Annotated in this window: 39 protein-coding genes, 1 tRNA gene, 6 rRNA genes and 1 other RNA gene (1 of these 47 cut by a window edge); 34 read left to right on the top strand and 13 right to left on the bottom strand. The window is 44.9% G+C overall.

Annotated features, from left to right (window positions below):
• Nucleotides 1-276: 276 nt before the first annotated feature.
• The 7 genes from SVI_RS19000 (at nt 277) to rrf (SVI_RS18965) (ending at nt 10,884) form a co-directional block, all read left to right on the top strand.
• Nucleotides 277-3,181 (top strand): 23S ribosomal RNA (locus SVI_RS19000).
• 158 nt (nt 3,182-3,339) lie between these two features.
• Nucleotides 3,340-3,455: ribosomal RNA gene (gene rrf / locus SVI_RS18995) — 5S ribosomal RNA — on the top strand.
• An 86-nt stretch (nt 3,456-3,541) separates the two neighbouring features.
• Nucleotides 3,542-3,617: transfer RNA gene (locus tag SVI_RS18990), tRNA-Thr, on the top strand.
• A 39-nt stretch (nt 3,618-3,656) separates the two neighbouring features.
• Nucleotides 3,657-3,772 (top strand): 5S ribosomal RNA (gene rrf / locus SVI_RS18985).
• A gap of 2,069 nt (nt 3,773-5,841) precedes the next feature.
• Nucleotides 5,842-7,386: ribosomal RNA gene (locus SVI_RS18975) — 16S ribosomal RNA — on the top strand.
• Nucleotides 7,387-7,705: 319 nt separating this feature from the next.
• Nucleotides 7,706-10,610: ribosomal RNA gene (locus tag SVI_RS18970) — 23S ribosomal RNA — on the top strand.
• Between the two features lie 158 nt (nt 10,611-10,768).
• Nucleotides 10,769-10,884, top strand: a 5S ribosomal RNA gene (rrf, locus tag SVI_RS18965).
• Together the 16S, 23S and 5S rRNA genes form the textbook arrangement of a ribosomal RNA operon.
• 741 nt (nt 10,885-11,625) lie before the next feature.
• On the opposite strand, the gene SVI_RS21635 is transcribed toward rrf (SVI_RS18965), so the two are convergent.
• Complete coding sequence (locus tag SVI_RS21635; RefSeq protein ID WP_157608734.1) at nt 11,626-11,778, bottom strand: hypothetical protein; 153 nt, start codon at nt 11,776-11,778, stop codon at nt 11,626-11,628.
• Between the two features lie 227 nt (nt 11,779-12,005).
• Here SVI_RS21635 and SVI_RS21630 point away from each other — a divergent pair, with 227 nt between their 5' ends.
• Nucleotides 12,006-12,218 carry a hypothetical protein gene (locus SVI_RS21630; RefSeq protein WP_157608733.1) on the top strand — a complete coding sequence of 71 codons (213 nt, stop codon included), beginning with the start codon at nt 12,006-12,008 and terminating at the stop codon, nt 12,216-12,218.
• 186 nt (nt 12,219-12,404) lie between these two features.
• The gene (locus SVI_RS18960) at nt 12,405-13,679 is read left to right on the top strand and encodes a CinA family nicotinamide mononucleotide deamidase-related protein (protein ID WP_013053284.1); all 1,275 of its coding nucleotides are present in this window, start codon (nt 12,405-12,407) and stop codon (nt 13,677-13,679) included.
• Nucleotides 13,680-13,758: 79 nt separating this feature from the next.
• On the opposite strand, the gene SVI_RS18955 is transcribed toward SVI_RS18960, so the two are convergent.
• From SVI_RS18955 to argE, 3 genes are all read right to left on the bottom strand, one after another.
• Nucleotides 13,759-14,301, bottom strand: coding sequence for a DUF1439 domain-containing protein (locus tag SVI_RS18955; protein ID WP_013053283.1), 543 nt, complete (start codon nt 14,299-14,301; stop codon nt 13,759-13,761).
• Nucleotides 14,301-16,934 (bottom strand): phosphoenolpyruvate carboxylase, encoded by a 2,634-nt coding sequence (gene ppc, locus SVI_RS18950; protein WP_013053282.1) that lies wholly within the window; start codon nt 16,932-16,934, stop codon nt 14,301-14,303. The genes SVI_RS18955 and ppc overlap by 1 nt, the downstream gene beginning before the upstream one ends.
• Before the next feature lie 157 nt (nt 16,935-17,091).
• Nucleotides 17,092-18,243 carry an acetylornithine deacetylase gene (gene argE / locus SVI_RS18945; RefSeq protein WP_013053281.1) on the bottom strand — a complete coding sequence of 384 codons (1,152 nt, stop codon included), beginning with the start codon at nt 18,241-18,243 and terminating at the stop codon, nt 17,092-17,094.
• A 265-nt stretch (nt 18,244-18,508) separates the two neighbouring features.
• On the opposite strand from argE, the gene argC reads away from it, so the two are divergent.
• The 5 genes from argC to argH all read left to right on the top strand — a co-directional run bounded on the left by argC (nt 18,509) and on the right by argH (nt 24,047).
• A complete protein-coding gene (gene argC / locus SVI_RS18940) occupies nt 18,509-19,489 on the top strand; it encodes an N-acetyl-gamma-glutamyl-phosphate reductase (RefSeq protein WP_013053280.1) in 981 nt (326 codons plus the stop codon).
• Between the two features lie 22 nt (nt 19,490-19,511).
• The gene (gene argB / locus SVI_RS18935; RefSeq protein ID WP_013053279.1) at nt 19,512-20,297 is read left to right on the top strand and encodes an acetylglutamate kinase; all 786 of its coding nucleotides are present in this window, start codon (nt 19,512-19,514) and stop codon (nt 20,295-20,297) included.
• Between the two features lie 102 nt (nt 20,298-20,399).
• A complete protein-coding gene (locus SVI_RS18930; RefSeq protein WP_013053278.1) occupies nt 20,400-21,308 on the top strand; it encodes an ornithine carbamoyltransferase in 909 nt (302 codons plus the stop codon).
• Between the two features lie 80 nt (nt 21,309-21,388).
• The gene (locus SVI_RS18925) at nt 21,389-22,612 is read left to right on the top strand and encodes an argininosuccinate synthase (RefSeq protein ID WP_041420106.1); all 1,224 of its coding nucleotides are present in this window, start codon (nt 21,389-21,391) and stop codon (nt 22,610-22,612) included.
• Nucleotides 22,613-22,682: 70 nt separating this feature from the next.
• Nucleotides 22,683-24,047 carry an argininosuccinate lyase gene (gene argH, locus SVI_RS18920; RefSeq protein WP_013053276.1) on the top strand — a complete coding sequence of 455 codons (1,365 nt, stop codon included), beginning with the start codon at nt 22,683-22,685 and terminating at the stop codon, nt 24,045-24,047.
• A gap of 157 nt (nt 24,048-24,204) precedes the next feature.
• On the opposite strand, the gene SVI_RS18915 is transcribed toward argH, so the two are convergent.
• Entirely contained in the window at nt 24,205-26,742 is a 2,538-nt protein-coding gene (locus SVI_RS18915; protein WP_041420105.1) for a penicillin-binding protein 1A, read from the bottom strand.
• A gap of 186 nt (nt 26,743-26,928) precedes the next feature.
• Here SVI_RS18915 and SVI_RS18910 point away from each other — a divergent pair, with 186 nt between their 5' ends.
• The 9 genes from SVI_RS18910 to SVI_RS18870 all read left to right on the top strand — a co-directional run bounded on the left by SVI_RS18910 (nt 26,929) and on the right by SVI_RS18870 (nt 35,940).
• The gene (locus SVI_RS18910; RefSeq protein WP_013053274.1) at nt 26,929-28,008 is read left to right on the top strand and encodes a pilus assembly protein PilM; all 1,080 of its coding nucleotides are present in this window, start codon (nt 26,929-26,931) and stop codon (nt 28,006-28,008) included.
• Nucleotides 27,996-28,571 (top strand): PilN domain-containing protein, encoded by a 576-nt coding sequence (locus tag SVI_RS18905; RefSeq protein ID WP_013053273.1) that lies wholly within the window; start codon nt 27,996-27,998, stop codon nt 28,569-28,571. Before SVI_RS18910 ends, SVI_RS18905 begins: the two co-directional genes overlap by 13 nt.
• Nucleotides 28,568-29,185, top strand: a complete 618-nt coding sequence (locus SVI_RS18900; protein WP_013053272.1) for a type IV pilus inner membrane component PilO — start codon at nt 28,568-28,570, stop codon at nt 29,183-29,185. Before SVI_RS18905 ends, SVI_RS18900 begins: the two co-directional genes overlap by 4 nt.
• On the top strand, nt 29,186-29,704 hold the full coding sequence (locus tag SVI_RS18895) for a pilus assembly protein PilP (protein ID WP_013053271.1): 519 nt from the start codon (nt 29,186-29,188) through the stop codon (nt 29,702-29,704). It abuts the gene before it with no gap.
• A gap of 21 nt (nt 29,705-29,725) precedes the next feature.
• A complete protein-coding gene (locus tag SVI_RS18890; protein WP_041420104.1) occupies nt 29,726-31,771 on the top strand; it encodes a type IV pilus secretin PilQ in 2,046 nt (681 codons plus the stop codon).
• Between the two features lie 217 nt (nt 31,772-31,988).
• Nucleotides 31,989-32,504 (top strand): shikimate kinase AroK, encoded by a 516-nt coding sequence (gene aroK / locus SVI_RS18885; protein ID WP_013053269.1) that lies wholly within the window; start codon nt 31,989-31,991, stop codon nt 32,502-32,504.
• A 9-nt stretch (nt 32,505-32,513) separates the two neighbouring features.
• Nucleotides 32,514-33,590 (top strand): 3-dehydroquinate synthase, encoded by a 1,077-nt coding sequence (gene aroB / locus SVI_RS18880; protein WP_013053268.1) that lies wholly within the window; start codon nt 32,514-32,516, stop codon nt 33,588-33,590.
• 15 nt (nt 33,591-33,605) lie between these two features.
• Nucleotides 33,606-35,051 (top strand): AAA family ATPase, encoded by a 1,446-nt coding sequence (locus tag SVI_RS18875; RefSeq protein ID WP_013053267.1) that lies wholly within the window; start codon nt 33,606-33,608, stop codon nt 35,049-35,051.
• Between the two features lie 49 nt (nt 35,052-35,100).
• The gene (locus SVI_RS18870) at nt 35,101-35,940 is read left to right on the top strand and encodes a Dam family site-specific DNA-(adenine-N6)-methyltransferase (protein WP_013053266.1); all 840 of its coding nucleotides are present in this window, start codon (nt 35,101-35,103) and stop codon (nt 35,938-35,940) included.
• 50 nt (nt 35,941-35,990) lie between these two features.
• Here SVI_RS18870 and SVI_RS18865 read toward each other — a convergent pair whose 3' ends face one another.
• On the bottom strand, nt 35,991-36,176 hold the full coding sequence (locus SVI_RS18865; RefSeq protein ID WP_041420103.1) for a DUF2970 domain-containing protein: 186 nt from the start codon (nt 36,174-36,176) through the stop codon (nt 35,991-35,993).
• Between the two features lie 11 nt (nt 36,177-36,187).
• Nucleotides 36,188-36,544: a hypothetical protein gene (locus tag SVI_RS18860; protein WP_041420102.1), complete on the bottom strand. Its 357-nt coding sequence runs from the start codon at nt 36,542-36,544 to the stop codon at nt 36,188-36,190.
• Nucleotides 36,545-36,749: 205 nt separating this feature from the next.
• On the opposite strand from SVI_RS18860, the gene rpe reads away from it, so the two are divergent.
• Genes rpe through trpS form a run of 3 tightly spaced genes read left to right on the top strand, consistent with a single transcriptional unit; the run spans nt 36,750 to nt 39,139 of the window.
• The gene (gene rpe, locus SVI_RS18855; RefSeq protein WP_013053263.1) at nt 36,750-37,424 is read left to right on the top strand and encodes a ribulose-phosphate 3-epimerase; all 675 of its coding nucleotides are present in this window, start codon (nt 36,750-36,752) and stop codon (nt 37,422-37,424) included.
• A gap of 3 nt (nt 37,425-37,427) precedes the next feature.
• Nucleotides 37,428-38,135 (top strand): phosphoglycolate phosphatase, encoded by a 708-nt coding sequence (locus tag SVI_RS18850; RefSeq protein ID WP_013053262.1) that lies wholly within the window; start codon nt 37,428-37,430, stop codon nt 38,133-38,135.
• Nucleotides 38,132-39,139 (top strand): tryptophan--tRNA ligase, encoded by a 1,008-nt coding sequence (gene trpS, locus SVI_RS18845; protein ID WP_013053261.1) that lies wholly within the window; start codon nt 38,132-38,134, stop codon nt 39,137-39,139. Before SVI_RS18850 ends, trpS begins: the two co-directional genes overlap by 4 nt.
• A gap of 184 nt (nt 39,140-39,323) precedes the next feature.
• Here trpS and SVI_RS18840 read toward each other — a convergent pair whose 3' ends face one another.
• Both SVI_RS18840 and SVI_RS18835 read right to left on the bottom strand, forming a co-directional pair.
• Complete coding sequence (locus SVI_RS18840; protein WP_013053260.1) at nt 39,324-40,085, bottom strand: substrate-binding periplasmic protein; 762 nt, start codon at nt 40,083-40,085, stop codon at nt 39,324-39,326.
• Between the two features lie 471 nt (nt 40,086-40,556).
• Nucleotides 40,557-41,438 carry a LysR substrate-binding domain-containing protein gene (locus SVI_RS18835; protein WP_013053257.1) on the bottom strand — a complete coding sequence of 294 codons (882 nt, stop codon included), beginning with the start codon at nt 41,436-41,438 and terminating at the stop codon, nt 40,557-40,559.
• 126 nt (nt 41,439-41,564) lie between these two features.
• Here SVI_RS18835 and SVI_RS18830 point away from each other — a divergent pair, with 126 nt between their 5' ends.
• Nucleotides 41,565-42,485, top strand: a complete 921-nt coding sequence (locus tag SVI_RS18830; protein ID WP_013053256.1) for a DMT family transporter — start codon at nt 41,565-41,567, stop codon at nt 42,483-42,485.
• A 296-nt stretch (nt 42,486-42,781) separates the two neighbouring features.
• Here SVI_RS18830 and SVI_RS18825 read toward each other — a convergent pair whose 3' ends face one another.
• From SVI_RS18825 to SVI_RS18810, 4 genes are all read right to left on the bottom strand, one after another.
• Nucleotides 42,782-43,351, bottom strand: coding sequence for a BON domain-containing protein (locus SVI_RS18825; RefSeq protein ID WP_013053255.1), 570 nt, complete (start codon nt 43,349-43,351; stop codon nt 42,782-42,784).
• A 30-nt stretch (nt 43,352-43,381) separates the two neighbouring features.
• A complete protein-coding gene (locus SVI_RS18820) occupies nt 43,382-43,972 on the bottom strand; it encodes a phosphoheptose isomerase (RefSeq protein ID WP_013053254.1) in 591 nt (196 codons plus the stop codon).
• 80 nt (nt 43,973-44,052) lie between these two features.
• Nucleotides 44,053-44,403 (bottom strand): YraN family protein, encoded by a 351-nt coding sequence (locus SVI_RS18815; protein ID WP_013053253.1) that lies wholly within the window; start codon nt 44,401-44,403, stop codon nt 44,053-44,055.
• An 11-nt stretch (nt 44,404-44,414) separates the two neighbouring features.
• Nucleotides 44,415-46,283, bottom strand: coding sequence for a penicillin-binding protein activator (locus tag SVI_RS18810; RefSeq protein WP_013053252.1), 1,869 nt, complete (start codon nt 46,281-46,283; stop codon nt 44,415-44,417).
• An 87-nt stretch (nt 46,284-46,370) separates the two neighbouring features.
• Between SVI_RS18810 and rsmI the strand changes: the two genes are divergently transcribed.
• The 7 genes from rsmI to SVI_RS20830 all read left to right on the top strand — a co-directional run.
• Nucleotides 46,371-47,216 (top strand): 16S rRNA (cytidine(1402)-2'-O)-methyltransferase, encoded by an 846-nt coding sequence (rsmI, locus tag SVI_RS18805; protein WP_013053251.1) that lies wholly within the window; start codon nt 46,371-46,373, stop codon nt 47,214-47,216.
• Nucleotides 47,217-47,449: 233 nt separating this feature from the next.
• Nucleotides 47,450-47,809, top strand: an RNA gene (gene rnpB / locus SVI_RS20860) — RNase P RNA component class A.
• A gap of 871 nt (nt 47,810-48,680) precedes the next feature.
• Nucleotides 48,681-49,814: a sterol desaturase family protein gene (locus SVI_RS20835; protein ID WP_013053250.1), complete on the top strand. Its 1,134-nt coding sequence runs from the start codon at nt 48,681-48,683 to the stop codon at nt 49,812-49,814.
• The gene (locus SVI_RS18795; protein ID WP_013053249.1) at nt 49,807-52,158 is read left to right on the top strand and encodes an efflux RND transporter permease subunit; all 2,352 of its coding nucleotides are present in this window, start codon (nt 49,807-49,809) and stop codon (nt 52,156-52,158) included. Before SVI_RS20835 ends, SVI_RS18795 begins: the two co-directional genes overlap by 8 nt.
• Nucleotides 52,158-53,003 (top strand): outer membrane lipoprotein-sorting protein, encoded by an 846-nt coding sequence (locus tag SVI_RS18790; protein ID WP_157608732.1) that lies wholly within the window; start codon nt 52,158-52,160, stop codon nt 53,001-53,003. The genes SVI_RS18795 and SVI_RS18790 overlap by 1 nt, the downstream gene beginning before the upstream one ends.
• Before the next feature lie 66 nt (nt 53,004-53,069).
• Nucleotides 53,070-54,458 carry a DUF1302 family protein gene (locus SVI_RS18785; RefSeq protein ID WP_041420101.1) on the top strand — a complete coding sequence of 463 codons (1,389 nt, stop codon included), beginning with the start codon at nt 53,070-53,072 and terminating at the stop codon, nt 54,456-54,458.
• Between the two features lie 57 nt (nt 54,459-54,515).
• Nucleotides 54,516-57,671 carry the 5' portion of an amino acid adenylation domain-containing protein gene (locus SVI_RS20830; protein ID WP_013053246.1) on the top strand. It continues 2,694 nt past the right edge of the window, so only the first 3,156 of its 5,850 coding nucleotides appear in the window; its start codon is at nt 54,516-54,518; its stop codon lies off the right edge, out of view.

The raw sequence follows: 57,671 nt of genomic DNA, 5'->3' as shown, positions 1-57,671 counted from the left end.
CTTAAATCAAGTGCTGAAGCATAGCCCTTTAGTTAGGAAAGTGCTTCAAGAGTATTCTTTTGGCGAAAGTAAACACCATTAGTTGCGATACAACTGTCGTTGTTCGAAGAGGAATCTGAGAATGACAGCAAAGTTTAACGCGCAGTTAGTCATGTTAATGTCGAAGCCGTGATTTGAACGAGAAGGGCGTGTAGCTTGCTACATAACCAACGAGTAAGATTCACAATAAAGACAGTGACTTGAATAGCAAGCGAACTAGACCTATGTGGGTTGTATGGTTAAGTGACTAAGCGTATACGGTGGATGCCTTGGCAGTCAGAGGCGATGAAGGACGTAGTAACTTGCGAAAAGCGTTGGCGAGCTAGTAACAAGCATTTGAGCTAACGATATCCGAATGGGGAAACCCACTCACATAAGTGAGTATCACATACTGAATACATAGGTATGTGAGGCAAACCCGGGGAACTGAAACATCTAAGTACCCGGAGGAAAAGAAATCAACCGAGATTCCCCTAGTAGCGGCGAGCGAACGGGGATTAGCCCTTAAGTCTATGGGGTGTTAGTGGAATGAGTTGGAAAGCTCAGCGGCACAGGGTGATAGCCCCGTACATGAAAACTAACCATAGATGAAAACGAGTAGGACGGGACACGTGACATCTTGTCTGAACATGGGGGGACCATCCTCCAAGGCTAAATACTCCTGACTGACCGATAGTGAACCAGTACCGTGAGGGAAAGGCGAAAAGAACCCCTGTGAGGGGAGTGAAATAGAACCTGAAACCGTATACGTACAAGCAGTGGGAGCGGTTCTTGAGACCGTGACTGCGTACCTTTTGTATAATGGGTCAGCGACTTACATTTTGTAGCGAGGTTAAGCGAATAGCGGAGCCGTAGGGAAACCGAGTGTTAACTGCGCGTTTAGTTGCAAGGTGTAGACCCGAAACCCGGTGATCTATCCATGGGCAGGTTGAAGGTTGAGTAACATCAACTGGAGGACCGAACCGACTTATGTTGAAAAATGAGCGGATGACTTGTGGATGGGGGTGAAAGGCCAATCAAACCGGGAGATATCTGGTTCTCCTCGAAAGCTATTTAGGTAGCGCCTCGAGCGAATACCATTGGGGGTAGAGCACTGTTAAGGCTAGGGGGTCATCCCGACTTACCAACCCTTTGCAAACTCCGAATACCAATGAGTACTACTCGGGAGACACACGGCGGGTGCTAACGTCCGTCGTGAAAAGGGAAACAACCCAGACCATCAGCTAAGGTCCCAAAGTTATTGCTAAGTGGGAAACGATGTGGGAAGGCTTAGACAGCTAGGAAGTTGGCTTAGAAGCAGCCATCTTTTAAAGAAAGCGTAATAGCTCACTAGTCGAGTCGGCCTGCGCGGAAGATTTAACGGGGCTAAGCAATACACCGAAGCTATGGGTTTGCTAGTTTACTAGCAAGCGGTAGAGGAGCGTTCTGTAAGCCGTTGAAGGGAAAGGGGTAACCCATCCTGGAGGTATCAGAAGTGCGAATGCTGACATGAGTAACGATAAAGGGAGTGAAAAACTCCCTCGCCGAAAGACCAAGGTTTCCTGTCCAATGTTAATCAGGGCAGGGTAAGTCGACCCCTAAGGTGAGGCCGAAAGGCGTAATCGATGGGAAACAGGTTAATATTCCTGTACTTCTGCTAACTGCGATGGAGAGACGGAGAAGGCTAGGCTAGCGCGGCGTTGGTTGTCCGCGTTTAAGGTTGTAGGTTGTATTCTTAGGCAAATCCGGGAATACGCATTAAATTGCAAGACTGAGGACTGATGACGAGTCACTAAGGTGATGAAGTAGTTGATGCCATGCTTCCAGGAAAATCTTCTAAGCTTCAGGTTAGTAGGAATCGTACCCCAAACCGACACAGGTGGTTGGGTAGAGAATACCAAGGCGCTTGAGAGAACTCGGCTGAAGGAACTAGGCAAAATGGTACCGTAACTTCGGGAGAAGGTACGCTCCCAGCGGTGATGAGACTTGCTCTCTAAGCTGCCGGGAGTCGCAGATACCAGGTGGCTGCAACTGTTTATCAAAAACACAGTACTGTGCAAACTCGCAAGAGGAAGTATACGGTATGACGCCTGCCCGGTGCCGGAAGGTTAATTGATTGGGTTATCTTCGGAGAAGCTCATGATCGAAGCCCCGGTAAACGGCGGCCGTAACTATAACGGTCCTAAGGTAGCGAAATTCCTTGTCGGGTAAGTTCCGACCTGCACGAATGGCGTAATGATGGCCACGCTGTCTCCAGCCGAGACTCAGTGAAGTTGAAATTGCGGTGAAGATGCCGTATACCCGCGGCTAGACGGAAAGACCCCGTGCACCTTTACTATAGCTTGGCACTGAACATTGAACCTACATGTGTAGGATAGGTGGGAGACTTTGAAGCAGAGACGCTAGTTTTTGTGGAGTCAACCTTGAAATACCACCCTTGTAGTTTTGATGTTCTAACTTAGGCCCCTGAATCGGGGTTGAGGACAGTGTCTGGTGGGTAGTTTGACTGGGGCGGTCTCCTCCCAAAGAGTAACGGAGGAGCACGAAGGTTGGCTAAGTACGGTCGGACATCGTACGGTTAGTGCAATGGCATAAGCCAGCTTAACTGCGAGACATACACGTCGAGCAGGTACGAAAGTAGGTCATAGTGATCCGGTGGTTCTGTATGGAAGGGCCATCGCTCAACGGATAAAAGGTACGCCGGGGATAACAGGCTGATACCGCCCAAGAGTTCATATCGACGGCGGTGTTTGGCACCTCGATGTCGGCTCATCACATCCTGGGGCTGAAGTCGGTCCCAAGGGTATGGCTGTTCGCCATTTAAAGTGGTACGCGAGCTGGGTTCAGAACGTCGTGAGACAGTTCGGTCCCTATCTGCCGTGGGCGTTGGATGATTGAAGGAAGCTGCTCCTAGTACGAGAGGACCGGAGTGGACGAACCGCTGGTGTTCGGGTTGTTATGCCAATAGCATTGCCCGGTAGCTACGTTCGGAATCGATAACCGCTGAAAGCATCTAAGCGGGAAGCGAGTCCTAAGATGAGTCATCCCTAGGAATTTAATTCCTCTAAAGAGCCGTTCGAGACTAGGACGTTGATAGGCAGGGTGTGTAAGCGTTGTGAGGCGTTGAGCTAACCTGTACTAATGACTCGTGAGGCTTAACCATACAACCCAGATGGGTTTGTAGCGTTAATGATGATTACTTTACAAGCACAAAAGAATACGAACTTGATTTAAGTCGAACCAATTATTACTTTTATTTAAAGCTATTTAGAATATTTTAAAAGATTCTGAATAGACAGCTTTTCAAATTTACCAAATTAGTCTGGAAACCATAGCATTGTGGCACCACCTGAACCCATCTCGAACTCAGAAGTGAAACGCAATCGCGCCGATGGTAGTGTGGGGTCTCCCCATGTGAGAGTAGGTCATTTCCAGGCGCCTAACATACTGTATAGTTTAGCTGTTAAGTTTACATTTTATGTATCACATAAGACTAAATTATCGAATAGAAGAATAAAATATTGCTGATATGGCTCAGTCGGTAGAGCGCATCCTTGGTAAGGATGAGGTCCCCAGTTCGATTCTGGGTATCAGCACCATTTTTACTGCACATTTTACCGTTTGTGCTAAAGAATTAGTCTGGAAACCATAGCATTGTGGCACCACCTGAACCCATCTCGAACTCAGAAGTGAAACGCAATCGCGCCGATGGTAGTGTGGGGTCTCCCCATGTGAGAGTAGGTCATTTCCAGGCGCCTAATTTCTCGTAAAGAGAGTCGATAAAGCCCGTTGCTAACGCAACGGGCTTTTTTCGTTTTTAGTCTGGAAAGGTGACCACTCGAACATGGGGAATATAAAGAGCCCGAACGAAGTGAGGTTCATTCCATGTGATAGGTAGATATTTGCTCCTGCAATCTCGACACTTCCCACGTCCCTGTGGGTCGTAGGGTGAAGTCCTTGCGCTTATTAAGCGTAGCTTGATGCTGGGTTGGTAGTAAAACGTTCCAGACATTTTCTACATTCCTCACATCCTTGTGAGTCAACGCGGAGGGCTTGCCCAAAGCTGGGCCATTGGAAGGCGCCTCCGCTTTTTGTTCTATAACAGGCGTACTCCTGATTTCACCGTAACTAAGCCACCTGAATAAGGTGGCTTTTTTGCGTCTGGGATTTAATAAAGTTTTGGCTGTTTAGCTCGAACTTATCAGTGCAGACATCAGGTGACTTATCCACTTACGTGCAATGTGACTTTGGTTTATAAAGAGTCGATGTCGGTCCCCCGTCGCTGAGCTTGGTCAGAAATTTCATCCATGCATTTCTGACATTCACCACATCCCTGTGGCTTGCTCCCCCGCTACAAACCTAGTTTCTCCGCGTTCAATTAGGGCTGAATACTGTGCATTTAAAGCGCCGTAATTTTCACCCCCATGTGAGAGTAGCTCATTCAGCCTGAAAACTGGGCCATTGGAAGGTGACTTCGCTGCAGGCGATAACACCAATACTACCGAGAACAATTGCCACCATGTAGCCTCCCTAGTTTTCGGCTGAAAATTATTCAAGTACATCTTTCCCTGTTCGACATTGTCTCTCGCTACAAAACTGCACATCAATTTGGTCTTCGGAAAGTATCATGACCTTTGGCTCTTTATTTTAAGCTGTGTCTTCAAAGCGCTGTAATACCTTCATATGTGCCTACTTCGTGGGTCCGAATGGACTATTTAGAGAGGCACCCTTAATTTAACCGTGAGAAGTCTCCGGGATAAGATGGTTAGGGTAAGTTCTTATCTTTAAGCACTAAGAGTTATGTCGCAAAGGATTTGTGCTTTATCGGTCAACTTATGTGTGAATAATAGCTGTAGGATCATCTTTCACTCATTCATTTGCTTGAATTAGTGAGTCCAAAAATCTGAGTCGATCACTATCTTATGCTGCCCAGAATATTCACTAGTTAGTATAGGTATAAGAATTAGAAATATGTCTAGGGTAGATGAGCAAAGATTCAGTGAATGACATATAAGATATCGGCTAAATCTGATTACTGTATTAGGTGAATAGGAAAAACATAATACTTCTTATGTAATTGCTCGTTCTAGCCAGCTACTGATAAGAACTACCTGGCTAGATAAATAAAAATAGCCGTATTGCAGTGAGCTTGATGGATTCTGTATCTATACTTGGTGACCGAGATTAGCTGTAAACCGCTATGGTTTAAGTGGTAATCAGCTATTTCGTGGGTAAGTTAGTGGATAACTGGTGGGTAGCTTGTGCTTAAATGACTGTTTTTAAAATATGTCAGCATTAGTCTAAATAGCCCTTGTGCTCACATCGAAATCCCCTATAATGCGCATCCACTGACACGGCAAACCAGTCTTCTTAAACGAAGCTGAAACCCAGTCAGGGCAATAAGTAAGCGGTTAAAATTAAATGTTTAAAAGCCCTTGACGCCAACCACGGAGCGTGTATAATACGCCTCCCTAGCCAAGACGAATAGCCTTGGTCAGTAAGTAAAAGCCTTCGACCTAGCGTCAACGGCGGTGCTACTTAGCACCACGTTCTTTAACAATACAAAACAAGAAATCTGTGTGGGCACTCACAGGTGTTGAGTTATTCGAAATTGCTTCACTCTTTCTAGTAAAGGATGAGCAATCAAAAATTTAACTCGATGAACCACTGAGTGACCATAGCAACTTTGGTTTCTACTTTCTTTCGAGAAAGTAAATTCAAAGAAGCAAAATATGTAAGCTTCATTGACCTTCGGGTTAGTGAAAAACAGTATAATTCATTGAGCCGATGTCATCTTCGAAAGAGGATGCATCAAAAGAACTTTAATTGAAGAGTTTGATCATGGCTCAGATTGAACGCTGGCGGCAGGCCTAACACATGCAAGTCGAGCGGAAACAGAAAGTAGCTTGCTACTTTGCTGTCGAGCGGCGGACGGGTGAGTAATGCCTAGGGAACTGCCCAGTCGAGGGGGATAACAGTTGGAAACGACTGCTAATACCGCATACGCCCTACGGGGGAAAGGAGGGGACCTTCGGGCCTTTCGCGATTGGATGTACCTAGGTGGGATTAGCTAGTTGGTAAGGTAATGGCTTACCAAGGCGACGATCCCTAGCTGGTCTGAGAGGATGATCAGCCACACTGGAACTGAGACACGGTCCAGACTCCTACGGGAGGCAGCAGTGGGGAATATTGCACAATGGGCGAAAGCCTGATGCAGCCATGCCGCGTGTGTGAAGAAGGCCTTCGGGTTGTAAAGCACTTTCAGCGAGGAGGAAAGGTAGGTAGTTAATAACTGCTTACTGTGACGTTACTCGCAGAAGAAGCACCGGCTAACTTCGTGCCAGCAGCCGCGGTAATACGAGGGGTGCAAGCGTTAATCGGAATTACTGGGCGTAAAGCGTACGCAGGCGGTTTGTTAAGCAAGATGTGAAAGCCCCGGGCTCAACCTGGGAATTGCATTTTGAACTGGCAAACTAGAGTCTTGTAGAGGGGGGTAGAATTTCAGGTGTAGCGGTGAAATGCGTAGAGATCTGAAGGAATACCGGTGGCGAAGGCGGCCCCCTGGACAAAGACTGACGCTCAGGTACGAAAGCGTGGGGAGCAAACAGGATTAGATACCCTGGTAGTCCACGCCGTAAACGATGTCTACTCGGAATTTGGTGTCTTGAACACTGGGTTCCCAAGCTAACGCATTAAGTAGACCGCCTGGGGAGTACGGCCGCAAGGTTAAAACTCAAATGAATTGACGGGGGCCCGCACAAGCGGTGGAGCATGTGGTTTAATTCGATGCAACGCGAAGAACCTTACCTACTCTTGACATCCATAGAACTCGCTAGAGATAGCTTGGTGCCTTCGGGAACTGTGAGACAGGTGCTGCATGGCTGTCGTCAGCTCGTGTTGTGAAATGTTGGGTTAAGTCCCGCAACGAGCGCAACCCTTATCCTTATTTGCCAGCACGTAATGGTGGGAACTTTAGGGAGACTGCCGGTGATAAACCGGAGGAAGGTGGGGACGACGTCAAGTCATCATGGCCCTTACGAGTAGGGCTACACACGTGCTACAATGGTCGGTACAGAGGGTCGCAACGCCGCGAGGTCAAGCTAATCCCACAAAGCCGGTCGTAGTCCGGATCGGAGTCTGCAACTCGACTCCGTGAAGTCGGAATCGCTAGTAATCGTGAATCAGAATGTCACGGTGAATACGTTCCCGGGCCTTGTACACACCGCCCGTCACACCATGGGAGTGGGCTGCACCAGAAGTAGATAGCTTAACCCTTCGGGGAGGGCGTTTACCACGGTGTGGTTCATGACTGGGGTGAAGTCGTAACAAGGTAGCCCTAGGGGAACCTGGGGCTGGATCACCTCCTTACCTATACGACTAACTCAATATTTGCTGAGTGTTCACACAGATAACTTGTTCTTGTTAGAGCGAGAAACGCACCTTTACGGTGTTGTTTGTTCTTTAAAAATTTGGAAAGCTGATAGTGTTAATGCGAAAGGGATAATGACTTACTTGTAAGTTGTTATTAATAGCATTAGCGCGAAAAATAAATAAATAATTGAGTTCTCAAACACTTAAATCAAGTGCCGAAGCATAGCAATATGCTTCAAGAGTATTCTTTTGGCGAAAGTAAACACCATTAGTTGCATTACTATTCATATTAGTTTCAAACTTATGTGGGTTGTATGGTTAAGTGACTAAGCGTATACGGTGGATGCCTTGGCAGTCAGAGGCGATGAAGGACGTAGTAACTTGCGAAAAGCGTTGGCGAGCTAGTAACAAGCATTTGAGCTAACGATATCCGAATGGGGAAACCCACTCACATAAGTGAGTATCACATACTGAATACATAGGTATGTGAGGCAAACCCGGGGAACTGAAACATCTAAGTACCCGGAGGAAAAGAAATCAACCGAGATTCCCCTAGTAGCGGCGAGCGAACGGGGATTAGCCCTTAAGTCTATAGGGTGTTAGTGGAATGAGTTGGAAAGCTCAGCGGCACAGGGTGATAGCCCCGTACATGAAAACTAACTATAGATGAAAACGAGTAGGACGGGACACGTGACATCTTGTCTGAACATGGGGGGACCATCCTCCAAGGCTAAATACTCCTGACTGACCGATAGTGAACCAGTACCGTGAGGGAAAGGCGAAAAGAACCCCTGTGAGGGGAGTGAAATAGAACCTGAAACCGTATACGTACAAGCAGTGGGAGCGGTTCTTGAGACCGTGACTGCGTACCTTTTGTATAATGGGTCAGCGACTTACATTTTGTAGCGAGGTTAAGCGAATAGCGGAGCCGTAGGGAAACCGAGTGTTAACTGCGCGTTTAGTTGCAAGGTGTAGACCCGAAACCCGGTGATCTATCCATGGGCAGGTTGAAGGTTGAGTAACATCAACTGGAGGACCGAACCGACTTATGTTGAAAAATGAGCGGATGACTTGTGGATGGGGGTGAAAGGCCAATCAAACCGGGAGATATCTGGTTCTCCTCGAAAGCTATTTAGGTAGCGCCTCGAGCGAATACCATTGGGGGTAGAGCACTGTTAAGGCTAGGGGGTCATCCCGACTTACCAACCCTTTGCAAACTCCGAATACCAATGAGTACTACTCGGGAGACACACGGCGGGTGCTAACGTCCGTCGTGAAAAGGGAAACAACCCAGACCATCAGCTAAGGTCCCAAAGTTATTGCTAAGTGGGAAACGATGTGGGAAGGCTTAGACAGCTAGGAAGTTGGCTTAGAAGCAGCCATCTTTTAAAGAAAGCGTAATAGCTCACTAGTCGAGTCGGCCTGCGCGGAAGATTTAACGGGGCTAAGCAATACACCGAAGCTATGGGTTTGCTAGTTTACTAGCAAGCGGTAGAGGAGCGTTCTGTAAGCCGTTGAAGGGAAAGGGGTAACCCATCCTGGAGGTATCAGAAGTGCGAATGCTGACATGAGTAACGATAAAGGGAGTGAAAAACTCCCTCGCCGAAAGACCAAGGTTTCCTGTCCAATGTTAATCAGGGCAGGGTAAGTCGACCCCTAAGGTGAGGCCGAAAGGCGTAATCGATGGGAAACAGGTTAATATTCCTGTACTTCTACTAACTGCGATGGAGAGACGGAGAAGGCTAGGCTAGCGCGGCGTTGGTTGTCCGCGTTTAAGGTTGTAGGTTGTATTCTTAGGCAAATCCGGGAATACGCATTAAATTGCAAGACTGAGGACTGATGACGAGTCACTAAGGTGATGAAGTAGTTGATGCCATGCTTCCAGGAAAATCTTCTAAGCTTCAGGTTAGTAGGAATCGTACCCCAAACCGACACAGGTGGTTGGGTAGAGAATACCAAGGCGCTTGAGAGAACTCGGCTGAAGGAACTAGGCAAAATGGTACCGTAACTTCGGGAGAAGGTACGCTCCCAGCGGTGATGAGACTTGCTCTCTAAGCTGCCGGGAGTCGCAGATACCAGGTGGCTGCAACTGTTTATCAAAAACACAGTACTGTGCAAACTCGCAAGAGGAAGTATACGGTATGACGCCTGCCCGGTGCCGGAAGGTTAATTGATTGGGTTATCTTCGGAGAAGCTCATGATCGAAGCCCCGGTAAACGGCGGCCGTAACTATAACGGTCCTAAGGTAGCGAAATTCCTTGTCGGGTAAGTTCCGACCTGCACGAATGGCGTAATGATGGCCACGCTGTCTCCAGCCGAGACTCAGTGAAGTTGAAATTGCGGTGAAGATGCCGTATACCCGCGGCTAGACGGAAAGACCCCGTGCACCTTTACTATAGCTTGGCACTGAACATTGAACCTACATGTGTAGGATAGGTGGGAGACTTTGAAGCAGAGACGCTAGTTTTTGTGGAGTCAACCTTGAAATACCACCCTTGTAGTTTTGATGTTCTAACTTAGGCCCCTGAATCGGGGTTGAGGACAGTGTCTGGTGGGTAGTTTGACTGGGGCGGTCTCCTCCCAAAGAGTAACGGAGGAGCACGAAGGTTGGCTAAGTACGGTCGGACATCGTACGGTTAGTGCAATGGCATAAGCCAGCTTAACTGCGAGACATACACGTCGAGCAGGTACGAAAGTAGGTCATAGTGATCCGGTGGTTCTGTATGGAAGGGCCATCGCTCAACGGATAAAAGGTACGCCGGGGATAACAGGCTGATACCGCCCAAGAGTTCATATCGACGGCGGTGTTTGGCACCTCGATGTCGGCTCATCACATCCTGGGGCTGAAGTCGGTCCCAAGGGTATGGCTGTTCGCCATTTAAAGTGGTACGCGAGCTGGGTTCAGAACGTCGTGAGACAGTTCGGTCCCTATCTGCCGTGGGCGTTGGATGATTGAAGGAAGCTGCTCCTAGTACGAGAGGACCGGAGTGGACGAACCGCTGGTGTTCGGGTTGTTATGCCAATAGCATTGCCCGGTAGCTACGTTCGGAATCGATAACCGCTGAAAGCATCTAAGCGGGAAGCGAGTCCTAAGATGAGTCATCCCTAGGAATTTAATTCCTCTAAAGAGCCGTTCGAGACTAGGACGTTGATAGGCAGGGTGTGTAAGCGTTGTGAGGCGTTGAGCTAACCTGTACTAATGACTCGTGAGGCTTAACCATACAACCCAGATGGGTTTGTAGCGTTAATGATGATTACTTTACAAGCACAAAAGAATACGAACTTGATTTAAGTCGAACCAATTATTACTTTTATTTAAAGCTATTTAGAATATTTTAAAAGATTTTGAATAGACAGCTTTTCAAATTTACCAAATTAGTCTGGAAACCATAGCATTGTGGCACCACCTGAACCCATCTCGAACTCAGAAGTGAAACGCAATCGCGCCGATGGTAGTGTGGGGTCTCCCCATGTGAGAGTAGGTCATTTCCAGGCGCCTAATTAAGTAACTAAGCCACCTTATTAAGGTGGCTTTTTTGCGTCTGGGATTTAATAAAGCTTTAGCTGATTAGCTCGAACTTACCGGTACCCATATCCACGTCAATGTAGGCAGGTGACTTATCCACTTAGGAAGGCATGAACGCCTACCCCCGATGTCGCCCCGCCGCTGAGCGGGCTCCCCAGTTCAGCGACTGCGTCGCTTCTCGCTACAAAACAGTTGAATGCTGCGCATCCAAAGCACTGTTATTTCGCCCCCATGCGAGCCTAGGTCATTCCAAGAACTCTAATTTCTATGAGTACCTCAATTGTATTTGCTTATGCAGTCGATATGGTTGTCTGCAGTGGGCCATTGGAAGGCGCCTCCGCTTTTTGTTCTATGACTGGCGCGCTCCTGATTTAGCAGTAACTAAGCACGTACGTGCAATGCCACTTTGGTTTATAAAGAGTCGATGTCGTCCCGCCGCTGAGCTTGGTCAGCCAATTGCATCCATGCACTTCTGACATTCACCACATCCCTGTGGCTTGCTCTCCCGCTACGAAACTAAGTTTCTCCGCTTTCAATTATGGCTGAATACTGCGTACTCAAAGCGCCATAATTTCACCCCCATGTGTCCACTTTGTGGACTACGAGAGTTGCTCATTTCCAGGCACCTAATTTCTCGTAAAGAGAGTCGATAAATCCCCAGCACTTTGTGTTGGGGATTTTTTTGTTTAACAGCTTTTGAAATGACCTTCTCACATGGGGGACATAAATAGCGCATGCGAAGCATGTATCTCTTCATGTGCTAGGTAGAGATTTGCTCCTGCAATCTCGACACTTCCCACATCCCTGTGGGTCGTAGGGTGAAGTCCTTGCGCGCTGGATTGGTAGAAAAACGTTCCAGACATTTTCTACATTCCTTACATCCTTGTGAGTCAACGCGGAGGGCTTGCTCGAAGCCGGGCCATTGGAAGGCGCCTCCGTACAGGCGCACTCCTGATTTAACAGTAACTAAGCCATCTTATTAAGGTGGCTTATCCACTTAGGAAGGCATGAATGCCTACCCCGATGTCGCCCCGCCGCTGAGCGGGCTCCCAGCTTCATGACTACGTCATTTCCAAGAACTCTAATTCCTATGAGTACCTCAATTGTATTCGTTTATGCAGTCGATATGGTTGTCTGGAGTATGTGGGTCGAAGATGGGCCAATGGAAGGCGGCTCCGCTTTTTGTTCTGTCCGCGAAGGATCTACTCCCTATGCCGCCCCGCCGTCGAACTTGGTCAGAAATTACATCTATGCATTACTGACATTCACCACATCCATGCGGCTTGCTCCCCAGCTGCATTGAAACAGCTATTCGCTACGACTGTGTGTTCGTCACTTTACTCTCCCTTAGCCATCTAGCTCTATTGAATCTCTTTGTCTTTGAAAGTGAACATATTCAGACTCAATTAAATCTCTAATGGGTATTGCTATTGATAGTGGGCTTGTTACTTTAGCTGCTCTTAATGGATTGCTGGTTTAAGGGTTATCGATGAAGCTAGAGATGATATGTACGGGCGAAGAGGTGTTAGCGGGACAGATAGTCGATACCAATGCGGCTTGGTTTGCTAATACTCTTATGAATAAGGGAATTGAGTGTCAGCGTCGGGTAACTGTCGGTGACCGTCTGGAAGATCTGGTTGCGGTATTTAAAGAGCGCAGTTTAGAGGCGGATATCATACTGGTGAATGGTGGCTTAGGCCCGACGAGTGATGATCTTTCTTCTGAAGCCATGGCTTTGGCTATGGGAGTTGCTCTGGTCGAAAATATCGAGTGGCGTACTAAGCTCGAAGATTGGTTCGCCCGTAATGGCCGGGTCATGGCCGAGAGTAATCTTAAGCAGGCATTGCTACCAGAGTCGGCTCTGATGATCGATAACCCGGTAGGCACAGCTTGCGGCTTCGCAGTAAAGCTAAATCGTGCCTGGTTGTTCTTCACGCCTGGAGTGCCATTTGAATTTAAACGTATGGTCACTGAACAGTTTATTCCTTTCATAGAGGATAGGTTTGTGGCTTCGACTTCGGTTGCTTTGAAGAAGCTATTAACTCTGGGCAACGGAGAATCTGCACTCGCAGATATATTGGAGGCCATTCCTCTACCTGACGGTATAACCTTAGGTTATCGCTCTTATATGCCTTATATCGAGATTAAGTTATTTGCTCGAGGGGCAAGGGCTATCACTTCTTTACCTAGAATTGAATCTGAGATAAAAACATTACTGGGCAATGCGGTTGTGGCGGAAAATGTCACGACATTGGATCAAGAGATCCATAATAAGCTCGTCAATTCAGGACTCAGCTTAAGTGTTGCCGAGTCATGTACCGGTGGGATGATCACTAGTGGCCTGATAGCATTCTCTGGTAGCTCTTCATATTTACATCATGGCCTAGTTACTTATAGTAATGAAGCTAAGGTAAAAATACTCGGTGTCAATCCTCAGACTCTCGATGATTATGGTGCAGTATCCATTGCAACAGTTGAAGAGATGGCTAAGGGAGCTCGTAATATACTTGGTAGCGATTATGGCCTTGCGACCAGTGGTATAGCTGGTCCAGAAGGAGGAACGCCTGATAAGCCTGTTGGAACGGTAGCAATAGCATTGGCGACAAAAAATGGTGTACATAGTCAGATGCTGAAATTACCGAGTCGTTCACGTGCTTTGGTCAGAAGCTTAACTACAGCAGTGGCTTATGACATGTTAAGACGTGAGCTCTTAGATGAGGCTGTTATTGTTGATTACTCGTCATTTAGTCGATTTAGTAAGTAGGACTCGAATAGCTTGAGGCTAAAAGAGAGCATATTGCAATCAAGCTAGTCTCGATTGCAATATGCTCAGAGGATTGTACCTATTCGTCAAATATTAACTGTAGTTTTCCTGGCTGAACCTGGATGCGTTTAGTCATTTCAGCTATGAGAGCCTGATTAGAATCATTGGTATCCAGTACATAGACAGGTTGATTTTCTAGAAACTGCGTTAAGAATCCCATGAGTTGGGGAGAAAACTGTTGGATGGCCTTATCGAAATCTTTTGGGCTAGATTTAACCTCTACTAGCTTAAGCTCCCTTAAATAGACACTATGGTTTGAAGCATCATACCAAGGCTTTGCCTCAAAGGTCGTTTTCAGTTCAGCTCTGATTGGCATTAAGGGATTACGTATCTTGATAACACTCGTTGCCGAGACCATCATAATATCGACTTTTTGCCCCAATTTCACATCGATATTTTGGATACGCACATCGATTCCAAAGAGTTGATTACCCTCTTTTATTTCAAAATGGATCTCATCAGATAGATAATCTTCTAACTCACTCTCTGTGATGCTGTATTGACTGACGCAGCCAGTCAAAAACAGCAATACAAAGCTAACAGTTAAGCTTAATATTTTCATTAGCCTGTGTTTCTCATACCAGCCGCTACCCCAGCTATGGTTAACATTAAGGCCAGTTCAACATTGGCTGAGGCATCTTCTTTACGTGTCCTGGCTAACAGCTCCGCCTGCATGAAGTTGAGTGGATCTATGTAAGGGTTACGTAAAGTAATCGATTCCTTGTTCCATGGAGTGTGGGACATCAAGGTATCAGATTGAGTAAGCTCTAATACGGCCTTAATCCCAGTCGCCAATCTTTCACGTAAAGCTTCGCCAAGATGATGAAGATTTTCTGGAACCAGACAGGTTTCGTAATACTTAGCCAAATTTGGTTCGGCCTTGGAATAAACCATCTCCAGCATAGATATGCGGGTTTTAAAGAAGGGCCACTCTTGTTCCATCTCCTGTAATAAGGACATATCCCCTCTATCGATTGAAGCCTGAAGTGCCTCGCCTGCGCCTAGCCATGCAGGAAGCATCAAGCGGTTCTGCGACCAAGCAAAAATCCAAGGAATTGCTCGTAGGCTTTCGATACCGCCGTCGACCTTACGTTTTGCTGGGCGACTACCTAGAGGTAATTTTCCTAGCTCTACTTCGGGAGTCGCTGCGCGAAAATATGCCACAAAATCTGCTTCTTCTCTGACTATTGAGCGATAGGCTTTAACTGACTCCTCGGCTAGTCTTTGTATACAGGCGCGCCATTCTGGTTTTGGTTCAGGTGGTGGAAGTAAGGTCGCTTCCATCACTGCTGATGTGTATAAGGCTAGACTCTGAACAGCCAATTTAGGTAGGCCAAACTTGAAGCGAATCATTTCACCTTGCTCGGTGACGCGAATGCGTCCATCGACGGATCCTGGAGGTTGAGACAGAATAGCTTCATGTGCCGGTCCGCCGCCACGGCCAATTGTGCCACCTCGTCCATGAAACAGGGTGAGCTTCACATCGGCTTGTCGACTTATTTCAACCAATTGTTCCTGAGCATGGTATTGAGCCCAAGCAGCAGCCATCACGCCGGCGTCTTTGGCTGAATCAGAATAGCCGATCATTATCTCTTGATGGCCTTTGGTATATCCACGGTACCAATCGATGGCAAAGAGTGCAGACATACAAGTTGCAGCATTATTGAGATCGTCAAGAGTCTCAAATAGTGGCACTACACGCATAGGGTGAGGGCAACCAGTCTCTTTGAGTAAAAGTAATACAGTCAACACATCTGACGGCTTGCTTGCCATAGAAATCACATATGAACCGAGCGCCCTTGCTGGTTGGGTCGCTATCAGCCGGCAGGTGCTTATTACTTCGGCGACATTGTCACTCGGTTGCCAATTAGTTGGAATTAACGGGCGTTTACTGGTGAGTTCTTTTAAAAGGAAAGTCTGTTTCTCACTTTCATCCCAGTGGTTGAAGTCTCCCATACCTAAGTATCGAGTCAACTCGGCAATAACATCACTGTGTCGTTCAGCATCCTGGCGGATATCGAGTCTGAGCATATGTATGCCAAAACAGGCGATACGACGTAGCATATCCAATAGCAGGCCGTTGGCAATCAGGCTCATGCCCTTATCTGACAAACTTCTATAGAGCATCATTAGAGGCTCTTTTAGATCCTTTTCGTGCCAGATGATAGTGCTGTTATCTACTTTGGGGTTATGACCTTCGAGACGGTCATTGAGATAGTCTATGGTATTTCGAAGTTTGACTCTGAGTTCGCGGAGCACATATCTATAGGGCTCATGGCTATCCTTAGTTAACGATGATAGTTCATCGTTGGCATCTTCCATAGAGAGGTCATTGACCAGTAAAACGATATCTTTTAAGTATAAACGCGCTGCTGTGTGGCGGTTTCTATCTAGTACTTCTTGTGTGACAAGTGCGGTGACAAACGGGTTACCGTCACGATCTCCACCCATCCAGCTAGAGAATCGTACTGGTGAAATGTCGATGGGGAGCTGCTTGCCTGTACGTTCTTCTACTTGCTCATTCAGCTGTCTGAGAAAGTCTGGAATCGCTTGCCACAGAGAGACTTCTATGGTGCTAAGCCCCCATCTGGCTTCATCTACCGGGGTTGGTCGCTCGTGGCGTATCTCATTAGTATGCCAGATCTGGGCGATGAGTTGCCTGAGGCGTAGATGCTGTTGCTTCTTCTCTCGCTCGGTAAGTTGTGGATTTTCAAGTGCGGCGAGACTATCGATAACCGATGAATATTTTTGGATCAGGGTTCGGCGAGATATCTCTGTCGGGTGCGCGGTCAATACTAGATCGATATCGAGATTCTGTAGGCAATCGAGCATATCTTCTTGATCTATGTTACTGCTTAACACTCTACCTAGTAATTGCTCTACCGGATCGGGAACGCATACTAACTCGTCGCAATTTCGGCTGATGGTATGAAATTGCTCGGCGATATTGGCCAAGTTAAGAAATTGATTGAATGCCTTTGCAAAGGGAACTAATTCATTATCCGGAAGTGCCGCAAGTAGTTTGAGCATCTCCTCACGGGAGGCTTCATCCCCCTGCCTAGAGCTTTTAGCTAATTGACGGATCTGCTCAATTTTATCGAGAAAAGCGTCATCTAAATTGGTGCGTATTGTCTCACCTAAAATCTGTCCTAAGGTACCTACGTTAGACCTTAAAGACGCATACATATCAGTCATACTTACTCCATACCAAGAATTACGCTAATCGACCACAATACCTAGTGTTAATGGCTTAGGTCAACATAGATAGCTGAGATATTGCGAGCTTATGTGTGCTACATCACTCAAGACTGGAATAAGCATTTAGCCTCGAGTGATTTTAGTGCAAGTTAGCCTATTTAATGCAGGCGTGATAGATGAGCTTTTTAAGGAGCTCGACGGTTTGCTTTAAATAGGCGGTATCGAGAAACTCATCGGCTTGGTGAGCCTGTTCGATGCTGCCCGGTCCTAGGACCAAAGTTTGGCAACCCAATTTAGCAATATAGGGGGCTTCGGTCGCGTAGTTAACGACTTCTGGCTGGCTTGCAGATAACTCTGCCACCAGTTTACTCCAGCTGCTTTCTGCGCTGGCGGCGAAAGGCTCGGAGCCTGGATAGAGTGGGGCGACCTGAATGCTTCCGGGATATTGAGAGCTGATAGGTGCAAGGTAATTAAGGACTAACTGCTCGAGCTCTTCTAGTGCTAATCCTGGGAGTGGACGAATATCGATATGCAGATCGCAGCAACCACAAATGCGGTTGGCCGCATCTCCCCCATGGACGTGACCCAAGTTCATCGTTGGATAAGGTACGCTAAATGCGTCTTCACGGTAGTTTTCGGCCAGATGTTGCTTGAGTTTAAGCAGCTGTCCTATGACTTGATGCATTATTTCGATGGCATTGAGTCCTTTCGCAGGATCCGAAGAGTGGCCACTGCGACCCGTGACTCTTATGCCTTGAGTCAGATGGCCTTTATGCATATAAACCGGTTTTAAGCTGGTTGGTTCGCCAATGATGGCGTAATCCGGTGATATAGATTTTGCCTCGGCAAAGGCTTTAGCCCCATTCATGGTGGTTTCTTCATCGGCGCTGGCCAAGATATGTAGAGGATGTTTAAATTTTTCCAGAGGCATATCCTTTAAGGCTTCTAATATGAGGGCAAAGAATCCTTTCATATCGCATGTGCCGAGACCGTACCAGCGGTTATCTTTTTCCGTTAGGGTGAATGGGTCTTGGCTCCAACGACCCTCATCAAATGGCACAGTATCTGTGTGACCGGCGAGTAGAAGGCCGCCACTACCAGGGCCAAAGGAAGCGATAAAGTTATGTTTATTACGGGAATTTGGTACGGCTTGCACCTTACATTGGAAGCCTAAATCATCGAACCAGGTATGCAATAGATCTATCACGCCTTGGTTACTCATATCTTGATCAATTTCGAATGCGCTAATTGAAGGCGTGGCGATAAGCTGAGTAAAACTCGTTTTCAGATCTGGGGTTTTGGTCATATATCACCTGTAAAATACATATTCAAATATATTGCATAAGTAGTTGGTTGTGCTAGTCTAACAAACAGCTAAGGCGAGTACCAGAATACAGTGCTAATTACTGAGAGTAAAAATGATAATCTCATATAATAAAATTAATAAAAAGGTCACATTAACAGACTTCCTGCGACGATAAACTTGTCAACATTGGTATTTGCTACCAGGGCTTAGGTTGTGCCCCCTCTTTTTCTCTTTATCTCGTTTAAAAATTAAGAAGTCATAGATTATGAAAAGCATTGCTATTATCGGCGCTAGTGGTTACACGGGCGCACAGATCACCTCTCTTATTTATGCCGATGCAAACCTAACTATTCAAGGTTTGTATGTTTCTGAGAATAGTTTAGATAAAGGTAAGCCATTATCTGAGCTCTATCCCGTATATAGTCATATCTCATCATGCCTATCTCCATTGTCAACTGAAGCCAAGGAACTCATTGTCGATCAGGCCGATGCCGTGGTATTGGCGACAGATCATAATGTCAGCTTACATCTGGCGGCCTGGTTTTATGAGCAAGGCCTGGCGGTGTTCGATTTAAGTGGTGCCTATAGGTTTGCAGATAAGGCTCAGTACCCCAAGTGGTATGGCTTTGAACATGATTATCCTGACGTATTATCTAATGCTGTTTATGGTCTTGCCGAGTGGAATAGTGCCGAGATTGCCGACAGTAAGATGATTGCCGTCCCTGGGTGTTATCCAACGGCATCCCTTACCGCATTAAAGCCATTAGCACCTCTGCTAACCAGTACCTTGCCTGTGATTAATGCCGTGAGCGGTGTCACCGGAGCCGGTAGAAAGGCACAACTTCAAACAAGTTTTTGCGAAGTGAGTTTAACGCCCTACGGTGTACTTGGTCACAGGCACCAGCCTGAAATTGCTACTCAACTAGGTCAGGAAGTTATCTTTACTCCACATCTAGGCAATTTTAAGCGTGGCATACTCGCGACAATTACCGTGCAGCTTGCTCCCGGAACCACTGAAAGCGATATTGCCAAGGCGTACTCATTTTATGATAACGCGCCTCTGGTCACGGTGAAGCACGACCAATTTCCTAAGGTAGATGACGTGGTTAATACACCCAATTGTCACCTGGGATGGAAGTTCGATCCTAAGACTGGGTATCTGGTGGTGGCGAGTGTTATTGATAACCTGATGAAAGGTGCTGCCAGTCAAGCTCATCAGTGCATAAAGATTCATTTTAAATACTAATTTCTTAGGCGAGTAGATAAGTATGTCAACGAGTAATAAAACATTAGTCATTAAAGTTGGTGGTGCCTTGCTGCAATGTGAGATGGGCACGGACAGGTTGATGGGGACTTTAGCTAAGATGATTGCCAGGGGGCAGAAGATTATCTTAGTACATGGCGGCGGTTGTATCGTCGATGAACAGCTCACTGCAAATGGCATGGAAACTGAGAAATTAGACGGATTAAGGGTAACCCCTGCAGAGCAAGTGCCAGTCATAGTCGGTGCATTAGCCGGTACAGCTAATAAATTGTTGCAAGCCGCAGCGATTAAAGCCGGTATTTCGGCTATCGGTATGAGCTTGGCAGACGGCGATATCGTCACTGCCAAGATTAAAGATAAGAAGCTAGGATTTGTCGGTGAAGTTTCACCTAAAAGTGCGACTTATCTTGAGTTTATTTTTTCTCAGGCCTGGTTACCGATAGTGAGCTCGATTGCAATCGACGGCAGTGGCCAGCAGCTTAACGTCAATGCGGATCAAGCGGCGACCGTGTTGGCTAAACTTGTCGATGGTCAATTAGTGCTGTTATCCGATGTTTCCGGTGTACTCGATGGTAAGGGTAAATTAATTAAGAGTCTTAACAGGGCTCAGGTAGCAGAGCTTACGCATATAGGTGTTATTGAGAAGGGCATGAAAGTGAAGGTCGAGGCCGCACTGGAAGTCGCTGAACTCATGGGCCAACCAGTACAAGTGGCTTCCTGGAGAAGTGCTGAGCAATTGTTAGCCCTGTCCAATGGTCAATCTGTGGGGACACAGATCCAACCTAACTAGTGTTTGCATTTAAATATCCATCAAATTCGAGTGAGCCGAGATGTTGCTCACTCAAAAGAAGCATAAGGATTGGATTAAGATGCCAATCAGAGGAGAGTAACAATGAACCACCTGTTATCGATAAAAGATCTAACTCAAGAGCAACTGCAAGGCCTATTGTCTCTGGCGAAAAAAATTAAAGCTAATCCAGCCGAGTATCGCCATGCCTTAGATGGTAAGAGTGTGGTGATGTTATTTGAGAAACCTTCCTTGAGAACTCGTGTTAGTTTCGATATCGGCATCAATAAACTTGGCGGTCATTGTCTCTATCTAGATCAGCAAAATGGTGCCTTGGGTAAACGTGAACCTGTATCCGATTTTGCTGCCAATATCTCATGTTGGGCCGATGCTATCGTGGCGAGAACTTATCTACATTCGACTATCGAAGGGCTGGCGGAGCATGGCAGCGTGCCTGTGATTAATGCCCTATCGGATCTTTACCATCCTTGCCAAGGCTTAGCCGATTTCCTAACTTTATCGGAGAAGTTTGATGATGTTAGCCAAGTTAAGCTCGCTTATGTCGGTGATGGCAACAATGTGGCCCATTCATTGATGTTCGGCGCTGCAATTCTCGGCGCCAAGATGACAGTCATTTGTCCTCCTGGGCATTTTCCCGATGGAGAAGTGGTAGTGCAGGCGCAAGCGCTAGCGGCTAAGCATGGAGGCTCCCTGTTTCTTACCTCAAATATTGAGGCGATGGGTGAGCAAGATGCTATCTACACGGATACTTGGATATCTATGGGTGACGAGACTGATATGGCTGATATCAAAGCTAAGTTCGGTCCATATCAGGTCAATGCTGCTCTGATGGAAAAAGCGGGCGCTAACTTCTTCATGCACTGCTTACCTGCATATCGTGAAGTTGAGGCTACTGCAGAGGTAGTTGATGGTGAGGGTTCACTTATCTTGCAGCAGGCTGAAAATCGCATGCATGCACAAAATGCTGTGCTCGTTACCTTGCTGGGTCAGTAAGGCTAAGCAAGATTTAGGCGTAAACATATTTAGCTCTCATTGAAGTTTCGGTGAGACAGTATCAAGAATTAGGAAACCATATGTCGAATCAAACAAAGAAAACAGATGTGAAAAAAGTTGTCCTGGCATATTCCGGTGGACTGGATACGTCGGCCATTATCCCTTGGCTTAAAGAGACCTATGATAATTGTGAAATTATCGCTTTTTGTGCCGATGTGGGCCAGGGAGATGCCGAGCTCGAAGGCCTACATGCCAAGGCGATTTCTTCGGGTGCCTCCGAGTGCTACATAGTCGACCTTAAAGAAGAATTGGTTGCCGATTACATCTACCCGACTATAGCCACAGGCGCTATCTATGAAGGTACTTACTTACTCGGTACCTCAATGGCCAGGCCTATTATTGCTAAGGCTCAGATTGAAATAGCTCGTAAAGTGGGTGCGGATGCTGTCTGTCATGGCTGTACCGGTAAGGGCAACGATCAAGTCCGTTTTGAAGGTTGTTTCGCCGCACTGGCTCCAGATTTGAAAGTGATAGCTCCATGGCGTGAATGGGAGATGGTTAGCCGTGAGGATCTACTCGACTACCTGGCCGAGCGTAATATCGAGACCACGTCCTCGATTACTAAGATTTACAGTCGTGATGCCAATGCCTGGCATATTTCACACGAAGGTGGTGAGTTAGAAGATCCGTGGAACGAACCGTCTAAAGGCGTGTGGACCATGACAGTGGCACCTGAAGATGCACCTGATGCCCCGGAATATGTGACACTGGAATTAGAGCAGGGCAAGATCACTAAGGTTAACGGTGAGTCACTTTCTCCTTACGGGGCACTCATGGTGCTAAATGAAGTGGCTGGGGCCCATGGTGTTGGCAGAATCGATATCACAGAGAACAGGTTGGTAGGCATGAAGTCTCGTGGTTGTTATGAGACTCCTGGTGGCACTGTGATGTTTGCAGCGCTACGTGCCATCGAAGAGTTGGTACTGGATAAGACGAGCCGTGAGTGGCGTGAGCAAGTTGGTGCCCAGATGGCTCAACTGGTTTATGACGGGCGTTGGTTCACTCCTCTTTGTGAGTCCTTGCTAGCAGCTTCAGTGCCCTTAGCTAAGTTAGTTAATGGTGAAGTTGTCATTAAGCTCTACAAGGGTCAGGCGCAAGCGGTTAAGAAGCGCTCACCTAACAGCTTATATTCTGAAGAGTTTGCGACCTTTGGTGAAGATGATGTGTATAACCAAAAAGATGCCGAAGGCTTTATTCGTCTCTACTCGCTCTCTAGTCGCATCAGAGCCCTGAAGGCTCTGTAAATCGCGGCAGATTATTTAATTAAATAAAGGGCGCTAAGCGTCCTTTCTTGTAAAAGATGAGGATACCAGCATGGCATTATGGGGCGGAAGATTTAGTCAGGAAAGCAGTGCACTGTTTAAGTTATTTAACGATTCACTGCCTGTGGATTACCGTTTGATTGAGCAGGACATCTTAGGTTCGATAGCTTGGGCCGGCGCTATCACACAGGTCGGCGTCTTGACTCAGGATGAGTGCACTGAGTTACAGCAGGCGTTGAAAGATCTATTAGTCGAGGTTGAAAATAAGCCAGAGTTGATCTTAGCATCGGGCGCCGAAGATATTCATAGCTTCGTAGAGCAGTCACTTATTGCCAAAGTAGGCGATCTGGGCAAGAAACTACATACAGGGCGTTCTCGTAACGATCAGGTGGCTACGGATCTTAAGCTATGGTGCAAGAAGGAGGGTCAACAGCAGCTTGTGTTATTAAAGGGCTTGAGACAAGCACTTCTCGAACTGGCCCAAAGAGAGCTAGATGCTGTTATGCCTGGTTATACGCATCTTCAGCGTGCTCAGCCCATTGTATTTGGTCACTGGTGTCTAGCTTATGTAGAGATGTTTGAGCGTGATATTAGCCGCTTAGAAGATGCACTCAAGCGGGCCGATACCTGTCCTCTAGGAACCGGGGCACTTGCTGGTACAGCTTATCCCATGGATAGATATAAGCTAGCAGAAGCATTAGGTTTCGCATCTCCGACCCTTAATAGCTTAGATTCGGTCTCCGACAGAGATCATGTGATTGAGATCTGTAGCGATGCTTCAATCAGTATGATGCACCTTAGTCGCATGGCAGAAGATCTTATCTTCTTCAACAGTGGTGAAGCTGGCTTTATCGACTTAGATGACGAAGTGACCTCGGGCTCATCTTTGATGCCACAGAAAAAGAATCCCGATGCGCTAGAACTAATTCGTGGCAAGACTGGGCGTGTTTACGGTAGCCTGATTGGCATTCTTACGACAATGAAGGCACTTCCTCTGGCCTATAACAAGGATATGCAGGAAGACAAGGAGGGGCTGTTTGATGTTATGGATAGCTGGGCTATCTGTCTCGAGATGGCGGCACTCGTCTTGAGTGGTCTCAAGGTTAATCGAGAGAATACCCTAAGAGCCGCACAACAAGGTTATGCAAACTCGACCGAACTAGCCGATTACTTAGTCGCTAAGGGGATGCCATTTAGAGAGGCGCATCATGTAGTGGGTGAAGTGGTGGTTAAAGCCATAGAGCTAAAGAAACCCTTGGAGGATTTTGCATTAGAGGAGTTACAAGCCTTCTCTAATATTATAGCCGCTGATGTGTATGCTTGTTTGACCATAGAATCTTGTCTGGCAAAGAGAGAAGCCCTTGGTGGCACTTCGCTGCATCAGGTGAAAGCGGCACTGGCTTGTAAATTAGCTTGAAAAACAAACACACAGACTGGAAATAAAAAATATTTCCCAACATGTCAAAATTAAGTCACTAATATGTAACATATATAACTAAAAAAGCACTATTGAGTTAATCACTCTATAGTGCTTTTTATTTAGTTTTTTATACTAGTTTGTGAGCCAGAAGCAATTATTGGAACAGTTCATCGGCCGAATCTTCGATGAATATGTTGTTTGACTCACTGGCCTCTATGGCAAATGCCTTCGGCTCAGTCCCAGAGATAAAATACTCGAACTTACTAGTGTAATCCGTTTTTCTAGTTAACTTACCTGTGGCCAAGTCTATTCTGACGGATACGATCCCTTCTGGAGGTGTAGAAGGCTCTTCGGGCGTGCCGGCCAGAGCGTCCTTCATAAACTCATTCCAAGCAGGTCCTGCTGTTTTTGCACCTGCTTCGGCTGCCGAGATCTGATCTTTAGCACCATTAGCATCCCAGCTGGTTCTACCTAGCTCCTTGCTGTGATCATCGAAGCCAACCCATACGGTTGTGGTAAGTTTAGGGTTGAAACCACTGAACCAGGTATCTCTTGATTCGTTGGTTGTACCTGTTTTACCTGCTATATCATGTCGTTTAACTACACGTGAGGCTCGCCAAGCTGTACCGTTCCAACCGGTTCCCTTGCTCCAGTTACCGCCACCCCATATTACACTCTTCAAAGCTTGGGTGATCAAGAATGCGGTTTGCTCCGAGATGACCCTCTTCGCATAGCGGGTATCGGGGCTACCACAAGAATTTGTATCTATATTTATAGCCTGTTCTGTTTGGGTAAATTCTTCAGCCATGGCGGCGAAAGGATCATCATCAATAGACGGCAGTGACTCTGCATTAGGAGTACAGGCTATTGTCGGCTTAGATTGCTCAATCACGTTGCCGTAGGAGTCTTCAATGCTTTTGATAAAGTAAGATTCGACCTTATAGCCACCGTTAGCAAAGGTGGAGAAAGCCGTGACGACCTGAAGTGGTGTCACTGAGTTCGACCCCAGTGCGATAGATTCGTTTCTGGGGATATCTTTACGATTGAAACCAAACTTCACTAAGGTATCGATAGCCGTGTCCAGACTGGCATAACGCATTGCTCTCACCGACATGACGTTGATGGATTGAGCTAGTCCTACACGTAATCTAGTGGGTCCTGTATAGCGATCTGGTGAGTTCTTAGGACGCCAAGCGGTACCTTGTCTGGTATCAGCATTATTGATTGGGGCATTGTTAATCAGTGTCGACAGGGTATAGCCTTTCTCAATAGCCGCAGTATAGATGAATGGTTTAATATTCGAGCCTAGCTGGCGTCTGGCCTGAGTTACGCGGTTATATTGGCTGGTGTGAAAACTGAAACCACCCACTAATGCCTTTATGGCACCATTGTGTGGGTCCAGTGACACTAGGGCACTGGATACGATCGGGATCTGGGATAATTGCCAGAACTCGCCATTATTGCGTAACCAAACTTGTTGGCCAATTTTTAGCACTTGTCCGGCCGTTTTTGGTGCTCTTCCTTGTCGTTTATTACTGATGAATTTTCGAGCCCATTTCAAACCTTGCCAATCAAGAAGGATTGTCTCCCCTGCGGAGGTTAGTAAGGATGCGCCCTGCTCCTGGATACTTATGACGGCGGCAGGTATTAGACCTTGGAAAGCCTGAGTCTGTTTGAGTCGCGTGAGTATATTGGAGGTTTCAAGTGGGGTATCAGTCCATAAAACAGCTGTAGCACCACGATAGCCGTGTCTTTGATCATATGAATATACGTTATTCCTCAGTGCATGCTGAGCGTCTAGCTGTAGTTTAGAGTCTATGCTGGTGTAAACATTAAAGCCGCCAGTATAGGCTTCCTCTTCACCAAATTTATCTACCAGATAATCTCTGGCCATCTCAGAAATATAGGGGGCATATAAGCTAATTTCTGCACCATGGTATTTTGCCGTTACGGGAGTTTGAATCGCTGCAGAATATTGCGCTTGAGTAATATTATTCTTCTCCAGCATGCGACCCAATACCCAATTGCGGCGATTGATGGCCCTGCTTGGATTCCGGATTGGGTTGGCAGCCGAAGGTGCTTGGGGAAGGCCGGCAATCATGGCCATCTCAGGTAGCTCGAGTTCTTTCAGTTCTTTGCCATAATAAACTTGTGCCGCGGCCCCTACGCCATATGCTCGGTTGCCTAAGAAAGAACGGTTCAGATAAAGCTCTAAGATCTGTTCTTTCGATAGTGCTTTCTCGATTTTTAACGCGAGAAAAATCTCTTTAACCTTGCGTATATATGTCTTTTCTCGAGAGAGGAAGAATCCGCGTGCCACCTGTTGGGTGATCGTACTCGCTCCCTGACTCTTCTTCCCTGTAGTGATCAGAATAATCGCTGCGCGAGTGATACCGATAGGGTCGATGCCATGATGTTGGAAGAAACGGGCATCTTCTGTGTCTAAAACCGCATCGATAAGTAATGGTGGCACTTCCTCAAAGGCAACGGGTATACGTCTTTTTTCGCCAAATTGAGAGATCAGTTTCCCGTCACTACTATAGATGCGCAAAGGAGTTTGCAGCTTAACTGTCTTCAGCGTATTGACGTCAGGAAGATCTGGTAACACATAGAAATATGCTCCAACAATAGCGCCTATCCCTAATAGGGTTAAGCTAAAAAGAGCGATAACAATACGTTTAAACCACTTCACCAGATAATTCCAATATTTATAGCAGGGACAACAGTATATAAGGGGATAGCCCAATGGTGAAGTTAAAAATAGTTGTCAAAAAAATGGCAATTGTAAAACAGTGAAACATTCTGTACAAATATCTTTAACTAGTTGGTTTTGTGCTAATCTAATTCTTGAACAATAACAAAAAAGTGACAATTGACTATGCTTTCGAAATTATGGAAGCGTCAGGCTCCGCAGATGGTTGGGATCGATGTAGGCTCCCATGAGATAAAGGCGATACTGCTGAGCAAGACGGCTGACGGTTATAAAATAGTGAGTCATGCAACAGTACCTGTGAAGAAGGGTGCCGTTACTGATCATGAGATCAGAGATAACGATGCGATTACTGAGTCATTACGACAAGTTAAACGTAGTCTGCCTAAAGGTATTAAATTTGCCTCTGTGGCGGTATCCGGATCTGCAGTGATGACAAAAGTCATCTATATGGATGCCACCTTAAGTGAGGAGGAAATGGAGGCGCAAATTGACATTGAGGCAGATAATCTCATTCCCTATTCTTTGGATGAAGTGAGTATCGACTTTGAAACCTTGAGTGTGAATAGCACGGATCCCACAAAAGTCGATGTCTTGTTGAGTGCGTGTCGCACCGAGAATATCGATGCTCGTGTCGATGCTTTAGACGCTATTAATATAGAAACTAAAGTGGTCGACATCGAAGGTTATGCTTTAGGGCGATCATTTGAGATGGTTGCTGCTCAACTGCCTGGAGAGGCCAAAAATAAAGTGGTCGCACTCGTGGATATCGGTGCCAACATTACTACCTTCGCGGTAGTTGAAAATGGTGAGACGAGTTTTATTCGAGAGCAAGCATTCGGTGGAGAACAATTTACTCAGTCGATACTCTCATTTTATGGCATGTCCCACGAGCAAGCAGAAAAAGCCAAGATAGAGGGAGATCTGCCTCGTAATTATATGTTTGAAGTCTTATCACCGTTTCAAACACAATTACTGCAGCAGATAAAGCGGACATTGCAGATTTACTGTACTTCGAGCGGTAAAGATAAAGTTGATCATATCGTCTTATGTGGCGGTACTTCTAAACTTGAAGGCATGGCCAATCTATTAACTAATGAATTGGGTGTTCATACCATAATAGCGGATCCGTTTCAGGGGTGTTTACATGCCGACGATGGCGTGAAAAAAAGATTACAGCCAGATATTAGTAAATATATGGTGGCTTGTGGGCTAGCGCTGAGGAGTTATTCCCAATGGCGAACATAAACTTATTGCCTTGGCGTGAAGAGGCGAGAGAGAAGCAGAAAAAAGATTATATTGGCATCTTAGCCTTGGTTTTCTTGGTGTCCTCTTTAGTGGTTTATTTGTCATTAGTTTTTGTGGACATGATGACAGACAATCAAAAATCCAGAAATGCCTACTTACAATCTGAGATTAGCCTGCTAGAGAAACAGATTGCCGAAATTAAAGAGATAAAAAACCGTAAGAAAGATATTGAGCGCCGCACCGAAATTATTTTGAACTTGCAACAATCAAGAAATTTGCCCACCCATGTCTTGGATGAATTAGTCAGAATTATTCCACCAGGGATCTATCTTTCCAGTATAGAGAAGAAGGGCAGTCTCTTGTGGATTGAGGGACGCAGTGAGTCGAATAATAATGTCGCCAATATGATGAGGAAAGTCACCACTTCAATGTGGTTACACGATCCCAATATGCAGTCTATTGTGGCTCATAATATAGAGCTGAGGCAGCTACAACGTTTTAGCTTAAAAGTAACTATCAGAGAAAGTAAGCAAACAGCAGCTGTGCAAGGAGCGAGTAAATGAACCTCGATTTGGAGCAGTTTAATGATATTGATTTTGAGAATATAGGTGGCTGGCCGCCATTGGTTAAACTTGTGTTCGCAGCCTTGCTGGCCGTGTGTATTGTTGTCGCGAGTTATTTTTTGTTTATTTCCGATGCGATAGAACAACTCGACACAGAGCAGAGAGCTGAAACGACACTAAAGAATGACTTTAAGTCTAAATACCAGCTGGCAGCGAATTTAAAACTCTATCGAGAACAGCTTGCCAAAATGGAAGTGCAATTTGCAGAACTTCTTAAAATGTTACCTTCTCAGAATGAGATGCCTGGACTGGTAGACGATATTACCTTTGTGGCAACAGACTCAGGTTTGAGGATAGATAGTTTGGATTGGCGTGAAGAGATACAAAGAGACTTTTATATCGAGTTTCCTATCAGCATGACGGTGAGTGGTGAATACCATGAGCTAGGTCAGTTTGTTAGTGGCGTGGCTAAGTTGCCTCGTATCGTGAGTTTGCATGACTTTGTAATTAAGAAAACTGATAGCGGCGCCCTAGGCATGGAGATACTCGCTAAAACATACCGTTTCAAGGAAGGGGCAGATCTGCCACCAGAAGATAAGAAGGGGGCTAAATAGATGAAGAGACTCCTTCCTTTAGGTTTTTTTGTAATACTTTTAACTGGTTGTGTTGGCGATCGCAGTGATCTTGAGCTATTTGTTACTACGACTAAGGCACAGCATCTTGCTCATATTCCACAATTGAAAGAGACGCCTAAGTTTGAACATTTTATGTATCACGCAGATCTAATGCGTAGTCCATTCGTTCCACCCTCACGTGAGTTGACGGAAGAGTTGATCGATACGACTAAAGATTGCCTTCAACCCGATCTTAAGAGGCGTAAGGGGCGTCTGGAAACCTATGCGCTGGATAACCTAAGAATGCGTGGAACCTTAAGTGAAGCAAACATCGTTTGGGCCTTAGTTCAGACCCACGATGATAGTGTTTACCGCTTAGGTATTGGTGAGTATTTAGGTCTCTATAATGGTCGTATTGCTAAAGTTACTCAGCAAATGGTCGAAATAATTGAATTAATACCAGACGGTTCTGGTTGCTGGACTGAAAGGTTAAGCAGCATGGAACTTACTGGTGAATAACAAGCGAAGGATGAGGGAATAATGGAATCTTCTGCCGCGATAAAAAACATTTTTAATAAATTGGCTCTTTTTAGAGTACTTGGTGCTTTTGTATTAATTGTTAGCACTTCATATGCTGGAGCCGAAAACCGCCTAGTGGATGTTAAATTCCACTCAGTTGTTGATCATCAATTAGAACTGCAATTAATCTTCGAACATGAAGTAATGGCACCAGAAATCGATCTCAATGCATCACCAGCTTTAATTACCTTAGGTTTTAGTGACAGTATCTCTGGATTAGAAAAAGAGACTATGCCAATTAATACTGTCGGAGTTGAAAGCATAAGCGTGCATCAGGTTGATGGCATGATGCGGGTGATGGTAGCGCTAAATAAGGTCAAAGCCTATAAGGGCAAGCTTAAGGGGAATACCTATAATCTGACGATAAATGATGAGGTCGCCGATCGTAATGCAACTGCAGAAAATCCATTTATTAACGGGATTAAAAATATAGATTTCAGGCGAACTTCTGCTGGCGGCGGAGAACTATTGGTTAAGCTAAGCAATAGTTCGGTAGCAGCTAACGTGAAGCAGGTCGGTTCTAAGTTAGAGCTGCAGCTTTATAATACCGATATAGCTTCTGACCTTCTGTATGTGATGGATGTGCAAGATTTTGCAACTCCAGTGCGTAGCTTTGAAACTTTTAAAGAAGAGCTAACGACGAGAATACTTATCGATATCTCGGGTCAATATGAATATAACTACAAACAAGAAGGCAGTCTGTTCCGCCTCAGTATAAGTAAGGCTGAGAGGCTGGCCGTAAGCAAACAGGAGAAGAAATATAATGGACGTTCACTTTCTCTAAACTTCCAAAGTATCTCGGTGAGAACCGTATTACAGATCATCGCGGATTATAACGATTTTAACTTAGTCACCAGTGATACCGTCGAAGGGGAGATTACCCTGCGTCTGGATGATGTCCCTTGGGACCAAGCTCTGGATCTTATCTTGCAGACTAAAGGTCTGGGTAAGCGCATCGAAGGTAATATTCTTATGATAGCGCCCAGTGAAGAGCTAGCGATTCGTGAGAGCCAGCAATTAAAAAATCAGTTAGAAGTGCAAGAGCTTGCTCCTCTATATACTGAATATCTGCAGATAAATTACGCCAAAGCAGCCGATATCGCTGAATTGTTGAAGGGTGAAGATTCGAGCCTGCTGACTTCCCGGGGAAGTGCTACTGTCGATGAGCGTACCAATACCCTATTGGTAAAAGATACCGAAGACACGTTAGAGAATATACACAGGCTAATCGAGGTATTGGATATACCCATTCGTCAGGTACTCATCGAGGCCCGAATGGTGACAGTAAAAGATAATGTCTCAGAAGACCTTGGCATTCAGTGGGGGATCACAGATCAACAAGGTACCAGAGGGACATCGGGGAGCATCGAAGGTGCAGAGAGTATCGCTGGTGGATTAATACCAGCCCTTGCTGACCGATTAAATGTAGCCTTACCAGCTCCAGCCGGTGCTGCAAGTATCGCGTTTCATGTGGCCAGACTGGCAGATGGCACCATACTAGATATGGAACTAAGCGCCCTAGAGCAAGAAAATAAGGGAGAGATCATCGCTAGCCCGCGTATTATGACCTCGAATCAGAAGGCTGCATACATAGAGCAAGGTGTACAGATCCCTTATGTCGAGTCTAGCTCCAGTGGTGCAGCAACGGTTAGCTTTAAGAAGGCCGTGTTGTCGTTGCGAGTCACACCGCAAATTACTCCGGATAATCGTGTAATTCTGGATTTAGAGATCACTCAGGATTCTCAAGGAGAGGTGGTTGCAACTCCTCTTGGAGAGGCTGTTTCTATCGACACCCAAAGAATCGGTACTCAGGTGCTGGTGAATCATGGCGAAACAATTGTTTTAGGTGGTATTTATCAACAAAACTTGATTAGCCGTGTCAGTAAAGTACCTATATTGGGTGATATTCCCTTCTTAGGTTTTCTTTTTAGGAGCACTTCTGACAAGAATGAAAGGCAAGAACTCTTAATTTTTGTCACGCCAAAGATAATATCTGAAGATCTATAAAGTCATTTGTAACAATGACATAAGCGGTGTTTTCGTGCTGATTATGTCATTGTTAAACGACTAATTCTACAATATATGCGTACATGACTTGCCTTATGTGGGGTTTAACTGAGATAATCCATGGTCAAGTCTCATTAGAGCAAGGTAACATTTTAGGTCGGTTTTATTTTTCGAATCGACGTCGGCAAACTTCATATAAGATTCAGACGTAATAGCAATGGCTGAGAAACGTAATATTTTTCTAGTAGGCCCTATGGGGGCTGGTAAAAGCACAATAGGCCGTCATCTAGCACAGATGCTGCACTTAGAGTTCCACGATTCAGATCACGAAATTGAGAAGCGCACTGGTGCTGATATCGCGTGGGTTTTTGATGTCGAAGGTGAAGAAGGTTTTCGCGTTCGTGAAACACAGGTTGTCGCTGACTTAACAGAGAAACAAGGTATTGTTTTAGCGACTGGCGGTGGTTCTATTCAGAGTAAAGAGATACGTAATAATCTCTCTGCTCGTGGAATCGTTGTCTATCTAGAGACCACAATTGATAAGCAAGTTGCTCGCACACAGCGAGATAAGCGTCGTCCACTGTTGCAGGTTGACGATCCAAGAGAAGTTCTTGAAAGCCTGGCTGCTGCACGTAATCCTTTGTATGAAGAGATTGCAGATGTCATCGTTAAGACCGATGAACAGAGTGCCAAGGTTGTTGCAAATCAAATCATCGAACAGTTAGGTTTCTAGGCGGGAAAAATGAAGCAGATTCAGGTTGAGCTAGGAGTAAGAAGTTACCCCATCGTTATTGGCCAAAATTTGTTGAGTTGCAACGAGCATCTTGCTCGTTACCTCCAAGATAAAAAAATTCTAATTGTTACGAATGTCACTGTAGCGCCTCTGTATTTAGCGGCGCTACAGTCTCTTTTATCTGATTTTGACTGTGTTGAACCTGTCATTTTACCCGACGGTGAGCAATATAAGACATTGATTCAGATGGATGATATATTTACCTCCTTATTACAACAAAACCTAGGTAGGGACACAGTTCTTATTGCCTTGGGTGGTGGTGTGATTGGTGATATGACCGGCTTTGCAGCCGCAAGTTATCAAAGAGGTGTCGATTTTATCCAAGTACCTACCACACTTCTCGCTCAGGTTGACTCTTCTGTTGGCGGTAAGACCGCGGTAAATCATATCTTAGGTAAGAATATGATAGGTGCCTTCTATCAACCTAAACTTGTGTTGATAGATACCAACTGCTTAGACACACTTCCCCCCCGAGAATTCGCTGCTGGCATGGCTGAGGTCATCAAGTACGGTATTATCTGGGATGGTGAGTTTTTTCAATGGCTAGAGAATAATGTTTCTCAATTAAAGGCATTGGACAAAGAGTCATTAGAATATGCCATCGGTCGATGCTGTGACATAAAGGCGGATGTGGTTGCCCAGGATGAAACAGAGAGAGGAGTGCGTGCACTGCTTAATTTGGGCCATACATTTGGTCATGCCATAGAAGCTGAGATGGGTTACGGTGTCTGGTTACACGGTGAGGCAGTCTCTGCTGGCACAGTACTTGCTGCTAATACTGCAAGTCGGATGGGATTGATCGATGAGTCAATTGTTTGTCGGATAATTAAATTATTCCAGGCTTTTGATTTGCCAGTGACCCCTCCAGAGTCGATGGATTTTGAACAATTCATCAAGCATATGCGGCGTGATAAGAAGGTACTTAAAGGTCAACTTAGGCTGATTCTTCCTGAAGCGATAGGTAAGTCAGGAATATATAGCAATGTGACCGATGAGATACTGGCACAGGTTCTTCGCCGCACATAGATTTTAGGTGTGTGAGTGACTTTTAAAGACTCGATTTTACTGCCTAGCCAGGAGACCTTAGTACAGAGGTTGCAGCATGTTAGCCTCTACGGTCAACAGTTGATCTTTGTTACTGGTAGCCGAGGCTCAGGTAAAACAAGATTAGTAACCTCACTGGTTAACGAGCTGGAAGAATTTAGCTCTGCACTGGTAACTTGCCCCAAGCACTGTGATAGCAGTGAAATTCGCCGAAAAATTTTAATTCAGTTATTTTCAGAACCTGTCTTTGATGATGAAATCCCCCTGTCTGAAACAATCTTCAGACTCTTATCATCTATGCCGCAAGCGTCATTTATTGTGTTGGACGATGCTCATTATCTGCCGATGGAGCTGGTTGCTGAATGCATAGTTCTGAGCCAACTAAGGCTACCGGGAAAAACTATTTCCTTGACCTTAACTTGTGATCAGGATTTCTTCGATGAGCTAGAGAGTCAGTTACCCCTTGCCCAGAAAGAAACTCTTCTATCGATAAATATTGATCCACTCTTGATGCCTGAGCGTGAAGCTCTGTATTACACCTTGCTAAGTCGCAGTGACCAAGACCCGTTTACCCCACGAGAAATTGTCAGGGCTCAGCTGGAAAAGCAGGCTGGTACGCCCCAAGAGGTAGTGAATTTGTTAGAGCTATCTCTCAATGGGAATACCGAGGTGGTGGTTGCAAACAAATGGCCTAAGTCTGTGATGCTTGGGATATCTGTAATCTTTGTCTTGCTATTCGGATGCTATTATCTGTTTTCTCCTTCAGAGGTAGTGGCGACTTCCAGCGCCGAGCGGACTGTGATCGAACCAGTTAGTAAGCCTTCGCCTTTGTCTCAGTACGGGGAGCGAATCTTAGCAGGTTATTTTGTGCTTCATCAACGGCTTGTAGAGGATAAAGAAGACACTCAGGTTCCTGAGTCTGAGGAGCTAACCGAGATTATTACTGAAGCACTGGATAAGGAAAATCCTGATTCTCAAGTTCAAATATCAGAAGAACAATCGCAAGCTACTACAGTCAGTGTTAATACGATTGCAGACACGGAAACCTCCTCGGTAGAAACGTTCGCAAGGTTAGAAGAATTTAAATTAACAGAGATTGAGTCCACTGAGCTTAGGGAATCGGATGCAGATCTCGCCGTAGAGCGAGTGAAGGAGATGCGTACTTTTACTGGCTATACCATTCAACTGGCAAGTGTTAGGGAGATTAAATCCCTTAATAATCTCTTGGCTATGATTGAAGACGAGCAAGATATTCAGCTTGCTCGTCATGGGGATCGTTGGATAATCTTGCTTGGGCACTTTAAAACTTTGGCTATCGCCAATAAAAAATCCAGTGGGTTAATGAAAAAGTATGGTTTGAAATCCCCCTGGATTCGGGCATGGAAAGATTTAGTCGAATATGAGCTAGAAGAAGGGCTTACTACTAATGATATTCCCCACTAAACAGAGTACAATCGGCACCTTCTTTTTTCTTAGCAATCAATCAATTTAGATGAGTAAAAAACAGAGAGCCTTTCTTAAGTGGGCTGGCGGAAAATTTAAACTGATTGAAGTACTCTCAAAGCATCTCCCCAAGGGAGATCGTCTCGTAGAGCCTTTCGTTGGCGCAGGATCAGTTTTTCTCAATACTGATTATGCCAATTATTTATTATGTGATATTAATCAAGATCTTATTAATCTTTATAAGATAGTTCAGACAGAACCTGATAGATATATAGCCGCAGCGAAAGCCATGTTTGTGCCTGAGATGAATGAAAAAGAAGCCTACTACAAGGTGAGGACCGAGTTTAATCTGACCCAAGATCCTTTCATTCGCTCAGTGTATTTCCTCTATATGAACCGTCACGGTTTCAATGGCTTGTGCCGTTATAATCGCAAAGGTGGTTTCAACGTACCTTTCGGTTCCTATAAGAAGCCATACTTTCCCGAGAAGGAGATACAAGCTTTTTCAGTGAAAGCACAAGGTGCTGAGTTTAAGTGCATAGGTTATGAGGAAGCATTCGAACTCACGACTCCAGGGGACGTGGTCTACTGTGATCCTCCATATGCACCATTGCCGTCTAAGGCGAGTTTTACGACCTATGTAGGTGCAGGATTTTCTTTGGATGATCAGGCCTTGTTAGCCAGAAAATCGCGACATACGGCTATCGACCGAGGCATTCCTGTATTGATCAGCAATCATGATACTCCCCTCACAAGAGAGCTGTATCATGGCGCGAGTTTAGATACTATTAAGGTGCAAAGAAACATTAGTCAGAAAGGCAGTGCCAGAAAGAAAGTTGACGAGTTAATGGCCTTGTATGACGAGCGTTATCGCAGTGAAGATGACTAGTTTTACTTTTATTTAGTTAGAGAGTCTGAGTTGGGAGTTGAATTTCGCGTCTAGCTCAGCACCTGGCTAACGATAAAGATAAGTGTCAGTACCAGACCAATCGCTAAGACAATTCCCATGATAATGAAAGGCAAAGGTGAGCTGCTTTGAAAGTCTCTTTGCCTGTTCTGCTCAGTTTGAACACCCAGAAAAGCCGCCAATGTACTCATAAAAATCCGCAAGAGTTTAGTTAGCATGGGCAACTAGCCTAAAAACTATGCTGTGTTCTGTTTGTAGGACTGACATCATCGAGCGGGCTCTCACTATGCCCGTAGAGCAGTTCTAACAGATCGACAAAATGCAATTGGTTAGAGCGACTCTTGCCCGCAAACCAAGAGGTCCAGCTCAAATCTTCAGTCTGACGTGCGCAGCGGTTATTAGGGTGGCTGGCTGGTAAAGAGGAGTTATAACTGGAAGTGGAACTGCTACAGGCACAAGCCGAGGCCGATTCAGAAGCCGATAGGCTCTGGACACTCATGGCTGTGATTGCAATTGCACAGGCGGCAACGGCAAGAACACAAGCAGATTTTATACTGGCTGTGGGCTTCTTTCCCTTTTCCATCATATTTCCCTTTATTGAATAGCCTTCACAGGTCGCGCAATTATAGCAAACTAGTTTGTATTTTGAACGTATTGTTAAGAGGTTTGATAATATCATATAAAGGTATGACTTTTTTGCCAATGATCTTGTTAAATTGGACATAGGCCCTAGAGGCTTATGTCCGTAGAAGGTAGAATAGCGTACTTCTTAGACACTGTATGAGTTTGCTATGCGCCCTTTTCTTATCGCTCCCTCTATTTTATCTGCCGATTTTGCCCGTTTAGGCGAAGATGTCGATGCTGTTCTTAATGCTGGTGCCGATGTCGTTCATTTTGATGTTATGGATAATCATTATGTACCGAACCTGACAATAGGTCCTATGGTGTGTAAGGCATTACGCGACTATGGCGTAACGGCTGATATTGACGTACATCTGATGGTTAAGCCTGTGGATCGTATGATTGTCGATTTTGCCAAAGCCGGAGCTTCGATAATTACATTCCATCCGGAAGCGACAGAGCATTTAGACAGAAGTCTGCAGTTGATCAAAGAGTCAGGCTGTAAAGCCGGTCTGGTGTTTAATCCCGGGACACCATTACATTATCTAGATCATGTGATGGATAAACTCGATGTCATCCTATTGATGTCGGTTAATCCAGGTTTCGGTGGCCAGTCTTTTATCCCTTCAACACTGGACAAGTTGAGACAAGTGAAGCAGCTTATCGATGCTAGCGGTTATGACATCAGGCTTCAAGTCGATGGTGGCGTCAAGGTCGATAATATTGCTGAAATCGCCGCAGCTGGTGCCGACATGTTTGTCGCTGGTTCCGCTATTTTCAACAAGCCAGATTATAAAGCTGTTATCGATGAGATGCGCAGTGAACTCGCGAAACTAGAGTCTTAACTTATGACATGTTGGAAAAATATCAAGGCCATCGCATTCGATCTGGATGGAACGCTTATCGACAGTGTTCCGGATCTTGCAGCAGCTACCTTGGCGACTCTGTCGGAGCTTAATTTACCTGGTTGTACTGAAGATCAAGTACGTAGCTGGGTAGGCAATGGCGCTCAGATGTTAATGAGCCGAGCGCTAACTCATGCCCTAGATCGAGAGGTCCAGCCAGATGAATTAGAGCATGCTATGCCAAGGTTTATGCTTCATTATCAAGAGAACCTGCAACAGCACAGTCAGCTTTATCCATATGTGAAAGAGATCTTAGCGCAATTGACGGCTCTGGGTTTTCCAATGGCAATTGTTACCAATAAGCCCTATAGGTTTACCCTACCTCTGCTAGAGGCATTCGACATCAATCATCACTTCTCTCATGTTCTAGGTGGTGATTCTCTGGAAAGAATGAAGCCGGATCCCATGCCATTAACTCACCTTTTATCTCATTGGCAACTAGAGCCAGATGAACTCTTGATGGTTGGGGATTCAAAAAATGATATTTTAGCCGCAAAAGCTGCCGGTATTACCTCGATAGGCTTGACCTATGGGTACAACTACGGTGAAGATATCGGACTAAGCGACCCAGATGCGGTCTGTGAGAAATTTAGTGAAATTATGGCACTGGTAAGCAGTAGCCTCAAAGCAACGGAGCAAGAAAACGTATGACTAACCCCACAAAACCCATAGTACTCAGCGGTGCACAACCGTCTGGAGAGCTAACCATAGGCAACTACATGGGCGCATTGAAACAGTGGGTAGCTCTGCAAGATAGTCATGACTGCCTCTACTGCGTTGTCGATCTGCATGCCATTACGGTGAGACAAGATCCCAAAGCTCTAAGAGAAGCTTGTCTAGATACTTTGGCCTTATACCTTGCTTGTGGGGTCGACCCTAAGAAGAGTACGGTATTTATTCAGTCTCAGGTTCCTCAGCACACTCAACTAGGTTGGGCACTGAATTGCTATACCCAGATGGGCGAGCTTAACCGTATGACTCAGTTTAAAGATAAGTCACAGAAGCATGCCAGCAACATCAATGTGGGTCTATTTGCCTACCCGGTATTGATGGCAGCCGATATTCTTCTGTATCAAGCCAATGAGATCCCTGTTGGTCAAGATCAGAAGCAACACTTAGAACTGACACGTGATATTGCCACTCGTTTCAATAATGCTTATGGTGAGACCTTCGCCATTCCCGAGCCTTTTATTCCCGAGCTTGGTGCTAAGGTGATGTCGCTGCAAGATCCGCTTAAGAAGATGTCCAAGTCTGACGATAACCGTAATAACGTTATTGGCTTACTGGAAGATCCTAAGAAGATCATGAAGAAGATCAAGAAGGCAATGACAGATAGCGATGAGCCACCTGTGGTACGTTTCGATACAGAGAACAAGCCTGGGGTGTCTAACCTACTTAGTTTGATGTCAGGTGTCACGGGTAAGAGTATTGCCGGTCTAGAAGCCGAATTTGAAGGCAAGATGTACGGCCATTTAAAAGTTGCCACCGGTGAAGCCGTAGTTGAGATGTTAGAGCCGCTTCAGGCGCGTTATCGCGAATTCAGGAAAGACACTACATTCTTGCATCAAGTGATGCGTGACGGAGCAGAGAAGGCACAGGCTCGCGCCGAAGTTACCGTGAAGAAGGTCTACGAGAAAATAGGCCTTATTGTTTAGTAAGCCTGATTTCGAAAAAGTTAAGCTTGTTTAGGCTAACTTTATAAAATTCGTAAAACCAGTAGTCACACTACTGGTTTTTTTTATGCAAAATTTGCAGTTAGCTTCATCTAGTCTTTGGGGCATTTAATCCAGCTCAACTTACTCAACTGCTAGCTGCTGAGTAAGAAGCTCATGTGTCAGTCTAGTGGCTAGTAAATTGACAGCCTTGGGTATGTTGATTGAACTTAGGTAAAAACTCAGGGTGTTTCTCGACGAATTTATTGCCAAAGTAGATCCCCAATGGCAGTGATTTATTGGGGATAGCACTAAAGACTTCTGCAGGGATACCTAACTTGTCTAGGGCTTGGCTGAAGAGCAGCCGATTATCCATCATGGCCTCAATTTTCCCTTTCTGCAGCAGGAGTATCAGTTTTTCAATTTCGGCACTTTGATGTATCACATTGTAGTGATTCTCTAGCAGCCAGTGAGTCGTGTTAGAGTAAGGGCGACTGCCAAATGTAGCATGGTTAAACTGATTTTTTTCAGTGCGTAACAGTGGAGATGATGCTAGCTGATAGAAGTCCCAATCTTGCTGTATAAAGGGGGTCGAGAAAGTGGCATATCCGTCTCTAGTGGTATTTTTTGCCGCCGAAAAAAATGCGTGGTACCTTCCTGTTTTAACTCCTTTCTGTGCCCGGCCCCAAGGTAGGAAAATCAACCGGTACTCTTGATTTAATCTATCCAATACGCACTTTAGCGCATTAATAGCATGACCCTTTCCTCCTTCATTTGTCTGCAACTGGTAAGGAGGCCACTCCTGGGTCGCAATAAGAAGTGGTCCCTCAATTGTGTCATTGGCCGATGCGCTGGTACTAAATTTTAAGGTGAGAACAAGTATCGCGATACTCAGCGCAGCAGCTGTGAGCATGGTCTGAAGGGCAAGCTTAATGGGTTGAGCATTCATTGCGTGAGTCCATGATTAGCTAGGTCACAATAGCGTGCATGTATGGCGTCTCATTATAATTTTAGTTTAGCCTTCTACCTTGTCAAAGTGGCCTTATCTAACTTTAACTGAACTTGAACTCTAATTCTGGCCCTGCTGGCTTAACCAGTCGATAAAAACGGCAATAGCCGCTTCCTTTAGCCTGCTTCTTCAACGTTAAGCTCAAACTGTCTTGTCAAAGTGACCTTATCTAAGTCTAACTTTAATTCTGGCTCTACTGATTTAGCCAGTCGATGAAAACGGCAATAGCCGCTTCCTTTAGCCTGCTTCTTTAACGTTAAGCTCAAACGGTCTTGTCAAAGTGGCCTTATCTAAATCTAATTCTGATTCTGCTGACTTAGCCAGTCGATGAAAGCGGCAATAGCAGCTTCCTTTAGCCTGCTTCTTTAACGTTAAGCTCAAACTGTCTTGTCAAAGTGGCCTTATCTAAATCTAATTCTGACTCTGCTGACTTAGCCAGTTGATGAAAGCGGCAATTGCGGGTTCTTTTAGCCTGCTTTTTTTACAGCTAAAGTTAAACTCAAACCCCGTATAAATATCCGGTAGTTTAGGGCTGATAAGCCGGCCATCGGCAATATCTTTCATCACCATAAAATCTGAGGCCAGGGCTACACCCTGTCCGGCTATCGCAGCCTCTATAGCAAGCAGAACATGACTAAAGATATGCTCTTGTTGCGAGTCTGGAAATGACACCTTATTTTTCAATCCCCAACGTTGCCAGTCGAGTCCAAGGGGCCCCTCATCTACGGTAAGTAGCGGCTGTTTAAATAAAGAGGTTATCTCAATTGATTCACTTCTCTCGAAAAGGTCAGGGCTGCACACTGGGATAAGTCGCTCCTGATGGAGGAGCTGGTGCCAGAATCCCGGGTAGCCACTCTGTCCGCTAATGAACATATCGGCAACGCTATCGGATAGCTCAGGATCATCTGTGATCATGTTGAGACGTATTTTTATCTCAGGGTATTGTCGCCTAAAGTCGCTGAGGCGTGGAATTAACCATTTTACGGCGAATGAACTATAAACAGCCAGCCTGAGGTTTTGGCTGTAACCACCTGATATCTGTTGATTTAGCCTACTTAGGCTATCAAAAATATGACTCAGTTCCTGATAAAGTAACTTGCCTTTCGATGTGAGTCTCAACTGCCTTCCCTTACGGATAAACAGCTGCTCAGAAAAATGCTCTTCGAGTACACGTACCTGATGTGATACTGCGCTCTGAGTGATACATAACTCAGCGGCTGCGCGGGAAAAGTGTTCCTGTCGGGCGGCTGCTTCGAACACCTGAAGTGCACGTAAAGGCGGTATTTTACGCATATGTGAGTCCGGGATAATAGTCTATGTATGAATCTAATTCATATAAGATGAGAAAGCATCATTTTAGCTTAAGTTTTTGTCTGGTTAACATGCGCCTCAATCTAGATATTTAATTTGAGAATGAACATGAAACCCACGGTCATGCTGGCACTAGGCTTACTCATTGTAGGTAATATTTTTAGTGCGCTCTATGATGTGTCCATAAAATGGCTTCCCGATGAGGCAAGTGCCGCGACTTTCTTATTCGTTAGGCAAGTGACATCAATCTTTATGCTATTGCCTTTATGGTTTGCCCAGGGCAAGCCTAAGGCTAGCCAGATAAAGCTACACCTAGTTAGAGCTAATATCGGCGCTGGTGGAGCCTTGTTGTTGATTATGGCGCTTATGTCGCTGCCACTTGCCACAGTTAGCGCCCTATTTTATACGGCTCCCCTGATGATAGTCTTGATGGGCGCCTTGTTTTTAAAGGAGCGAATAGGGCCGATATCCAACATATCCAGTGTACTGGGGTTTATTGGCATACTCATCATACTAAGACCGAGTGAGATGAACTTATCTGGCATATTAGTGCTGATTGCGGCGCTGACGTTTGCAGTTAATCAGTTATTACTGAAGAAGTTGTCGGGAAGTGAGTCACCCGTGGTAACACTTATCTTGTATAACCTACTCAGTGCGCCACTGGTGTTGATTCTCGTGTCCTATCAAGGGCTAGCCGGACTCAGTTGGACTCTGGTTGGTATTGCTGTCGCCAGCAACCTGTTTTTACTCTCCTATCAATGGTTGAGTGTCTTAGCCTATCGTCGGGCCAAGGCGAGTGAAGTCGCTATTGCCGAGTACACAGGTTTAGTTTTTTGTGTCTTCTTTGGCTGGTTGTGGTTTGGTGAGTGGTTAGATGGACTGAGCTGGCTTGGGGCTGGATTTATTGTTCTGCCATCCTTGCTGCTTCCTTGGCTATTTTCTGGCATTAGCAAGCGCCAAGTGATGGCTCGTATGGGTCAGTTTTATCCGAATCATCGAATGACCAAGAGAATGAAAGTCGAAAGATAGAGCCTAGATTTTCTTGTGGGTCAGCAAGGGTCTTGTGATGGCAGGTACAGCTCAGTTTTATCCGAGCGAACTAATGACCAAGAGAATGAAAGTCGAAAGATAGCGGCTAAGAGCCTGGGTGATATCCTAGGTTTTTTTGTAGGGTCTGCAAGGGTCTTGTGACGGCAGGTACCACTCAGTTTTATCCGAGCGGACTAATGACCAAGAGGCAAAGCTAGAAGGTTAAGAGTGGCTCGCATTGGTCAGTTTTATCCGGATAAACTAATGACCAAGAGGCGAAACTAGCAAGATAGAAGCTAAGAGCCAGGTGATTCAAATACCGTGACAACCTTGCGGACACCGGTAGTATTTCTGGCCACATCAACGGCTAGCTCTACCTGATCTCTGGCAACGACACCGAGGAGGAATACTTCGCCATTTTCTGTGATCACCTTGATGCGTGTCACATCCAAATCATCGGTATTTAGCATTCGGCCTTTGACCTTGGTGGTGATCCAAGTGTCATTACTTCTGGTGGTGAAAGAGGTTGGATTACCTATGCGGATTTGATTGTGGATCTTACCACCAAGTTTCAACTTCTGTACGGCCCGAATCGCCTTGTCCCTCAACATGGAATTTGGCGCTTGGCCTATCATCAGGGTATTACCGTTCATAATGACACCGGTAATGTTAGCCTGATTTTTTACATCTTCAAGCTTAGCCAATTCGCTGGAAATCTGGAAGTCGGCATTGGTATCGTCGAGCTGGGTTTGAAAACTTCGCTCATCGTTGACCATCATGACGCCGCCGACTGCACCTAGCATTACAGCGCCGGCGCAGCCTTGCAGCATGAGGATTATTGCCATTAAAGGTAGTAATCTTCTCATGCTATAATTCCTGAATTGACAGGTTTAGCATTACTGATCATCCTGTGGGAATAGGGTACGATCGATATTGTCACACAGGCAGTGAATGATAAGTAGGTGAACTTCCTGGATACGCGCCGTGTTGTTAGAAGGTACACGTATCTCTACATCGTTAATGCTGAGCAGGCCGGCCATAGGGCCACCATCTTTACCCGTCATTGCCACGATAGTCATATCTCTGCTTAACGCCGCTTCAATCGCTTTTATCACGTTACCTGAGTTACCACTGGTAGAGATTGCCAGTAAAATATCACCTGGCTGCCCCAATGCTAAGATCTGCTTGGAGAAGATCTCGTCATAGCTGTAATCGTTAGCTATGGCTGTAATGGTAGATGTGTCAGTTGTCAGTGCAATAGCGGGTAGTGGCGGACGCTCAACTTCGAAGCGATTTAATAGCTCGGCGGAGAAATGTTGTGCATCACCTGCACTACCACCATTACCACAGGTAAGGATCTTGTTGCCGCCCAGCAGGCATTCAACCATCATCTGTGCCCCTTTCTCGATGGACTCAGGCAGAGCCTCGGAAGCATCGATCTTGGTTTGAATCGAATGAGTGAAGCTATCTTTAATACGTTCTAACATTGGAAGATCCTTAACTTTATATCTGTTTGCTATCATGCCATAAGTTACTAGCTGCTTTTGACATCAATGATTATATATTTTTAAAAAGCGTTCTTCAGCCAATATATTTGAGCGGGCTCTACTCCAATGAGATCGAATCGACAGATCACATCTAGATGTTTGAGCTGCATATAATGCTCGGCCGCTCGCCTTAACCGCTGAATTTGCTTAGTGCTTAACGCATGTAACGCGCCACCAAATTGACTCTTAGAGCGATACTTTACTTCGACAAAAACTAACGTTTTACCTTGCTGCATGACTAGATCTATTTCGCCAAATTTGTATCTAACATTTTTTGCGACGAAAGTTAGTCCTTGTTGCTCAAGGTATGTTCTCGCTAGGTTTTCGCCTAGTTGACCATGCTCACGTGGAATATGATGTTTATCGTCCATGTTAAAAGCCATTATTGCGGGCGCAGACTGCCTCTGTGGTAACTGCTCCAGCTGAGCTTACGGTTAACTGTACCATCGGAAGTGACAGATAAAATGCCGCTTCTTCCTGAGAACTGGTAACCGGGTAGTGCGCGCATCTGAGCCAGTTTTCCGACTAACTCAAGTGCATCATAACCCATGATGTAAAGACGTTTCTGGCCATAGTTCCAGGTTGGCCATAGCTGCTGCACTACTTGAGTCTCGCTATTGCTATTAATCAACCAAGGAATATCGCTGATGATCAGATTGTCGAGTTCTTGTAATACTTCTCTTGAATTACCTTCTACCCGGCTGCGGCTGGTGGTGTAAAGCGGTACTGGTTCGGCAAACACACTGAAATTGACGTCGATAAAAGGCTTTAGCAGAGGAAGATCTTTATTGCCTGCGATCATGTAGATGGCATCTATATCGCGGCGCGAACGAAAATCGGCTTGGATCTGGTTACCCAATAATGACTTCACCCGAGCGATACGCTCCTTGCTGTCGATAACACCCAGAGATTTTTGTACCGTGACCTTCATTTTATTGCCAGGATCGTAATAATGTATCTCGGCTGCTTGCTGGGTTAATTTTTCCCAGGCCTTGCTGAAGCTGTCGGCCATTCTATGACTAACCGAGTTGTTACTGGCTAATACTAGAGGTGTAGTGATGCCATCTGAAAATAATTTCTCGGCAGCATCGCTAGCCTCATGAGCTGGAGATAAGGCGAAATAGAACTGGTCATGGTCAGGGGTAAAGTCATCTAGATGGTTTAAAAATAGCTGTGGCACTCGTTTTATCAAGGCCGGAGCTTGCGCATTATTGCTATCAGGTGTGACAACTGCTGTGGTTATTGGCTGCTGTAGCTTTTCGACCTCAGACTGTAGCAAAGGACCTATGATAAATTCGGCACCGCCAGCTATGGCTTGCTGGTAGGCGAGTTGAGCGCCCTTGGCAGTATCGTAAAAATTAATCGAGACATTATCATCGGGATTGGCCAGATAGCGCGACATGATACCGTGTTTGATTGTACTAGCGATGCGGGCTACTGGGCCTGTCAATGGTAGTAATACGGCGATATTATGTGGATTATAAGGTTTAGTGGTTAAGGCTTTTTCAAGATCAGTAGGTAACTTTATTGAGGCTGGGTGTGCAGGATTGGTATGTTGCCAATTGCCTAGATGCTGTACCAGTTCATTGGGATTAATAGCATAGTGTTTGGCTATATATGCCAGTTGTAACCAACCCGAAAAAATCGGGTCTGCAGAATTTTGGCTAGCACTAAGTAAAGTTTGTTCATTCAGGGGCTGTAAGGTGCGCCAGATACTATCATTGACTTCATAGGTTTGAGCCATTGGTAGGAGAGTGCTCAATAGACTTAGTTGTCTGGCCTGTTCTATGGGCTGTTTAGTCAGCTGGTATAAACGGGCTTTAAACTGGTAGTAGGCTACCATCTGCCAATCGGCGAGTTGCCATTCAGCCGGGTAATTAAGTTCACGCAGGGCTGCATCATAGGTAGAAGTGAGCTCGAGTGCCCTTGCGGTTAAGTATTTATGCTCGGCAAGCAGTTCTGCTTTCGGTACTAGATTCGATTTAATTGAGGCTAATGTCTTATTCGCAGCATTTCCATCACCTTGATTGATAAAGGCGTGAGCGGCAAGGAGAGCGTAGCGGTTTTGCATTTCTGTGCTATCGGCTCTCGAGGCTTTAGCCAGGTATTCCGCTGGCTGCAGACTAGCTGTCACCAAAGATAGCTGACTATCCATAGGTGTTATTTGGCTTGGCGTTGACCCACAAGCGGTTAAAATAGTGGCTAAAACCGCAATAGAAATAAATTTAGTTGTATTCAGTCTTTTCAACACTGGTCTTCACTCTGGTAAGATGCAGCCAATAGTTTAACCTTCTCTTACGCTGGACGAAAGTCTTGTGATAGTCAATTTGAGGTAGATATGGATCTGGCGGTCGCTCTTTACATAGTTCCAACCCCCATCGGCAACCTTGGTGATATCAGTTCTCGCGCCATAGATGTACTAAATAATGTCAAATTAATAGCCTGTGAGGACACACGTCACAGCGGAAAACTTCTGAGTCATTTTGGTATCGAAACCAGAAAAACGGCACTTCATGATCATAATGAGCGTGACAGAGCCGATTGGATCATTCAAAAGCTCAGTAATGGTGAGCCTGTTGCGCTGATCTCGGATGCCGGGACTCCGCTTATTTCAGATCCCGGCTATCATCTGGTCTCTGCCGTGAGAGCGGCGGGATACGAGGTTACTCCTTTGCCTGGCCCATGTGCAGCTATCACAGCGCTAAGCGCTTCTGGTTTGCCGTCGGACCGCTTCACTTTTGAAGGCTTCCTGCCATCGAAAGAGAAAGGCCGATTCGATAAGCTGACAGCCCTAAAAGAAGATCCAAGAACCTTGATTTTCTACGAGTCTCCTCATCGCATTGTTCAGAGTCTGGAGTCATTTTTGGCGGCTCTAGGTGAAGATAGGCAGATAGTGATGGGCCGTGAAATCACTAAGACCTTCGAAACATTTCTTTCTGGGACTGTGGCTGAAGTGCTAGAGATAGTGAAAAATGATCCTAATCAGCAGCGCGGTGAAATAGTGCTGATGTGCCATGGCCATAGAAGCGCGAAAGATGATGAGGGTATTCCAACAGAAGTGGTTAATACGCTTAAGTTACTTGTCGAAGAGCTTCCCTTGAAAAAAGCGGCGGCCATTGCCGGACAGATCTACGGAATTAAGAAGAACGCACTCTACAAGTATGGCCTAGAAATAGGTTTGTAAAAACGAGACTAGCCTAGTATTCGGCGATGTCACTAGGACTAGATAACCTGGATATGTCTCGTTAACTGGGCATTGAGCCTTAAAGTACTAGATCGCGGGGTTGTCATTAACCTTGGGTAGATTTTACTCATATTCCCTAGCCTACTGGTCGAAATTATCGCTGAGCGATCACATATTGATATTGATCGATATAACAACTTGCCGTAGTCGCCAACACTCGCTATAATCCGCGCCGAGTTGGCCAGACAGTTGCCGCGTTCGTAAGGACGGGGAGGAAAGTCCGGGCTTCATAGAGCAGGGTACCAGGTAACGCCTGGGCGGTGTGAACCGACGACAAGTGCAGCAGAGAGGAGACCGCCAATCTTAGGATTGGTAAGGGTGAAAGGGTGCGGTAAGAGCGCACCGCACGGCTAGTAATAGTCTGTGGCAAGGTAAACTCTACCCGAAGCAAGACCAAATAGGGTTCCAGTACTTTTAATAGTTGATGCGCGGCTCGCGTTGGAACCGGGTAGGTCGCTTGAGCCTGTGAGCGATTGCAGGCCTAGATGAATAACTGTCCAAGACAAGACCCGGCTTATCGGCCAACTCAACCATTTAAGAAAGCCCGCTTATCGAAAGATAAGCGGGCTTTTTGTTGTCAAAATTTCAGCTTGTGGAGGGGGTTATATTTAGTTATTTCATGTCTTTATCATTCGAAGATAAGCTGGAGCCATAGGTAGTTAAAATGGAGGCTTTCGAATAAAGGCAGTGAGTTAATCATTACTTATTTTCTACAAAATCAATAATAATGCTCTTTAAATTAAATGACATAATCCAATATATTGTTCTATTTGTAATATTAGAGTTATAGCACTTATTATTCCCATCTTGTTTTAATATCGAATAGATAGATTACAGAGTCTTGATACTATTGGTTTATTTTATTCTTAATCGTTATCTGTATTTATAAAAATGTTTTTAGCTTTTATTCTGTCTATCTTTATATTAATTAAATCCCCTGGTAATTGTAATGTTTATTTTTATTTGAATAATAAGCTGTTGTTTTTTATCGTTAAGTGGGATGTCATTGGTTTTGTTTTTTAGATGGGTTAACTGCGTCTCCTATAATGTTGAATGCGAATTAATAACCAATGTTTAAATTCCTACCTGGGTCGTATAATACTTATTGTTTATTTCTTTCGTGGTAATACCAGTCGGGTATTTAAAAGATGTTAGTGTGCTTTTGTTTTAATTGGTGCGTGTTTAATTAAAGTAAACAATCTAATGTAACTAATTAAAGTAAACGATCTAATATTTTTAGTTAAAGTAAATAATCTAATATTACATGGTTATAAATATTGTCGTTTATATATAACTAGTAGTTAGTGATGCAAGCTAATCGTCATTACTAACATATGGTTAGACTAGTCAGTATGGGAACTTGGCTAGGGATATAGTGTAAATACAAATAAAGGAATTATAGTCATGGACATTACCCAATACCCAGACATTATTGCGATAGGCATTCCATTTATGGTGGCTTGTCTTGTTATTGAATTTTTTTATGATTTAAGAAAGAAAGAAAAAAACTACCGTTGGAATAGCACAATAAGTAATGTTAGCTGTGGTATTTTCGAACAGGCTACGGGGTTTATTTCTAAAGGCTTATTTGTCTTAGTGTATATTGCGATTTATCAAGATTACAGATTAACGACCTTTGCGGATACGGCTTGGCTATGGGTTTTGTTAGTGATTGTTGTCGATCTTATTTTTTATATTTTTCATCGTCTAAGCCATAGATGTAGTTTTTTGTGGTCGGGGCACCTTGTGCATCATGAGGTTGATAAATTTAATTTGTCTGTAGCGTTAAGACGTTCAGTATTACAGGAGTTTACGATCATACTGTTTTATTTACCCTTGGCTATTGTAGGGGTTTCACCTGCGGCATTCTTCTTGGTTTTCTCTGCGCATAACCTTTATCAATTTCTGATCCATACTCGTTATCTGCCAGAATTTAAAGTTTTCGGCCTAGTGTTTAATACGCCGTTCCATCATGAAATACATCATTGTAAAAATAAATGTTATGTCGATAAAAACTTTGCTGGTGTTTTTATTATATGGGATAAATTATTTGGGACGTTTGCTAAACCTAGCGAAGCGTATCAATTCGGAATAGGTCAACAAACACGAACTTTGAACCCAATACTTGCTCAAATTGATAGTTTGAAAGAGGTGATAAAGGAAACCAAGCGCCGCCGAGGCTTGGTTAACAAGCTGACCGCATTTTTTGGTTCGCCAAGCTATTTAGGGGATGAGTATAGACAAAATATAAAACTAAATAAGCCAACTAGCTTCTCGCCAACTATTAGCGCTAGAAATAAAAAAACTATCTTCTTTGTATTTTTACTATTGCTTATTGCTATCACCATATTTAGAAATTACGAACAAGCTGTGTCTATGACATGGCAAATTATTTCTTTAGCAGGATTTTCTCTGACGCTATTTGGATTAGGCATGCTTCTGGATAATAAAACAACAATGGAAGATGTTGAGGATGATGAACATCAGGCTGAATTATTAAATACCAAAGATATAATGGGTAAGGATTTGCATGAATAATTTTATTAATGCTTGGGCTAAGTTTGTCATTAACCAAAGGTTAATGGTCATCATTATAAGTATATTTCTTCTTGCTGTAGGGGGATACTTTGCAGGTAGCATTGCATTCGATCAAACCATCGAGCGTAACTTCGAGAAGGGCGATCCTAAGCTAGCTGAGTTTAATCAATTACTCGACTTATTTGGTGATAACGAATATTTATTACTGGGTATTAGCGCCAAAAAATCAGATCGGGATATCTTAACCCAAGAAACACTCGCCGTTGTTGATTCACTGACTAAATTTCTTGAAACGCAGCCTGCGGTTACCCAAGTGCGCTCTATAAGTAAATACCAATTTATCAAAGGCGAGGGTGACTCTTTGCTGGTGGTTGATTTATTTAGGCATCAAAGTGCAGCTCATGTCAGTGATGGCGAGATCAGTAGAGCGAGAGATATTTTAGCCACAGAGAAACTGGTGCAGGGTGTTTTAGTATCCAAAGACTTAACAGAGACCCGTATCGCCGCACGTATTGAATATCAAAGACAATCGCCAGCTCACAAGGTCGCGTTAGTGAAGTCTCTGTATAAATTTGTCGAGGAGCAAGGTTTCTCCGAGCAAGGCTATCGTATTCGTTATGGCGGCCAGCCAGTGTTTGATGAGCAGTTTGAGACCCTAAATAAGAGTGATGGTGATCTACTCTACCCTGTGATGGTGCTGATCATGATGTTGGTGCTATTTATTTGTTTTCGTTCTGTGCTTGCCACCTTCGTACCTTGGTTAGTGATTATATTCACAATAGTCATGCTGAGTGGCTTACAAGGAGGGTTAGGTTTTCCACAATCTGCGGTATCACAAGCCTTAATGCCAACCATCATAATTGTCGGTATTGGGGTTACCATGCACCTGCTGTTGGAGTTTTTCCGGCTGCAACAGACCCACAGCAGTAAAGATGCGATTGAGCAAGCTATGACTCAGTTATGGATCCCTTCATTTTATACTGCCATCACAACAGCATTGGGCTTTATCACCTTATCAGTGACCAAAATAGTGCCAGTGAAAGAAATGGCCTACCTGGGCGCCGCAGGGGTGATGATGTTATTTATCCTGTCTTTTACTTTATTACCAGCAGTCTTGAGTTACGCCAAAAACATATCGGTAAAAACCCAGGCTGTGATGACCACAGGTTGGGTGACGCGCTTCACCCAGCAACTACCTGAGTTTGTTTATCGCTATCGACTCGGCATCATGCTAATTGCCCTGTCGCTGGCTATATTTTCGGTATTTACCTTACCGAAAATAAAAGTGGATACTAATTTTGTCGAGTATTTCAAGAGCAGTAATACCGCCAGACAAGATATGCAGTATTTTGATGAAACCTTTAATGGTGCGCTGACGTTAGAGCTGATCATAGACTCAGGTAAAATTGATGGTGCTAAGTCGCCAAGTTTTTTGACCCGCGTCGATGCCCTGCAGCAGTATCTTGAGTCAAGGGTGAGCACCGGAGAAATTGTCTCACAGATTGATTATCTCAAAGAGGTGTATCAATCACTCAATGAAGAGCAGAGTGAGTTTTATACCTTGCCCGGCAGCAGTGATCAGGTGGCACAATCCTTATTCCTGTATGAAAATGCCGGCCCCGAAGAAGACCTATCCGATCTGCGTGACTTCGATAACCGCTACCTGCGCCTCACTGTGCCTATGATTAATATGGCCGCATCCGAGGTGCAAGTTGAACTGGAACAAATCAAACAAGACTTAGCTAATAATTACAGTGATTTAAATATTACTTTGACTGGGCTGAAAATCCTGTTTCAAGCACAAGATATTTATACCAATCACGGTATGTTCTATTCATTTACGCTGACATTATGCTTTATAAGCCTGTTTTTTATCCTGCTATTTAGATCATTCAAATACGGATTGTTATGCATTATTCCCAGTGTGCTACCGATAATGATCACCGGGGGAGGGATTGCCTTGTTAGGCTTAAAACTCGACCTAGGTACCATGATTGTGGGGGCGATGACGATGGGCATCGCCGTCGACGATAGTATTCATGTGATGAGCCGCTATTTAACCGCCAAAAAATCGGGTCACTCTACGCATAAGGCCATAAGTCTAGCCATGGCTCATGCGGGGCGTGCGGTCATTCTTAGCTCAGTGGTGCTAGTGCTAGGTTTTTCAGTACTCATGCTCGCTTCTTTTGTACCGATTATTTATGTGGGCGTCTTTAGTGCTTGCATCATGTTCCTAGCCTTACTCGGCGATCTATTTATTCTTCCTGCCACCTTGTATCTCCTCGACGGTGACAAGGTCAATATCGAAGATGCCGTGGTTATCGACAAAGGAGATACAGCTTAATGAAAACATACTCCCTAAAACACCTGCTATTAACAGGTCTTGTAATGAGCTTTCCTATGTTGAGTTTGTCTATGAGTCAGGCTAGTGAGCAGGCATTGACGGCTATGGAAATAATGGTAAAAGTCGATGCCAGAGATGAAGGTGATACGTCGGTAGCCGACAGTGCCATGGTGTTAATAGACAAGCGCGGACGAAAGCGTACTCGGCAGTTAAAGCAATACTCAAAAAAATACCCTGTCGGCACTAAATATATGGCGATATTTTTAACCCCGGCAGATTTAAAAGATACCGTATATATTAATTATGATTGGGATACCAGTGAGCGGGATGATGACTCCTGGTTATATTTACCAGCATTACAAAAAAATAAACGTATCGCGGCAGATGACAGATCCGGTTCATTTTTGGGCAGTGATTTTAGCTATGCAGATTTAAGTGGCTTTGAGTTAGCTTGGTATGACTATGAACTACTGAGTGAAAGTGAAGTCGTCAATGGCCATGATTGTTGGTTAATTGAGTATCGCGCTAAAGATAAATATCGAGACAAGGTCACCGCAAGTACCCAAGATCTTAAAACTCAAACCTGGATAAGGAAAGATAACTTTGTCCAAGTTAAGAGCAAAATATGGAAGGTGAGGGCGGGACGAATAAAATATTACTCAGCCAGTGATATTGAAAAAATAGACGGAGTTTGGACCGTTAAAAAAATGCAAATGATCACAGTTAAAAATGGCAAAAAAGAACATGCCAGTATCTTGAAAATTCATAATGTAAATTATAACTCTTTCCTTTCTGATGAATTATTTAAATCAGAGAACATGCAAAGAGCAGCCTTAATTAACTAAATCTTTTTCCCTCTTATAAATAACGAGATCTAAGTGACAGCAATGTCACTTAGATACTGGATTTCTATGTCAAAAATTCACCCTACAGGCCTACAACAATTGGCCAAGCGGACGGCTGCTAGCTGTGTGTTAATGATTCTTAGCTCGAGTTTTTGTTATGGCAGTGATGATTTTTTTGAACAGCTTGATGTTGAGATAATTGATGAGCTTGATAAAGACGCTAACCATGAGTTTTCTGGCTGGGCAAAACAAATCTTTGCCTACGGTTATCAAGATCCAGGTAATTTGTTCTCTCGAAAAAATTCCGGATTAACTAGCGTGGCGTCAAGCCTGCAGTTGCGCTTCGATGGTGCCTTAAGTGAGCGAGTGAACTATCGCATTGCCAGCCGATTCATTCATGAGTCGGTTTATCGGCTCAATGATGACTATCTTGCGACTGCAGCAGAAATTGATGATTTAGAAAATAGAATCGACATCAAGGATGTCTATTTAGATATAGATATATCCTCAGGTTTGTATCTACGCCTAGGTAATCAGATTGTCGCTTGGGGCGAAGCCGAGACCATTAATATTACCGATCTGGTGGCAATAAGAGATCAGCTGATTCTAGGCCAAGCCGATTTAGAAGATCTGCGCTTACAGGTCCCTGCGGCAAAATTAAGCTATCTAATGCAAGGTTCGAGCCTGGAATTTGTTGCCACCTATGAAGCGGGCCTAGATAGATTTGCGCCAGCAGGTCATGAGTTTGACCCTTTCATTCGCTTACGCAATGAACAAGTTGAACTGATAGAGCTAGATGCGGCTAATAAGGTGGAATACTTTTTGCGTTATAGCCAGTTCATTAACAATGGCCAATACAGCGTCGTGATAGCAGATGTGAATGCCAATGATTTGTCTGGTATCGCAGCGCTGCAATCTGCAGGAAAAGTACGCCTTACCTATCAAGCCGATAGATTTCAAATGTTGGGATTCTCTGCCAATTATGCCCATCGCCTGATGGTGCTAAAAACCGAAGTCGGCCTGCATTTTAATCGCACATTAGCCCCGAAACATAATGACATTTTAGGTGACAACATATGGCAAGAAAGCGATCAGCTATTGGCCATGTTGGGGCTCGATTACGGCGGTTTTGGCGATGCTGAAGTCAGTGTCGAGCTTAACTACATACATACACCCAATAATGTCCAAAATCTCGCTGTTAGTCGTCATCAATGGGGGGCGAATTCACGACTGTTTTGGCAAGACACCAACGAATTACTCACCTTGCAACTCGACTGGACCCATCTGTTAAATGATGACGGTGATATTACCCGTTTAACCGCAAATTATGAACTGGCACAGAGCTGGACCCTAGGTGCCTTGCTCGTTGTTTATAGTGCCAAAAACCCCACTGCCGGATTATACGATTACCGGCATAACGATGTATTTCAACTCAGTGTTAAATATAGCTTTTAAGCTAGCGCAAAGCAGAAGCAAACCACTCCAAACACATATTTAGAAAGGAAACTAACCATGGAACCTAAGTCGTTCAACTTAGCGGAACAAACATCTTTGGTTGCTGTTTTACAGCACAGAGCGCAAATTACGCCAAATAAAGTTGCCTATATTTATTTAGAAAATGGTGAAGATATTGAAGTGCCTATCACCTACGCTGAATTAGATTGCCGAGCTCGTGAACTCGCGGCGCAATTACAAGGGAAAAACCCACTGATTCAGCAAGAGCGTGTGCTACTAATCTATCCTCAAGGGATTGATTTTATAGTGGCATTTTTTGCCACCTTGTACGCGGGGGCGATCGCTGTGTTGGTGTATCCACCCAGCAGTAAGAAAATGGCTCAACGCTTAAATGGCATAGTCGAAGATTGTAACGTGAAATTGATTTTATCGACGGCTAAAGTGATTAGTCGTATGGATCGGATGAACATGGTGACCGATGCAGGCGAACAAGATGAAGATGCCATTAATATCCCGGCGCAATACTGGATAAATAGCGACAACTTAGATCCTGAGGCGGCCAGGGATTTTAAGCAGCCTATTATTCTAGGTGAGCATCTTGCCTTTTTACAATACACCTCCGGCTCCACAGGTACTCCAAAAGGCGTGATGATAAGTCACAGTAACTTAATGGCCAACCAGGCCGCGATCAAGGATATTTATCAACATGACGACAAAACGATTTTTGTCGGCTGGTTGCCGCTTATTCATGATATGGGTCTGATTGGTAATGTATTACAACCCATGTATTTAGGCATCTCCTTGGTGTTTATGTCGCCACTGCATTTCGTGCAAAAACCGGTACGTTGGCTACGTGCTATCAGTAAGTATCAAGCGACCACCAGTGGCGGCCCTAATTTTGCCTATGACTTGTGTGTGCGAAAAATAGCCGATGCTGATTTGGCCGACTTAGACCTATCCAGTTGGACGCTGGCATACAATGGCGCCGAGCCCGTTCGCAAAGAAACTGTGAGTCGTTTTAATCAAAGGTTTAGCGTCTGTGGGCTCAAGCCTGAGTCGCATATGGCGGTATATGGTTTAGCCGAAGCCACCTTAATCGTAACCGGCACCAACAAACAAGCGGTATTAGCCACTAGTGATAATGTCGATTATATGTCATCTGGAACATGTGTTGAGGTCGACAGGGTCAGAATTGTTAACCCTGAAACTTGCGTCGAGGCTGATGAGCAACAAGAGGGCGAAATTTGGGTGCATGGCCCGAGCGTAGCCAAGGGTTATTGGAATCGCCCAGAAGAAACTCAAACGACTTTTAAGGCGCAGATCCTCGGCAGCGAGCTGCATTATATGCGCACCGGTGATACAGGTTACTGCAAAAATGGTGAAATCCATGTCACAGGTCGTATTAAAGATATCGTTATCGTGCAAGGGAAAAACTTCCACCCAGAGGACATCGAATGGAGCCTTATCGATGTGCAGGGTCTGCGAGTTGGCGGCAGCGTGGCATTCTCATTAGATGTGGTTGATGAGCAGGGCCAAACCAGTGAATCCTTGGTGGTTGTGGCGGGCGTATTAGAGTCAGATAGTGACAAGCACCCCAGCATCATCAGTAATATTCGCTCGTTTATCTATCAAGACCATCAATTGCAAGTTGACCGTGTGGTGCTGATTAAACCTAAGCAAATCCCCATGACCACCAGTGGCAAGGTACAGCGTCGTTTAACCCGTCAAATGTTGGTGGCCAATGAATTTACCATCCTTGGTGACGACCTGTTAGCGGCTGTCGATGATAAATCGACTCAAGCCAGGTCTAGTATTGTTGCAGCTACCACCAAAGCTGAGCTGGAATTAACCAGTATGTGGGGCGCAATCTTAGGGTTATCGGCCAGCGATATCGGCATCACAGATAACTTCTTTGATTTAGGTGGTTCCTCATTGACCATGTTGGAGCTATCAATTCAGTTAAATACCACCATGGAGCTGTTATTTCGCTACCCAACTATTAGTTCATATTTATATCGCACTAGCGAGTATGAGTTTCCAGAAGTCGAGAAAGATATCTATTTACCGGCAGCCAATATAGACAGGAGTTTAGAAGGTGAAACTGGTATTAGCTTGATCACCGGTGGTACTGGATTCTTTGGCTTACATTTTCTGCAAAGTATGATGCAGCGTACCCAGGACAAATTTGTTTTGTTAATTCGTGGCGAAAATGATGACGTCATGAACAAAAAGTTTACCGATGCAGTGGCTTATTTCCATATGGAAAAAGACATAGATATAGGCAGAGTGATCTTAATTAGGGGGGATTTAAGTGAGCACCATGTAGGTATTCCTGATGATAAGTACCCTTGGGTTTGCCAGAATGTGGATAAGATTTTCCATATCGGCTCCCATGTCAATAACTGGCTCCCCTATGAAGGCATACGCGAGATCAATGTCGATGGCACTCGGAGCTTATTGGCGCTTGCTCGTACCGGACGTAAGAAGGAGTTCCACTATACCAGTACCAGTACTTTCTCACCGGATAAAGCCGATCCGTCTGTGTTCCTAGAAGGCGATACTATCGATAAAAACGATATCAATCGTTTCTTTGGTTATGACATAAGTAAATATGCCAGTGAGCAAATGTGCCGTATTGCTAGAGAAGAAGGGCTTATTTGTAATATCTATCGTTTGGTCTGGATAGGCGGTCATATCGAGACCGGGCTAACTAAGCTCAACGATGGCTTTAATATTATGCTGCGTATTTTAATCACCATTAAAGCCTTTCCTAAGGGAAATTATCTCCACGATATTACCCCGGTAGATCTATTGGCTGATGGTATGGCATCGGTGCAAGGTAAAGCCAAAAATACCGACTTTAACTTAACCAGTCAGTCGAAAGAATCCATCGACATGAAACGTTTAGCCGTGATGTTGCGTGGCATGGGTTATCAAATCGATGAGGTGAGTCGTACCGAATTTGTTGAGCGTCTAAAAAATTACCCATTGGAGCAATGGGATGAGCATTGTAAGTCGTACCGCCAACTGGTGATCCGCTTATTTGAAGACCCCACGCCTAAAATAGAATCTTTTTATGATGGTAGTAACTTCAGAAAGCATGTTGATCCAAACTTGCTGGTTAAGATGGAGCAAAAATTCATCGATACCTGGTTCGAAAAGACGGTCAACTTCTTAGTCAGTAATAATGCCCTGCCTACACCGGAGGGGAAT

This window comes from Shewanella violacea DSS12, from assembly GCF_000091325.1.
GTDB lineage: Bacteria > Pseudomonadota > Gammaproteobacteria > Enterobacterales > Shewanellaceae > Shewanella > Shewanella violacea.
This window is presented reverse-complemented; position numbering and strand designations above follow the sequence as displayed.

Coding starts and splice junctions, on each gene's coding strand:
- SVI_RS21635 (WP_157608734.1), bottom strand. CDS start 11,778: ATGTCTGGAACGTTTTTCTACCAATCCAGCGCGCAAGGACTTCACCCT.
- SVI_RS21630 (WP_157608733.1), top strand. CDS start 12,006: ATGAGTACCTCAATTGTATTCGTTTATGCAGTCGATATGGTTGTCTGG.
- SVI_RS18960 (WP_013053284.1), top strand. CDS start 12,405: ATGAAGCTAGAGATGATATGTACGGGCGAAGAGGTGTTAGCGGGACAG.
- SVI_RS18955 (WP_013053283.1), bottom strand. CDS start 14,301: ATGAAAATATTAAGCTTAACTGTTAGCTTTGTATTGCTGTTTTTGACT.
- ppc (WP_013053282.1), bottom strand. CDS start 16,934: ATGACTGATATGTATGCGTCTTTAAGGTCTAACGTAGGTACCTTAGGA.
- argE (WP_013053281.1), bottom strand. CDS start 18,243: ATGACCAAAACCCCAGATCTGAAAACGAGTTTTACTCAGCTTATCGCC.
- argC (WP_013053280.1), top strand. CDS start 18,509: ATGAAAAGCATTGCTATTATCGGCGCTAGTGGTTACACGGGCGCACAG.
- argB (WP_013053279.1), top strand. CDS start 19,512: ATGTCAACGAGTAATAAAACATTAGTCATTAAAGTTGGTGGTGCCTTG.
- SVI_RS18930 (WP_013053278.1), top strand. CDS start 20,400: ATGAACCACCTGTTATCGATAAAAGATCTAACTCAAGAGCAACTGCAA.
- SVI_RS18925 (WP_041420106.1), top strand. CDS start 21,389: ATGTCGAATCAAACAAAGAAAACAGATGTGAAAAAAGTTGTCCTGGCA.
- argH (WP_013053276.1), top strand. CDS start 22,683: ATGGCATTATGGGGCGGAAGATTTAGTCAGGAAAGCAGTGCACTGTTT.
- SVI_RS18910 (WP_013053274.1), top strand. CDS start 26,929: ATGCTTTCGAAATTATGGAAGCGTCAGGCTCCGCAGATGGTTGGGATC.
- SVI_RS18905 (WP_013053273.1), top strand. CDS start 27,996: ATGGCGAACATAAACTTATTGCCTTGGCGTGAAGAGGCGAGAGAGAAG.
- SVI_RS18900 (WP_013053272.1), top strand. CDS start 28,568: ATGAACCTCGATTTGGAGCAGTTTAATGATATTGATTTTGAGAATATA.
- SVI_RS18895 (WP_013053271.1), top strand. CDS start 29,186: ATGAAGAGACTCCTTCCTTTAGGTTTTTTTGTAATACTTTTAACTGGT.
- SVI_RS18890 (WP_041420104.1), top strand. CDS start 29,726: ATGGAATCTTCTGCCGCGATAAAAAACATTTTTAATAAATTGGCTCTT.
- aroK (WP_013053269.1), top strand. CDS start 31,989: ATGGCTGAGAAACGTAATATTTTTCTAGTAGGCCCTATGGGGGCTGGT.
- aroB (WP_013053268.1), top strand. CDS start 32,514: ATGAAGCAGATTCAGGTTGAGCTAGGAGTAAGAAGTTACCCCATCGTT.
- SVI_RS18870 (WP_013053266.1), top strand. CDS start 35,101: ATGAGTAAAAAACAGAGAGCCTTTCTTAAGTGGGCTGGCGGAAAATTT.
- SVI_RS18865 (WP_041420103.1), bottom strand. CDS start 36,176: ATGCTAACTAAACTCTTGCGGATTTTTATGAGTACATTGGCGGCTTTT.
- SVI_RS18860 (WP_041420102.1), bottom strand. CDS start 36,544: ATGATGGAAAAGGGAAAGAAGCCCACAGCCAGTATAAAATCTGCTTGT.
- rpe (WP_013053263.1), top strand. CDS start 36,750: ATGCGCCCTTTTCTTATCGCTCCCTCTATTTTATCTGCCGATTTTGCC.
- SVI_RS18850 (WP_013053262.1), top strand. CDS start 37,428: ATGACATGTTGGAAAAATATCAAGGCCATCGCATTCGATCTGGATGGA.
- trpS (WP_013053261.1), top strand. CDS start 38,132: ATGACTAACCCCACAAAACCCATAGTACTCAGCGGTGCACAACCGTCT.
- SVI_RS18840 (WP_013053260.1), bottom strand. CDS start 40,085: ATGAATGCTCAACCCATTAAGCTTGCCCTTCAGACCATGCTCACAGCT.
- SVI_RS18835 (WP_013053257.1), bottom strand. CDS start 41,438: ATGCGTAAAATACCGCCTTTACGTGCACTTCAGGTGTTCGAAGCAGCC.
- SVI_RS18830 (WP_013053256.1), top strand. CDS start 41,565: ATGAAACCCACGGTCATGCTGGCACTAGGCTTACTCATTGTAGGTAAT.
- SVI_RS18825 (WP_013053255.1), bottom strand. CDS start 43,351: ATGAGAAGATTACTACCTTTAATGGCAATAATCCTCATGCTGCAAGGC.
- SVI_RS18820 (WP_013053254.1), bottom strand. CDS start 43,972: ATGTTAGAACGTATTAAAGATAGCTTCACTCATTCGATTCAAACCAAG.
- SVI_RS18815 (WP_013053253.1), bottom strand. CDS start 44,403: ATGGACGATAAACATCATATTCCACGTGAGCATGGTCAACTAGGCGAA.
- rsmI (WP_013053251.1), top strand. CDS start 46,371: ATGGATCTGGCGGTCGCTCTTTACATAGTTCCAACCCCCATCGGCAAC.
- SVI_RS20835 (WP_013053250.1), top strand. CDS start 48,681: ATGGACATTACCCAATACCCAGACATTATTGCGATAGGCATTCCATTT.
- SVI_RS18795 (WP_013053249.1), top strand. CDS start 49,807: ATGAATAATTTTATTAATGCTTGGGCTAAGTTTGTCATTAACCAAAGG.
- SVI_RS18790 (WP_157608732.1), top strand. CDS start 52,158: ATGAAAACATACTCCCTAAAACACCTGCTATTAACAGGTCTTGTAATG.
- SVI_RS18785 (WP_041420101.1), top strand. CDS start 53,070: ATGTCAAAAATTCACCCTACAGGCCTACAACAATTGGCCAAGCGGACG.